Source organism: Azospira sp. (genome assembly GCF_030247495.1).
In the GTDB taxonomy this organism is placed as follows: domain Bacteria; phylum Pseudomonadota; class Gammaproteobacteria; order Burkholderiales; family Rhodocyclaceae; genus Azospira; species Azospira oryzae.
The window spans coordinates 393,487-450,363 of record NZ_JAOTRW010000003.1; the positions used below are offsets into that span (position 1 = coordinate 393,487).

General features: G+C 66.3%; 49 protein-coding genes and 3 tRNA genes (2 of these 52 cut by a window edge). 35 read left to right on the top strand and 17 right to left on the bottom strand.

Going from position 1 to position 56,877, the window contains the following annotated elements:
* The 5 genes from OEL49_RS05260 to clpB all read left to right on the top strand — a co-directional run.
* Positions 1–162: the end of a sensor histidine kinase gene (locus OEL49_RS05260; protein ID WP_287874148.1), read on the top strand. Its footprint begins 642 nt before the window's first position; only the last 162 of its 804 coding nucleotides appear in the window; the start codon falls outside the window, past its left edge; it ends in the stop codon at positions 160–162.
* On the top strand, positions 143–790 hold the full coding sequence (locus OEL49_RS05265; RefSeq protein ID WP_014237218.1) for a response regulator: 648 nt from the start codon (positions 143–145) through the stop codon (positions 788–790). Before OEL49_RS05260 ends, OEL49_RS05265 begins: the two co-directional genes overlap by 20 nt.
* A gap of 270 nt (positions 791–1,060) precedes the next feature.
* Positions 1,061–2,296, top strand: coding sequence for a methyl-accepting chemotaxis protein (locus OEL49_RS05270; protein WP_274412993.1), 1,236 nt, complete (start codon positions 1,061–1,063; stop codon positions 2,294–2,296).
* Positions 2,293–4,248, top strand: a complete 1,956-nt coding sequence (locus OEL49_RS05275) for a putative bifunctional diguanylate cyclase/phosphodiesterase (protein ID WP_287874149.1) — start codon at positions 2,293–2,295, stop codon at positions 4,246–4,248. The genes OEL49_RS05270 and OEL49_RS05275 overlap by 4 nt, the downstream gene beginning before the upstream one ends.
* Before the next feature lie 69 nt (positions 4,249–4,317).
* The gene (gene clpB / locus OEL49_RS05280; RefSeq protein ID WP_287874150.1) at positions 4,318–6,915 is read left to right on the top strand and encodes an ATP-dependent chaperone ClpB; all 2,598 of its coding nucleotides are present in this window, start codon (positions 4,318–4,320) and stop codon (positions 6,913–6,915) included.
* Positions 6,916–7,048: 133 nt separating this feature from the next.
* On the opposite strand, the gene OEL49_RS05285 is transcribed toward clpB, so the two are convergent.
* The gene (locus OEL49_RS05285; RefSeq protein ID WP_014237222.1) at positions 7,049–7,624 is read right to left on the bottom strand and encodes a hypothetical protein; all 576 of its coding nucleotides are present in this window, start codon (positions 7,622–7,624) and stop codon (positions 7,049–7,051) included.
* Between the two features lie 282 nt (positions 7,625–7,906).
* Between OEL49_RS05285 and OEL49_RS05290 the strand changes: the two genes are divergently transcribed.
* Positions 7,907–8,323, top strand: coding sequence for a YkgJ family cysteine cluster protein (locus OEL49_RS05290; protein WP_014237223.1), 417 nt, complete (start codon positions 7,907–7,909; stop codon positions 8,321–8,323).
* 146 nt (positions 8,324–8,469) lie between these two features.
* On the opposite strand, the gene OEL49_RS05295 is transcribed toward OEL49_RS05290, so the two are convergent.
* Complete coding sequence (locus tag OEL49_RS05295) at positions 8,470–10,518, bottom strand: sensor histidine kinase (protein WP_287874151.1); 2,049 nt, start codon at positions 10,516–10,518, stop codon at positions 8,470–8,472.
* 263 nt (positions 10,519–10,781) lie between these two features.
* Here OEL49_RS05295 and OEL49_RS05300 point away from each other — a divergent pair, with 263 nt between their 5' ends.
* The 9 genes from OEL49_RS05300 (at position 10,782) to OEL49_RS05340 (ending at position 19,090) form a co-directional block, all read left to right on the top strand.
* On the top strand, positions 10,782–11,297 hold the full coding sequence (locus OEL49_RS05300; protein WP_287874152.1) for a sigma-70 family RNA polymerase sigma factor: 516 nt from the start codon (positions 10,782–10,784) through the stop codon (positions 11,295–11,297).
* Entirely contained in the window at positions 11,284–12,219 is a 936-nt protein-coding gene (locus tag OEL49_RS05305) for a FecR family protein (RefSeq protein WP_287874153.1), read from the top strand. The genes OEL49_RS05300 and OEL49_RS05305 overlap by 14 nt, the downstream gene beginning before the upstream one ends.
* A gap of 101 nt (positions 12,220–12,320) precedes the next feature.
* Positions 12,321–14,741, top strand: a complete 2,421-nt coding sequence (locus OEL49_RS05310) for a TonB-dependent receptor (protein WP_287874154.1) — start codon at positions 12,321–12,323, stop codon at positions 14,739–14,741.
* 61 nt (positions 14,742–14,802) lie between these two features.
* Positions 14,803–15,768 carry an alpha/beta hydrolase gene (locus OEL49_RS05315; RefSeq protein ID WP_014237228.1) on the top strand — a complete coding sequence of 322 codons (966 nt, stop codon included), beginning with the start codon at positions 14,803–14,805 and terminating at the stop codon, positions 15,766–15,768.
* 71 nt (positions 15,769–15,839) lie between these two features.
* Entirely contained in the window at positions 15,840–16,121 is a 282-nt protein-coding gene (locus OEL49_RS05320) for an iron transporter (RefSeq protein WP_165397437.1), read from the top strand.
* Positions 16,118–17,626: a PepSY-associated TM helix domain-containing protein gene (locus tag OEL49_RS05325; protein ID WP_287874155.1), complete on the top strand. Its 1,509-nt coding sequence runs from the start codon at positions 16,118–16,120 to the stop codon at positions 17,624–17,626. Before OEL49_RS05320 ends, OEL49_RS05325 begins: the two co-directional genes overlap by 4 nt.
* Complete coding sequence (locus tag OEL49_RS05330) at positions 17,623–17,979, top strand: DUF3325 domain-containing protein (RefSeq protein ID WP_287874156.1); 357 nt, start codon at positions 17,623–17,625, stop codon at positions 17,977–17,979. Before OEL49_RS05325 ends, OEL49_RS05330 begins: the two co-directional genes overlap by 4 nt.
* 37 nt (positions 17,980–18,016) lie before the next feature.
* Positions 18,017–18,493, top strand: coding sequence for a MarR family winged helix-turn-helix transcriptional regulator (locus OEL49_RS05335; RefSeq protein WP_014237232.1), 477 nt, complete (start codon positions 18,017–18,019; stop codon positions 18,491–18,493).
* Between the two features lie 171 nt (positions 18,494–18,664).
* Complete coding sequence (locus OEL49_RS05340; RefSeq protein ID WP_205230230.1) at positions 18,665–19,090, top strand: organic hydroperoxide resistance protein; 426 nt, start codon at positions 18,665–18,667, stop codon at positions 19,088–19,090.
* A 211-nt stretch (positions 19,091–19,301) separates the two neighbouring features.
* Here the strand turns inward: OEL49_RS05340 and OEL49_RS05345 are convergent, their stop codons facing one another.
* The gene (locus tag OEL49_RS05345; RefSeq protein ID WP_287874157.1) at positions 19,302–20,156 is read right to left on the bottom strand and encodes an HDOD domain-containing protein; all 855 of its coding nucleotides are present in this window, start codon (positions 20,154–20,156) and stop codon (positions 19,302–19,304) included.
* 113 nt (positions 20,157–20,269) lie between these two features.
* Positions 20,270–21,910, bottom strand: coding sequence for a 2,3-bisphosphoglycerate-independent phosphoglycerate mutase (gene gpmI, locus OEL49_RS05350; RefSeq protein WP_287874158.1), 1,641 nt, complete (start codon positions 21,908–21,910; stop codon positions 20,270–20,272).
* A 147-nt stretch (positions 21,911–22,057) separates the two neighbouring features.
* Between gpmI and OEL49_RS05355 the strand changes: the two genes are divergently transcribed.
* From OEL49_RS05355 to OEL49_RS05370, 4 genes are all read left to right on the top strand, one after another.
* Positions 22,058–23,098 carry a patatin-like phospholipase family protein gene (locus OEL49_RS05355; protein WP_287874159.1) on the top strand — a complete coding sequence of 347 codons (1,041 nt, stop codon included), beginning with the start codon at positions 22,058–22,060 and terminating at the stop codon, positions 23,096–23,098.
* Between the two features lie 89 nt (positions 23,099–23,187).
* Entirely contained in the window at positions 23,188–23,826 is a 639-nt protein-coding gene (locus OEL49_RS05360) for a methyltransferase domain-containing protein (RefSeq protein WP_014237237.1), read from the top strand.
* Positions 23,827–23,893: 67 nt separating this feature from the next.
* Entirely contained in the window at positions 23,894–24,700 is an 807-nt protein-coding gene (locus OEL49_RS05365) for a DUF1684 domain-containing protein (protein ID WP_287874160.1), read from the top strand.
* A 34-nt stretch (positions 24,701–24,734) separates the two neighbouring features.
* Complete coding sequence (locus tag OEL49_RS05370; protein WP_287874161.1) at positions 24,735–25,292, top strand: flavin reductase family protein; 558 nt, start codon at positions 24,735–24,737, stop codon at positions 25,290–25,292.
* A gap of 78 nt (positions 25,293–25,370) precedes the next feature.
* On the opposite strand, the gene OEL49_RS05375 is transcribed toward OEL49_RS05370, so the two are convergent.
* Positions 25,371–25,619: a hypothetical protein gene (locus OEL49_RS05375; protein ID WP_014237240.1), complete on the bottom strand. Its 249-nt coding sequence runs from the start codon at positions 25,617–25,619 to the stop codon at positions 25,371–25,373.
* A gap of 125 nt (positions 25,620–25,744) precedes the next feature.
* Entirely contained in the window at positions 25,745–26,530 is a 786-nt protein-coding gene (locus OEL49_RS05380) for an AraC family transcriptional regulator (RefSeq protein ID WP_287874162.1), read from the bottom strand.
* 279 nt (positions 26,531–26,809) lie between these two features.
* On the opposite strand from OEL49_RS05380, the gene OEL49_RS05385 reads away from it, so the two are divergent.
* On the top strand, positions 26,810–28,114 hold the full coding sequence (locus OEL49_RS05385) for an MFS transporter (protein ID WP_287874163.1): 1,305 nt from the start codon (positions 26,810–26,812) through the stop codon (positions 28,112–28,114).
* A 201-nt stretch (positions 28,115–28,315) separates the two neighbouring features.
* Here the strand turns inward: OEL49_RS05385 and OEL49_RS05390 are convergent, their stop codons facing one another.
* The 3 genes from OEL49_RS05390 to OEL49_RS05400 all read right to left on the bottom strand — a co-directional run bounded on the left by OEL49_RS05390 (position 28,316) and on the right by OEL49_RS05400 (position 30,494).
* Positions 28,316–29,188 (bottom strand): D-hexose-6-phosphate mutarotase, encoded by an 873-nt coding sequence (locus tag OEL49_RS05390; RefSeq protein WP_287874164.1) that lies wholly within the window; start codon positions 29,186–29,188, stop codon positions 28,316–28,318.
* 114 nt (positions 29,189–29,302) lie between these two features.
* On the bottom strand, positions 29,303–29,851 hold the full coding sequence (locus OEL49_RS05395) for a hypothetical protein (RefSeq protein WP_287874165.1): 549 nt from the start codon (positions 29,849–29,851) through the stop codon (positions 29,303–29,305).
* Between the two features lie 70 nt (positions 29,852–29,921).
* Complete coding sequence (locus tag OEL49_RS05400) at positions 29,922–30,494, bottom strand: DNA-3-methyladenine glycosylase I (RefSeq protein WP_287874166.1); 573 nt, start codon at positions 30,492–30,494, stop codon at positions 29,922–29,924.
* A 185-nt stretch (positions 30,495–30,679) separates the two neighbouring features.
* Here OEL49_RS05400 and OEL49_RS05405 point away from each other — a divergent pair, with 185 nt between their 5' ends.
* On the top strand, positions 30,680–30,913 hold the full coding sequence (locus OEL49_RS05405; RefSeq protein ID WP_014237246.1) for a DUF3567 family protein: 234 nt from the start codon (positions 30,680–30,682) through the stop codon (positions 30,911–30,913).
* 70 nt (positions 30,914–30,983) lie between these two features.
* Here OEL49_RS05405 and OEL49_RS05410 read toward each other — a convergent pair whose 3' ends face one another.
* Positions 30,984–32,681 carry an AMP-binding protein gene (locus OEL49_RS05410; protein WP_130458317.1) on the bottom strand — a complete coding sequence of 566 codons (1,698 nt, stop codon included), beginning with the start codon at positions 32,679–32,681 and terminating at the stop codon, positions 30,984–30,986.
* Between the two features lie 326 nt (positions 32,682–33,007).
* Here OEL49_RS05410 and OEL49_RS05415 point away from each other — a divergent pair, with 326 nt between their 5' ends.
* Positions 33,008–33,199 (top strand): DUF3460 family protein, encoded by a 192-nt coding sequence (locus OEL49_RS05415; protein ID WP_014237248.1) that lies wholly within the window; start codon positions 33,008–33,010, stop codon positions 33,197–33,199.
* 145 nt (positions 33,200–33,344) lie between these two features.
* Here OEL49_RS05415 and OEL49_RS05420 read toward each other — a convergent pair whose 3' ends face one another.
* The gene (locus OEL49_RS05420; protein ID WP_287874167.1) at positions 33,345–36,035 is read right to left on the bottom strand and encodes a bifunctional acetate--CoA ligase family protein/GNAT family N-acetyltransferase; all 2,691 of its coding nucleotides are present in this window, start codon (positions 36,033–36,035) and stop codon (positions 33,345–33,347) included.
* A 316-nt stretch (positions 36,036–36,351) separates the two neighbouring features.
* Between OEL49_RS05420 and OEL49_RS05425 the strand changes: the two genes are divergently transcribed.
* Complete coding sequence (locus OEL49_RS05425) at positions 36,352–36,906, top strand: class I SAM-dependent methyltransferase (protein WP_287874168.1); 555 nt, start codon at positions 36,352–36,354, stop codon at positions 36,904–36,906.
* 10 nt (positions 36,907–36,916) lie between these two features.
* Here the strand turns inward: OEL49_RS05425 and hpnE are convergent, their stop codons facing one another.
* The 3 genes from hpnE to hpnC are packed head-to-tail and all read right to left on the bottom strand — an operon-like array spanning position 36,917 to position 39,907.
* Positions 36,917–38,254, bottom strand: coding sequence for a hydroxysqualene dehydroxylase HpnE (gene hpnE, locus OEL49_RS05430; RefSeq protein WP_287874169.1), 1,338 nt, complete (start codon positions 38,252–38,254; stop codon positions 36,917–36,919).
* Entirely contained in the window at positions 38,239–39,072 is an 834-nt protein-coding gene (gene hpnD, locus OEL49_RS05435) for a presqualene diphosphate synthase HpnD (RefSeq protein WP_287874170.1), read from the bottom strand. Before hpnD ends, hpnE begins: the two co-directional genes overlap by 16 nt.
* A 10-nt stretch (positions 39,073–39,082) precedes the next feature.
* A complete protein-coding gene (gene hpnC, locus OEL49_RS05440; RefSeq protein WP_287874171.1) occupies positions 39,083–39,907 on the bottom strand; it encodes a squalene synthase HpnC in 825 nt (274 codons plus the stop codon).
* A 131-nt stretch (positions 39,908–40,038) separates the two neighbouring features.
* Between hpnC and OEL49_RS05445 the strand changes: the two genes are divergently transcribed.
* The 9 genes from OEL49_RS05445 to OEL49_RS05485 all read left to right on the top strand — a co-directional run bounded on the left by OEL49_RS05445 (position 40,039) and on the right by OEL49_RS05485 (position 48,664).
* Positions 40,039–40,123, top strand: a tRNA-Leu gene (locus OEL49_RS05445).
* A 46-nt stretch (positions 40,124–40,169) separates the two neighbouring features.
* Positions 40,170–41,474, top strand: a complete 1,305-nt coding sequence (gene tig / locus OEL49_RS05450; RefSeq protein WP_014237254.1) for a trigger factor — start codon at positions 40,170–40,172, stop codon at positions 41,472–41,474.
* Between the two features lie 125 nt (positions 41,475–41,599).
* A complete protein-coding gene (gene clpP, locus OEL49_RS05455) occupies positions 41,600–42,241 on the top strand; it encodes an ATP-dependent Clp endopeptidase proteolytic subunit ClpP (protein WP_014237255.1) in 642 nt (213 codons plus the stop codon).
* Positions 42,242–42,256: 15 nt separating this feature from the next.
* Positions 42,257–43,531, top strand: coding sequence for an ATP-dependent Clp protease ATP-binding subunit ClpX (gene clpX, locus OEL49_RS05460; protein WP_014237256.1), 1,275 nt, complete (start codon positions 42,257–42,259; stop codon positions 43,529–43,531).
* 114 nt (positions 43,532–43,645) lie between these two features.
* Positions 43,646–46,063 carry an endopeptidase La gene (gene lon / locus OEL49_RS05465; protein WP_152089383.1) on the top strand — a complete coding sequence of 806 codons (2,418 nt, stop codon included), beginning with the start codon at positions 43,646–43,648 and terminating at the stop codon, positions 46,061–46,063.
* Between the two features lie 161 nt (positions 46,064–46,224).
* The gene (locus tag OEL49_RS05470; RefSeq protein ID WP_014237258.1) at positions 46,225–46,497 is read left to right on the top strand and encodes an HU family DNA-binding protein; all 273 of its coding nucleotides are present in this window, start codon (positions 46,225–46,227) and stop codon (positions 46,495–46,497) included.
* 28 nt (positions 46,498–46,525) lie between these two features.
* A tRNA-Val gene (locus OEL49_RS05475) sits at positions 46,526–46,601 on the top strand.
* Positions 46,602–46,626: 25 nt separating this feature from the next.
* Positions 46,627–46,703: transfer RNA gene (locus OEL49_RS05480), tRNA-Asp, on the top strand.
* Positions 46,704–46,771: 68 nt separating this feature from the next.
* The gene (locus tag OEL49_RS05485; protein WP_205230244.1) at positions 46,772–48,664 is read left to right on the top strand and encodes a SurA N-terminal domain-containing protein; all 1,893 of its coding nucleotides are present in this window, start codon (positions 46,772–46,774) and stop codon (positions 48,662–48,664) included.
* 94 nt (positions 48,665–48,758) lie between these two features.
* On the opposite strand, the gene fabI is transcribed toward OEL49_RS05485, so the two are convergent.
* The gene (gene fabI, locus OEL49_RS05490; RefSeq protein ID WP_014237260.1) at positions 48,759–49,556 is read right to left on the bottom strand and encodes an enoyl-ACP reductase FabI; all 798 of its coding nucleotides are present in this window, start codon (positions 49,554–49,556) and stop codon (positions 48,759–48,761) included.
* 132 nt (positions 49,557–49,688) lie between these two features.
* Between fabI and OEL49_RS05495 the strand changes: the two genes are divergently transcribed.
* From OEL49_RS05495 to OEL49_RS05505, 3 genes are all read left to right on the top strand, one after another.
* Complete coding sequence (locus tag OEL49_RS05495) at positions 49,689–51,860, top strand: ABC transporter substrate-binding protein (protein WP_205230245.1); 2,172 nt, start codon at positions 49,689–49,691, stop codon at positions 51,858–51,860.
* 190 nt (positions 51,861–52,050) lie between these two features.
* Positions 52,051–54,648 (top strand): bifunctional aconitate hydratase 2/2-methylisocitrate dehydratase, encoded by a 2,598-nt coding sequence (gene acnB, locus OEL49_RS05500; RefSeq protein ID WP_287874172.1) that lies wholly within the window; start codon positions 52,051–52,053, stop codon positions 54,646–54,648.
* A 239-nt stretch (positions 54,649–54,887) separates the two neighbouring features.
* The gene (locus OEL49_RS05505; RefSeq protein WP_050804298.1) at positions 54,888–55,373 is read left to right on the top strand and encodes an RNA methyltransferase; all 486 of its coding nucleotides are present in this window, start codon (positions 54,888–54,890) and stop codon (positions 55,371–55,373) included.
* A gap of 37 nt (positions 55,374–55,410) precedes the next feature.
* On the opposite strand, the gene OEL49_RS05510 is transcribed toward OEL49_RS05505, so the two are convergent.
* Together OEL49_RS05510 and OEL49_RS05515 are read right to left on the bottom strand one after the other, a co-directional pair.
* The gene (locus tag OEL49_RS05510; RefSeq protein WP_287874173.1) at positions 55,411–56,571 is read right to left on the bottom strand and encodes an NnrS family protein; all 1,161 of its coding nucleotides are present in this window, start codon (positions 56,569–56,571) and stop codon (positions 55,411–55,413) included.
* A 101-nt stretch (positions 56,572–56,672) separates the two neighbouring features.
* Positions 56,673–56,877 carry the 3' end of an HpcH/HpaI aldolase/citrate lyase family protein gene (locus OEL49_RS05515; RefSeq protein WP_014237265.1) on the bottom strand. 803 nt of this gene lie beyond the right edge of the window, so only the last 205 of its 1,008 coding nucleotides appear in the window; its start codon lies beyond the right edge, outside the window — the gene reads right to left on this strand; the stop codon is at positions 56,673–56,675.

Here is a 56,877-nt window from a genome sequence, read left to right on the forward strand (position 1 = left end):
GCCCACGGCCATTCCCTGGGCTTGCTGGGCATCAAGGAGCGGGCGGCCCAATGCGGTGGCGAGGTGCACATCGCCACCCGCCCGGAAATCGAGGGCACCCGGGTGCGGGTTCTCGTTCCACTCATAACAAGGGAGACGGATATTGGAAATATTGGTCATTGACGACCATCCCGTCGTCAGCCGGGGCATCAGCCAGATCCTCGACCAGGAACACGACATGCGAGTGGCGGCCCAGGCCGGCACCATCGACGAGGCCCTGCTGCTGCTGCGACAGCGCAGCTTCGACGTGCTGGTGCTGGATGTGAACCTGCCGGGCCGCAACGGCCTGGAGGCCCTGCCGGAAATCCACCGCATCGCGCCGGCCATGCCCATTCTCATTTTCAGCATCCACTCGGAGGAGCACCTGGCCATGCGCGCCCTGAAGAACGGTGCCAGCGGCTTTCTCAACAAGGAAAACGCACCGGAGGAACTGGTGCGGGCAGTGCGCAAGCTGGCCGCCGGCGGCACCTATGTCAGCGCCCGCCTGGCGGAGTGGCTGGCCCTGGAGGTGAGCGGCCGGCGCCAGTGCCTGCCCCACGAGAACCTCTCCGACCGGGAGTACCAGGTGATGTGCCTGCTGGCGGCGGGGCGCTCCGTCTCCCAGATCGCCGAAACCCTGCACCGCAGCCCCAATACCATCAGCACCTACCGGGCCCGCATCCTGGCCAAGATGGGCATCCGCAACAATGCCGAACTGACCCTCTACGCCATCAACAACCGCCTCATCGCCAGCCCGCCGGCCCCCTTCTAGGGCCATTCCGTACGGCTCGAGCTTTCCCCGGCAGGCTGTAGTTGCAACGACGACAGACCTCCGGCAGGAAGGTGATAGGGGAATCAGGTCCCGGGTGATACCGGGGCGAATCAAAGCGTCATAAATTCGTCCTGGTTGGAATCGGTGGCGGCCGGCAGGGCTGCCGGCCATGTCCGTGGCAGCCGCAAACCACCCCATCCCGGCGCGCAACTCCAGGAACCATCACCACGACCGTGGATGCGGGACAACAACAGCTCCCTGGAGGAATCATTGGAAGCATCACGCCTCTTCAAGCGCGGCATCCTGGCCTTTTTGTCCATCGCCGCCGCCACGGGGGCCGCCGTTTATGGCGGCCATGAAGCCTTTCACCGCTTTGCCGAAAATTCCCTGGGCCTGTCGGACCGGGTGGTGGATACCCTGGGTTCGATGTGCATCGTGGTCGTTGCCTTCTGCGTCCATTACGCCATCTCCCGCCTGTTCTACCGGGACTTCCTGCTCGGCTCCCGGGTAGCGGCCGAGCATCTGCAGCAGCGCTCCCGGGAGCGTCTGGCCTGCGCCGCCGAACTGGCCGGGCGGGTGCGGGAAGTGGGGCGGGTCGGTGAGCTGACGCGGGAGCAGCTGGGCCAGCTGGTGCAGATCACCGAAGGGGCGGCGCGGGACATCATCGTCCAGTGCGAGAACCTGGACGCCACCATGGGCGACCTCAAGCAGATGGTGTCCCAGGCCGACGAGCTGAGTGCCCGCCTGACGGAAGACACGGAGGCCCGCATGGCCCACAACCGTACCGTCATCTCCCGTCTCGAGCAGTACATCGAAGAGCGGGTCAGCGAATCGGCGGAGGACCAGCAGCGCACCAGCCGGGTCATCGGCGAAACCCGGGCCCTGGGCGGCCTGGTGGAGGTGATCCGGCACATTTCCGGCCAGACCAACCTGCTGGCCCTGAATGCCGCCATCGAGGCGGCCCGGGCCGGGGAGGCGGGGCGCGGCTTCGCCGTGGTGGCCACCGAGGTGCGCAAGCTGTCGGGCGAGGTGGACCAGGCCGCCACCCAAATCCATGCCGGCATCTCGGCCATGGCCCAGAGCATCCAGTCCCAGTTCGAGCACAAGCTGGCCGGCACCCACGTGGACGCGGAGCGTACTTCCCTGCAGGCCATCACCGCCCAGCTGGAAGGGCTGGCCGAGGGCATCCAGCAGGCCATCAGCGGCGAGGCCAATTCGGTGCGCCTCATCTGCGATGGCGCCGCCATGCTGGACCAGGCCATTCTCCAGGTGATGAGCAGCATCCAGTTTCAGGACATCACCCGGCAGCAGATCGAACGCATCCAGGAGGGCATGCTGCGCATGGAGGACTACGTCCAGTCCCTGGTGCTGCAGCTCGAATCCCTGGAGTCCCTGGAGGCCTGCCACCCCCGGGAGGAACCCCTGGACCAGCTGGTGCAGGGCCTCTATGCCAGCATCACCGGCAGCAGCAAGGCGCCGGCCGGCGGCCTGGTGGAACTCTTTTGAGCCCGGCGCCGAAATCCTCGGCGCCGGCCTGCTGCGCCAATCCCCTGCTGCGCCCCGGGCACCGCCAGGCCTGGCCCCTGGTGCTGCTCTACCTGTGCGCCGGCGGCGCCTTGCTGGCCCTGCTGCAGGGCGGGGCCGGCCTCTCCGACGGCGGTGCCGCCGTGCTGGTGCTGGGGAGCAGCGCCGCCGTGCTCTACCTGCTGCTCTACCGCAGCGGCACTCCCCGGGGGCTGGCGGCCTGCCGGGATTACGTGCATCGCCTCAATCTGGCCTCCGCCGTCTTCTCCGCCGCCCGGGAGGGCATCGTGGTGACCGACCTGGAGGGCCGGGTGGAAGCGGTGAATCCGGCCTTCTGCCAGATCACCGGCTACGGCGAGGCGGAATTGCAGGGCTTCAACCTGCGCCTGCTCAAGTCGGGCCGCCAGGACGGCGCCTTCTATCGCCAGCTGTGGCGCGACCTGCTGGAGAGTGGCCACTGGCAGGGGGAAATCTGGAACCGGCGCAAGAACGGCGAAACCTATCCCCAATGGCTGACCATCAGCACGGTGCGCGACGAGGCGCACCAGCCGGTCAGCTATGTGGGCGTGTTTCTCGACCTGTCACCGATCCGGCGCTCCGAGCAGAAGCTGCTGCACCTGGCCCACCACGATCCCCTGACCGACCTGCCCAACCGCACCCTGTTCCTGGCCCGCCTGGAGCATGCCCTCAGCCTCTCGGCCCGGGAAGGCGGCAGCGGTGCCGTGCTGTTCCTCGACCTGGACCGATTCAAGGATGTCAATGACAGCCTCGGCCATCCGACCGGGGACCGCCTGCTCTGTGCCGTGGCCGAGCGCTTGCGACCCTGCCTGCGGGAGAGCGACACCCTGGCCCGCCTGGGCGGCGACGAATTCCTGCTCCTGCTGGAAACCGCGGCCACCCCGGAACGGGCCGCCGTGGTGGCGGAAAAGCTCCTGGAGCAACTGGCGGCACCGTTCCGTCTCGACGACAGGAGCGAGGTCTACGTCGGCGCCAGCATCGGCATCTGCCTTTATCCGGCGGACGGGGACAACGCCACCACCCTGATCCAGCATGCCGATTCCGCCCTCTACCAGGCCAAGGCGGCGGGGCGCCACACCTTCCGTTTCTACAGCGAAGCCCAGACCCGGCAGGCGGATGCGCGCCTGGCCCTGGAGGCGGCCCTGCGCCGGGGCCTGGAGAAGGAGGAGTTCCTGCTGTACTACCAGCCCCAGGTGGATCTTCGCACCGCCAGCCTGGAGGGGGTGGAGGCCCTGGTGCGCTGGCGCCTTCCCGGTGGCGAACTGGTGCCGCCGGCCCGCTTCATTCCCCTGGCGGAAGAAACCGGCCTGATCCTGCCCCTGGGGGAATGGGTGCTGCGCCAGGCCTGCCGCCAGATGCAGCAGTGGGTGGCGCGGGGCCTGCCGATCCGCCGGGTGGCGGTGAATCTCTCTTCCCGCCAGTTCCGCCAGGCCGACCTACTGCAGCGCATCAACGCCATCCTGGCGGAGACGGGCCTGGCGCCCCGCTACCTGGAGCTGGAAATCACCGAAAGCCTGCTTATGGACAATTCGGCCCAGGTGGACGCCAAGCTGGAAGCCCTGGAGGCCATGGGCATCCGGCTTGCCATCGACGATTTCGGCACCGGCTATTCCTCCCTTTCCTACCTCAAGCGCTTCCCCCTGCACACCCTGAAGCTGGACCGCAGCTTCATCCGGGACATTGCCGACGACCCGGTCAGTTCCAACATCGTCGCCTCCATCATCGAGCTGGGGCAGCACCTCGATATGGACATCCTGGCCGAAGGGGTGGAGACGGACCAGCAGCGTGGCATCCTGCTGCAAAACGGCTGCCGCACCTGCCAGGGCTATCTGTTTTCCCATCCCCTGCCGGCCGAGGAACTGGAGGCCCGCTGGCTGCGGGCTGCCGCCGGCCATGAAGCACGGCCCTGCAATTAGGGCGGCCAGGTAGTTGAAATCAAAGGGAGTGCCCCCATCTTCCGGTCAATCCATCGGAAAGGAGCTCCCATGCGCTTCGACAAATTCACCACCAAGTTCCAGCAGGCCCTGGCCGACGCCCAGAGCCTGGCCATCGGCGCCGACAACCAGTTCATCGACCCGGCCCACCTGCTGCTGGCCCTGCTCAACCAGGACGACGGCGGCACTGCCTCCCTGCTGGCCCGGGCCGGCGTCAACGTGCCGCCCCTGCGCACCGCCCTGGAACAGGCCATCGCCCGCCTGCCCAAGGTGGAAGGCCACGGCGGCGACGTCACCATCGGCCGCGACCTGACCAACCTGCTCAACCTCACCGACAAGGAAGCCCAGAAGCGGGGCGACCAGTTCATCGCCTCCGAGATGTTCCTGGTGGCCCTGACCGGCGACAAGGGGGAAACCTCCCGCATCGCCAAGCAATACGGCCTGGAGAAGAAGCCCCTGGAAGCCGCCATCGACGCCGTGCGCGGCGGCCAGGGCGTGGATAGCCAGGAGGCCGAAGGCCAGCGCGAATCCCTGAAGAAATACTGTGTGGACCTCACCGAGCGGGCCGCCCAGGGCAAGCTGGACCCGGTCATCGGCCGGGACGACGAAATCCGTCGCGCCATCCAGATTCTGCAGCGCCGCACCAAGAACAACCCGGTACTGATCGGCGAGCCCGGCGTTGGCAAGACCGCCATCGTCGAGGGCCTGGCCCAGCGCATCGTCAATGACGAGGTGCCGGAAACCCTGAAGGGCAAGAAGGTGCTGGTGCTGGACATGGCCGGCCTGCTGGCCGGGGCCAAGTACCGCGGCGAGTTCGAGGAGCGCCTCAAGGCCGTGCTCAACGACATCGCCAAGGCGAATGATGAAAAACTCGGCCGCATCATTCTCTTCATCGACGAAATCCACACCATGGTCGGCGCCGGCAAGGCCGAGGGCGCCATCGACGCCGGCAACATGCTGAAGCCCGCCCTGGCCCGGGGTGAGCTGCACTGCATCGGCGCCACCACCCTGGACGAATACCGCAAGTACATCGAGAAGGATGCCGCCCTGGAGCGCCGCTTCCAGAAGGTGCTGGTGGACGAGCCTTCCGTCGAAGCCACCATCGCCATCCTGCGCGGCCTGCAGGAGAAGTACGAGCTGCACCACGGCGTGGACATCACCGACCCGGCCATCGTCGCCGCGGCAGAACTCTCCCACCGCTACATCACCGACCGCTTCCTGCCGGACAAGGCCATCGACCTCATCGACGAGGCCGCCGCCCGCATCAAGATGGAAATCGACTCCAAGCCGGAAGTGATGGACAAGCTGGACCGTCGCATCATCCAGCTGAAGATCGAGCGGGAAGCGGTGAAGAAGGAGAAGGACGAAGCCTCGAAGAAGCGCTTCGGCCTGATCGAGGACGAAATCGCCAAGCTGCAGAAGGAATATTCCGACCTGGAAGAAGTGTGGAAGGCCGAGAAGGCCCAGGTCCACGGCGCCGCCCACGTCAAGGAAGAGATCGACAAGATCAAGGCCGAGATCGCCAGGCTGCAGCGCGAAGGCAAGCTGGAAAAGGTGGCCGAGCTGCAATACGGCAAGCTGCCCCAGCTCGAAGCCCAGCTCAAGGTGGCCGAGAAGGCCAGCGAAGGCGGACAGCAGCAGAACAAGCTGCTGCGCACCCAGGTGGGCGCCGAGGAAATCGCCGAAGTGGTGAGCCGGGCCACCGGCATTCCCGTCTCCAAGATGATGCAGGGCGAGCGGGACAAGCTCCTGAAAATGGAAGACCGCCTGCACCAGCGCGTGGTGGGCCAGGACGAGGCCGTGCGCCTGGTGTCGGATGCCATCCGCCGCTCCCGCGCCGGTTTGAGCGACCCCAACCGGCCCTACGGCTCCTTCCTCTTCCTCGGTCCCACCGGCGTCGGCAAGACCGAGCTGTGCAAGGCCCTGGCCGAGTTCCTCTTCGACAGCGAAGACCACCTGATCCGCATCGACATGAGCGAGTTCATGGAGAAGCACTCCGTGGCCCGCCTCATCGGCGCGCCTCCGGGCTACGTCGGCTACGAGGAAGGCGGCACCCTGACCGAAGCGGTGCGACGCAAGCCCTATAGCGTGATCCTGCTGGACGAGGTGGAAAAGGCCCACCCGGACGTCTTCAACGTGCTCCTGCAGGTGCTGGACGACGGCCGCATGACCGACGGCCAGGGCCGCACGGTGGACTTCAAGAACACCGTGATCGTCATGACCTCCAACCTGGGCAGCCAGATGATCCAGCAGATGGCAGGCGACGATTACCAGCTGATCAAGCTGGCGGTGATGGGCGAGGTGAAGAGCTACTTCCGTCCCGAGTTCATCAACCGCATCGACGAGGCCGTGGTCTTCCACAGCTTGGACGAGAAGAACATCCGCAACATCGCCCGCATCCAGCTCGGCTATCTGGAAAAGCGGGTGGCCCAGCTGGAAATGCGCCTGGAGGTGGCCGATTCCGCCCTGGACGAACTGGCCAAGGCCGGCTTCGACCCCATCTTCGGCGCCCGCCCGCTGAAGCGGGCCATCCAGCAGCACATCGAGAACCCGCTGGCCAAGCAGATTCTCGAAGGCAACTTCGGCCCCAAGGACACCATCCTGGTCAGCTGCGACGAGGGCGGGGTGATGCGCTTTGCCAAGGGTTGAGTTGCAGAACTAACGGTGGCAATACGGCAAAACGGCGGGTCCTGAGTACATCAGGCCCGCCGTTTTTCTGTGAGGGTGTGATCCGAGCCCATCACCCGCTCGATGAGGGACGCTCCCGGTTCGCCGTATCGGATCAGTGCCGGTTGGTGACGACGAAGTAGGCGAATCCGTCCGGGGTGGCGACGCAGCCTTCGTTCTGCTCGATTTTGCTGCCGACGGCGGCAGTGATGCGTTTTTTTTCCAGGCGGCCAGTGCTGCCTTTGTCCTGCCCCAGGCCGGCGTTGAGAGCGTCGCATACTTCGGGACGAATATTGGTAAGCAGGAGCAGGTCGTCGGCTGCTGCCGACCCCAGTTCTTCGCCCTGGGGGCCGCCAATGACCACATTGAATTCGCTGCGCAGATACTGCCAGGGAGCGGGTGCGGTCTGGATGCCGGAGGGAACGGGGAGCGGGACGCCACCGCTAAAGTAAACTCCATCGACCAGGGGCTGGAGATCGGTGAGGCCGGTCTTGCCGTTGAAGACACCATCGGCCTCAGCCCGGAAGAGCGTCATGGAGAACTTGGCGACATGATCCTGGAAGGCTTTGATGGTTTTGGGACTGGCCTGGGAAGAGGCACTGCCTCCTTCGCTGTCGGCAGCTTTCTGGCATGCCGAGGTTCCCAGACAGGCGGCAATGATGATGGCAGTGGCAAGGCGTTGGTAATGCATGGCTAGTCCTTCGGCGTGAAGTTTGGCTGCGTGTGCGGTTGATCGTCAGTATTGCGGCTGGCCGCCATTGTACTGACCCGTTACCTGCTGGGCTGGGCATTGGTGATGTTCAATGGAGCGGATAGGGCGGGGGCTTATCAAGGGCGCCGAGTTTTTTTAAACTGCCCGTCCCTGGCCCTCTTGTCCGGTTGCCAACCCACGGTGGACAACGGAGGTGGTGCGGCGGGGGCCATTTCCATCCATTTTTTGCTTGTGCCGGCCCGGGCGGGCCGGGAGAACGACATGCCCCAGATCAGCATTCGCACCGAGGACGACCGGGTTTTCTACGACATGGCGGGGAACGACCATCCCTGCGTCGGCTGCGGCTGTTGCTGCAAGTTCTTTCGCGTTTCCTTCTACCACGGGGAGCTGGATACCCAGCCCGGCGGCTATGTGCCGGAAGCCCTGACGTCGTCCCTGACGCCTTTCCGCGCCTGCATGAAGGGCACGGAGTCGGGGGAGGGGCGCTGCATCGCCCTGCAGGCGGACAATCGCTGCGGTATCTACGACAACCGGCCTTCGGTGTGCCGGGAGTTTCCAGCCCTGCTGGAGGACGGCAGCCTCAATCCGGAATGCGTGCGCCTGAAGCGCCTCTTCAGCCTGCCCATTCCCGGGGAAGCGCCGGGTCCGGCCGGGGACGACACACAGCGGGCTGCCTAGCCCGCTTTTTTTTTGCGCCGGATTTTCCCCCCGGGCATGCCCGGGGAGGCAGATGGGGCGGCCATTGCGGCCGACCCATGCCGGAGATGGGCGTGCTTGCTTGATCCTGGGGCAGGGTGCCGGGGGGCAACCGGCCCGGCGGTATTTCAGTGGGCCGGGTCCCGCAGCTCGGGCACGGCGCGGCGGGCCTCCCGCAGGCAGCGCAGGGCGGTGTCGAAGTCGATGCTGTCGATGGCCTCGTCGCAGGCCCGGGCGCCGGGGCCGAGGGCGGCGTGGAGCAGGGGGGTGTAGCGCTTCCACAGGGTCTGGGCCTGGAAGTTGTCGGCGGCGAGGAGGGCTTCCAGTTCGGCCAGCACGTGGCGCACCCGCTGCCAGTCGCCGGCGCCGAGAACCCCCGGGTTCTCGTCCACCGCCCCCAGGGGCAGGGTGAACCAGAAGGTGCTGCCGTCGCCCGGGGCGGAGGTGCAGCCGATCTCGCCCAGCATCAGGGCCACCAGGCGCTTGCACAGGGCCAGGCCGAGGCCGGCGCCGCCATAGAGGCGGGTGCTGGAATTGTCGCCCTGGTTGAAGATCTGGAAGAGGTTGTCCCGCAGTTCGGGGGCGACGCCGATCCCCTGGTCGCTGACCTCGAAACGCACCCGCACGTTGCCGTCGTCGCTGGGCACCCGGTGGGCCCGCAGGATCACCGGCCCCTGTTCGGAGAACTTGATGGCGTTGTCGAGCAGGCCGTTGAGCACCTGGCGGATGCGCTCCGGGTCGCCGTGCAGGCGGGCCGGCAGGGCCGGGTCGCTCACCACCTGGACGCCGATGCCCTTGGCCGCCGCCGCTTCGGCCAGGCCCTGGCGGGCCTCCTCCAGCAGCTCGGCCAGGCCGAAGTCGCGCAGGGCCAGGGTGATCTTGCCGCTCTCGATGCTGGAGACGTCGAGGATGGAGTTGATCAGTTCCAGGAGGCGCTGGGAGGCCTGTTCCACCTTGTGCAGATGGTCCTGGCCCCGGGGGCCCTGGACTTCCCGCTGCAGGATGGTGGTGAAGCCCATGATGTGGTTGAGGGGGGTGCGCAGTTCGTGGCTCATCTTGGCCAGGAAGGTGCTCTTGGCCCGGTTCGCCGCCTCCGCCTCGTCGGCCCGCTCCGCCAGTTCCGTGGCCAGGCGGGTGCGTTCCTCCAGCAGGGTCTCCAGCTCGGTGCCGATGCGTTTGCGCACCGCCAGGTCGGCCCGCAGGCGCTCGGCGGAGCGGTACATGAGCCAGGCGGCCAGGCCGATGGCCAGCACCGCCAGGGCCGCCAGGCCGCCCAGGATCAGGCTGTGCTCCTGCCAGCCGCCCAGGTAGTCCCGGCTGGCCATGCCGACGATGACGTAGAAGGGGTAGGACTCCAGGCGGCGGTAGGCATTGTTGCGTTCGACGCCGTCCAGGCTGGTGCGGGCCAGGTACTGGCCGTCCGTCGGGTGCCGGCGCAGCATGTCCAGCAGTTCCTGGGAAACCTCCCGGCTGCCGACGGCGTTGCGGGTGCTCGGATAGCGGTGCACCAGGGCCAGGTCGGCGGTGCGGATGGAAGCCGCGCCCTGGGGACCGAGGCTGACGGAGGCGAGGATGCGCTCGAAATGCACGGTGGGGATGGCGGCATAGACCACGCCGGCGAAGGTGCCGTCCGGGGCCTCGATGCGGCGGGAGGGGGTGACCACCCATTGCTTGGCAATGCGCCCCATGAGGGGGCCGGCAATGATCAGTTCGCTGGCGCTGCCGTCCCGGGCCCGCAGGAAGTACTCCCGGTCCCCCAGGTTGACCGGGCCGCCGCCGGGAATGCCGGCACCGTAGCGCACCACGCCGTCCCGGTCGATGATGCGCAGGCTGATGATCTCGGGCACCAGGGCCTGCTGCCGTTCCAGATAGAGCTTCAGTTCCAGGGGCCGCACCTTGCCGCCGGCCAGCTGCTCCTGGTACTGGGCCACCGTCGATTGCAGCACCACGTCGATCTTGTCGAAGACGCTGCTCAGGTGCAGGTCCAGCATGTGGGAGACGTTCTGGGTCGCCACCTCGGCCCGCTCCCGATAGCGGATGCGCTCCTCCCAGATGGCCATGGCGGCCAGGGACACCACCAGGGTGGCGATGATCAGGGCCACCAGGGCATGGGGCAGCCAGCGCGGCATGTCGGCGCCCGGGGCCTCGACGGCGGAAATCTTGGCTGGAGCATTCATGGCTGGTGGGGTCCCGGTGAGTGACGCGGTGGCTGATGACGTCGGTTTATTCTGGGGCCTGGATGCCTTCCGAACAAGAGGCGGGGAGGGGCGGTGCCAGGTGGCGCCGATGCCCCAGCCCCGATGGCGGCGGGAGTCGGCCCCCGGGCGGCGCTTGCATCTTGCTATATATTTGAGAATAATTCGCATCTAGCCAGCAGTGAGTGCCTTACTCCGCGCCAGCCACGTTTTCCGTCCACCTGGCTTTCCCGCGGAGTTCCTGCATGCACGTCGCTTCTTCGACCGAGTCCCTCGACCATCTCTACCGGTCCCACCACGGCTGGCTGTTCGGCTGGCTGAGAAAGAAGACGGGCTGCCGCGACCACGCCGCCGACCTGGCCCAGGACACCTTCCTCAAGCTGCTGGCCCTGCCGGAAATGCCGGCCCTGCGGGAGCCCCGCGCCTACCTGCTGGTGACGGCCAACCGCCTGCTGATCAACCTGCACCAGCGCTCCCGGGTGGAGCGGGAAACCCTGCAGGCCCTGGTCCTGCTCCTGGAGCCGGACAGCGAACCCAGTCCCGAACACATCGTCACCATGCGCCAGCTGCTGCGCCAGGTGCTGCTCATGCTCTCCGAGGAACTGGAGGAAAAGCCGCGCCGCGCCTTCCTCCTGGCCCGGCTGGAAGGCCTTTCCTACGCCGCTATCGCCGCCGAGCTGCAGGTCTCCGAAAGCAGCGTCAAGCAGTATCTGGCCAAGGCCCTGGCCCATTGCCACGGGAGGCTCTATGGCCACCTGTGAGCGGGAGGAACTGGCCGCCATCCGGGGGGCCGCGGCTGCCTGGGTGGTACGCCTGGCCGACGAACTGGAGGAGACGGGGGAGGGTGATGCCGGCGGCGAGGCGCAGCGGGACTTCCAGGCCTGGCTGCGGGCCGACCCCCGCCACCAGGAGACCTTCCGCCAGATCCGCCTGATGTGGGACGCCCTGGAACAGCCCCGGCCCCGGGCCGCCCCGGCCCGCCGGCCGCTGCTGCTGGGGGCCGCCTCCCTGCTCGGCCTCTGTCTGCTGTTCCTTGGTCACGGCCAGCACTGGCTGGCGGACGAGCGCAGCGGCATCGGCGAGGTGCGGCAGCTGACTCTGACGGACGGCTCCCGCCTGACCCTGGACAGCGGTTCCGCCGTGGATCTGGATTTTTCCGGCACGGAGCGCCGGGTGCGCCTCCTGGCCGGTCGGGTCCTGGCCCAGGTGGCCCACGACCCGGCGGGCCGCCCCTTCCGGGTGGTGAGCGAGGAGGGCACGGCCCAGGCCCTGGGTACCCGCTATGTGGTGGATCGCAGCGGCGACGGCACCCTGGTCAGCGTCATCGAATCCTCCGTCGCCGTGCGGGCCGCCCGGGGCGGCGCCAGCGTCACCCTGGGGCCGGGCCAGGCCCTGCGCCTGGGACCGGGCGGCACGGCCGAGCCCCTGGCGGCGGCACCGGCGGCCGACAGCTGGGAGCGGCACCGCCTGATCTTCGACAACGCTCCCCTGGACGAGGTCCTGGCCCAGCTCAACCGCTATTTCCCCGGCCACCTGCACGCCAGCGGCGACGATCTGGCCCGCCTGCGCTTTACCGGCGCCCTGCCGGCGGACGATGTGGACAAGGCCCTGCGCCTGCTGGCCGAGGTGCTGCCCCTGCGGGTGGAGCGCCACTCCCGCTGGCTGATCCGGGTCCGTACCTGAAAATTTTTCAAAATATTTTGCCCGGGGACTGCCCGATTCCGTTTCTCGCCGGTCATGGAAAGTGAAAGCCACTTTTTTCGACCGTCTTTTCAGGAGTCTGCATGTCCCAACCAGCCCAGCGCCCCGGCCGCCGACAGGCCCGGCCCGCCTTCCGTCTCACCGCCCTGGCCCTCGCCCTCTGCTGTGCCGGGCCCCTGTGGGCCGATCCGGCCGCCGGCAAGGCCGGCATCCACCTGCAACAGCCGGCCCAGCCCCTGGGCCAGGCCCTGTCCCAGCTGGCGGCCAAGACCGGCCTGCTGCTGGGGGTGGATGCCAGCCTGGTGGCCGGCAAGACCGCCCCGGCCCTGGACGGCTGGTTCGCTCCCGATGCGGCCCTGGTCAAGCTCCTCGCCGGCAGCGGCCTGGAAGCCGTGCCCGGCAGCGACGGCACCTACACCCTGCGCCGCCTGCCGGCCCGCAGCGAGGCCGCCCTGCCGGAAGTGAAGGTCACCGCCAGCGGCGATTATCTCTCCCTGCCGACCCCCTACGCCGGCGGCCAGGTGGCCCGGGGCGCCCGCCTGGGCATGCTGGGCAACCGGGACGTGATGGACACGCCCTTCAACATCACCGCCTATACCGCCGACGTGGTGGAAAACCAGCAGGCCCGCACCGTGGCCGACGTGCTGGCCAACGAGCCCTCCGCCCGTTACACCGTTTCCGCCGGCCACCTCTACGAGAACTTCCGCCTGCGGGGCTTCGACGTTTTCGCCGGCGACCTGTCGGTGAACGGCCTCTTCGGCATGACGCCCCAGGGCCACGTGCCGGTGGAGTTCCTGGAGCGGGTGGAAGTGCTGAAGGGCCCCGGCGCCATGTTTACCGGCATGCCTCCCGGCGGCGGTGTCGGCGGCGTGGTGAACCTGGTGACCAAGCGGGCGGCGGACGATCCCCTGACCCGGGTGACCGTGGACTACACCTCCGATTCCCAGATCGGCACCCATCTGGACCTGGGCCGCCGCTTCGGCCCCACCAAGCAGATCGGCCTGCGGGTCAATGCAGCCCACCGGGAAGGGGACACCACCACCGACGGCCAGCAAAAGAAGCGGGACTTCCTCTCTGTTGGCGCCGATTACCGGGGCGAGGCCCTGGTGCTGTCCGGCGACTTTTACTACAGCAAGGAGGAAATGAAGGGCGGCACGCCGGCCTCCGCCTACTGGTTCGCCGATTCCCTGCCGTCCCCCCTCAGCGCTCCCGATGCCAAGCAGAACCTGTTCCCCGGCGCCTACGGCACCCTGGAGAATATGGGCCTGATGCTGCGGGCCGACTACGAGATCAACGACAAGCTTTCCGTCTACGGCTCCCTGGGCACCCAGCATTACGACTACTGGGGTTTCATCAACGGTACCCACGCCCGCAACATCCAGGCCAACGGCAATTTCACCGGGGTACTCACCGGCCAGTACGGCTTCAGCGATTCCGTCGCCTCCGAGATCGGCCTCAAGGGCCGCTTCAAGACCGGCGACGTGGGCCACGACGTGGTGGTGAGCACCTCCGGCCTGCTGCAGGAAAGCGGTTCCCTGACCAAGTCCGGCACCAGCTTCGCCTCCAACATCTACAACCCGGCGGCGGCCAACGTCGGCACCTTGCCCGGCAGCGCGCGCAAGACCGGCGAAACCACCCTGACCAGCCTGGCCATTGCCGACACCCTCTCCTTTCTCGACGAGAAGGTGCTGCTGACCCTGGGCCTGCGGGACCAGCGGGTGCGCACCCGCAACTTCAACGGCACCACCGGGGTGCAGACCTCCAGTTACGACAAGAGCGCCGTGACGCCCTCCGTCGGCCTGATGGTGAAGCCCTGGGCGGCACCGGTGTCCCTCTACGGCAACTACATCGAAGGCCTGAGCAAGGGCGACACGGTCACCGACGTCACCGCCACCAACTACGGTCATACCTTCGCCCCCTACAAGACCGAGCAGAAGGAAGTGGGGGTGAAGTGGGAAGCGGGCAAGTTTGCCAACACCGTCTCCCTCTTCGAGCTGACCAAGCCGGGCATGATGAAGGTGGGCAATGCCTACACCGACGGCCAGGAACGCCGCCACCGCGGCATCGAGTGGAACACCTTCGGCGAGGTGAGCCGCAATGTGCGCCTGCTGGGCGGAGCCACCTATACCAAGGCGGAGCTGACCCGCACCCAGAACGGCACCTATGACGGCAACACCGCCATCGGCGTACCCGAGTGGCAGGCCACCCTGGGCTCCGAATGGGATACGCCCTGGGTGAACGGCCTGACCCTGACCGGCCGCCTGACCTACAACGGCAAGTTCTACCTGAACGCAGCCAACACCCACCAGCTGCCGGCCTGGACCATCCTGGACCTGGGCGCCCGCTACACGACCCGGGTGGCCGAGCAGAAGGTGGTGTTCCGCGCCAACGTGAACAACGTCTTCGACAAGAACTACTTCTCCGGCAGCTTCTCCGACAGCTATTCCATGGCCACCATCGGCGCGCCACGCAGCGTCAGCCTGTCGGCCTCGGTGGACTTCTGAGTCCGTTCCTCCCGCCCCCGGGCCGTGGCAATGGCCGGGGGCTCTTTTTTTCGAGGCATCCATGCAATCTATGAGCTTGTTGTCCCTGCGCCTGGGCCGCGGTCTCCTCCTGGGCCTGCTGCTGGCGCCCCTGCTGCCCCTGGGCGGCAGCCCGGCCCTGGCTCGCGACGAGACCGCCTGGCGTCCGGTGGAACTGCCCCAGTCCCTGCAGCGGGACGTGACGTCCCGCCATACCGGCCGTACCTACCGGATTTTCGTCGCCAAGCCGGCCGGGGCCGCCCCTGCCGCCGGCTTCCCGGTGCTCTACGCCCTGGACGGCAATACGGCCTTTCCCACCCTGTCTGTGGTGGCCCGGCGCATGGCCGAGCGTGCCGCCGTCACCGGCGTGCCGCCCACCCTGGTGGTGGCCATCGGCTATCCGGGGTCCGCCGACGAGGCGGTGACGGCCCGGGCCGACGACTACACGCCGCCGCTGCCGCCCGGCCGGCCCAAATCCGAGCGGGGCGGCGAGCGTCAGGGTGGCGCCGACCGCTTCCTGGCCTTCATCGAGGAGGAGCTGAAGCCCCTCATCGCCGCCGAGTTCCCGGTGGATCCGGCGCGCCAGGGCCTGTTCGGCCATTCCTACGGCGGCCTGTTCGCCCTGCACGTGCTGTTCACCCGGCCCCAGGCCTTCCACACCTACGTCGCCGCCAGTCCCTCGGTCTGGTACGGCGATCGCTACCTGCGCCTGGAGCGGGAGCAACTGGCCGCCGGCGCCCGCCGCCAGGCCCAGGTGCTGATCACCGTCGGCGCCCGGGAGGACGATCCGCCCAGCGACAACCCGGATTCGCCCCGGGCCCGCCTCCTGGCCAGCCGGCCCATGGTCACCGACGCCCGGGAGATGGGCCTGTGGCTGGCCGGCGGCGCCCGCCTGGCCGGGCCGGTGCGCTACGAGGTGCTGGCTGGGGAGAACCACGGCTCGGTGATCCTGCCCTCCCTGACCCGGGCCCTGGCCTTCCTCGGCGATCCCGAGGCCATGGCGCCCTGAGGCCGCCCATTGCCGTGTTCGCCCTTTCCTTCGCCAACCGGGGCCCCTGGCCCCTTTTCGGATGCATTGCCATGCGTATCTACCAATCCTGGACCCAGGTCCTGAGCCGCGTTCTGGCGGCCGGCCTGGGGGGCTACGCGGCCGCCTGGGCCCTGGTCTTCGCCCTGGGGGTGTGGCTGCCCCTGGCCCGGGTCAGCCTGTGGTTCCTCATGGGCCAGATCCTGCCCGTCCCCCTGCTGCTGGCCCTGCTGTGGGCCTTTGCCGCCTCCAGCGCCGCCCGGGCCTGGGGCTGGCTGCTGGCCCTGGCGGCCCTGCTGGCCGGCCTCGGCTACCTGGGAAAGGTGCTGTCATGAAGGCCCCCACGTTCACCCAGTCCATGTCCTGGCTGCACACCTGGAGCGGTCTCCTCTTCGGCTGGCTGCTGGTGCCCATATTCTTCACCGGCACCCTGGCCGTGTTCGAGCCGGAGATCAGCCACTGGATGCGCCCGGAAATCCGCCATGCCCCGGCCGAGCCGGCCCGGGCCCTGGCGGTGGCCGAGGCGCGCCTGCGTCAGGTGGGGGAGGGGGCGCCCATCTGGCGCGTGCAGATGCCCTCGTCCCGCCAGCCGGCGGTGGGCATCGTCTGGGGCAACCGGGAGCAGACCCGGGAGGAAGTCCTGCATCCGGTAAGCGGCGAGGTGCTGCCGGTGCGGGCCACGGAAGGGGGCCATTTCTTCACCCACTTCCACGCCGAACTGGATGCGGGCAAGGTGGGGCGGGCCATCGTCTGCCTGGTGGGGCTGGTGATGCTGGCGGCCCTGATCAACGGCATCGTGGTGCACAAGAAAATCTTCCAGGACTTCTTCACCTTCCGCCCCCAGTCTTCGGCCCAGCGCAGCTGGCTGGACGCCCACAACGTCCTCGGCGTCCTCGGCCTGCCCTTTCTCCTGCTCATCACCTATACCGGCGTGGTGATCCTGGTGGACAGCTACCTGCCCGCCGCCACCTACCATTTCTACGACGGCAAGGCCGGCGGCCCCCGGGGCGACGTGGTGCGCAGCTTCGAGCGCCGGCCGGCCGGCGTGGCGGCGCCCCTGCCGTCCCTGGCGCCCCTGCTGCAGGAGGCGGAGACGGTCCTGGGCGCCGGCCATGTGGGCTGGATCGGCATCCGCGCCCCCGGCGACCGGGAGGCCACGGTGCAGTTCATGCGCCATCTGGACGACCGCCTCGGCGCCGTGGCCGACCACATCACCTTCGCCGCGGTGAGCGGCTGGGAACTGGGGCGGCAGACCGAGTGGAACCCGGTGGCCTACGCCTTCCGCACCCAGGTGGGGTTGCACCTGGTCCATTTCGGTGGCTATCCGGCCCAGTGGCTGTATTTCCTTTCCGGTCTGGCCGGCACCGCCATGATGGCGGTGGGGCTGGTGCTGTTCACCATCAAGCGGCGCAAGCGTCCCGGCCATGAATTCGGGGCCGCCACGGCCCGGGTCTATGGCGCCATCGAAAGCCTCAACGTGGCCACCGTGGCCGGGGTGATGCTGGCCAGCGCCGCCTTCCTCTGGGCCAACCGGCTGCTGCCGGCGGACCTGGCGGAGCGGGCGGCCTGGGAGATCGGTGCCTTCTTCGCCGTGTGGGCCCTGACCCTGGTCCATGCCGGCCTGCGTCCCCCCGGCGCGGCCTGGCGCGGGCAGCTCTACGCCGCCGGCCTGGCCTGGGCCCTGCTTCCCCTGTGCGACGTGGCCGGCGCCCCGGGGCTGCTGGATGCCATGCGCCTGGGAGTGGACCTGACCGCCCTCGTCGGCGGCCTGGCCCTGGTCTATCTGGGATGGCGGGTGAGCCGCCGTTTTGCCGCTGCAGCGGCCAAGGAGGCAGCATGAACATTTCCTGGTTGCACGCCGCCGCCAGTCTCGGCCTAGCCTATCTGGGCATGCTGGGCCTGTGCCTGGGCATGGCCCGCCACTACCGGCAGCGCTACCACCATCCCCTGACGCTGGGGCGGGGCCAGGTCCTGCGCCTGGCCGGCTGGAGCGGCTGCCTGCTGGCCCTGGCGCCCTGCCTTGCGGGCTGGGGCGGGGCCCAGGGCGTGGTGCTGTGGATCGGCCTGCTCTCCGCTGCCGCTACCGGCCTGGTGTTCCTGCTGGCCTGGCGGCCGCCCTGGTGCACCCGGGGCGGCGCCCTGGCCGTGCTGACGGTGCTGGCCTGGCTGGGGAGCCTGGCGTCCGGAGGGTAATAAAAAGTGCTTGCAATTAAATAGCGCACTATTTAATATGAGCGCCATGGATGACAAGCCCAACAACGCCACCCCGCCAAGCCCGGCCTCCCTGCTGCTGCAGAACCAGTTCTGCTTCAGCCTGTATGCCACCACCCTGGCCATGCAGAAGGTCTATCGCAAGGTGCTGGGCCCCCTGGGTCTGACCTATCCCCAGTACCTGGTGATGCTGGTGCTGTGGGAGCGGGACGGCCTCACCGTGTCCGAGATCGGCGAGCCCCTGGGCCTGGATTCGGCCACCCTGACGCCCCTCTTGAAGCGCCTGGAGACGGCGGGCCTGCTCAGCCGCAGCCGGGCCGCCAGCGACGAGCGCCAGGTGGTGGTGAGCCTGAGCCAGGCGGGGCGGGATCTGCGCCGCCAGGCCGAGGCCGTGCCTGCCGCCATGCTCTGCGCCGCCGCCTGTTCCACCGACGAGCTGGGCCGGCTCAAGGGCGAACTGGACGACCTGCGCCGGCGGCTGCAGGCCTATGGTTGAAGGTTGGCTAGGCGTAAAGCGCCGGCACAAGAGGGCCTCGCGGCCCTTTTCTTCCAGTAAATATATAGCGCACGATTAAATAGCGATATTTGATGATTTTCATGGGCGGCGATGCGCCCGGACCGTTCCGAAGTCGTCGCAGGCAGTTCCCACTTTTCTAGGAGAAAGACCATGTCGATCGAAAAAGTGCTGTACCGGGCCCAGGCCCAAGTCACCGGCGGCCGTGATGGCCGCGCTGTCGGCGCCGACGGCCATCTGGAGGTGTCCCTGAGCACGCCCAAGGAACTGGGCGGGGCCGGCGGTGCCGGCACCAATCCGGAGCAGCTTTTCGCCGCCGGCTATTCGGCCTGCTTCATGGGCGCCATGAAATTCGTCGCCGCCCGGGACAAGATCGCCTTCCCGGCCCAGGCCAGCATCGAGGGCCTGGTGGGCATCGGCGTCATCCCCGCCGGTTTTGGCATCGAGGTGGAACTGCGCATCGCCCTGCCGGGCCTGGAGCGGCAGGCGGCCGAGGAACTGGTGGCCAAGGCCCATCAGGTGTGCCCCTATTCCAACGCCACCCGGGGCAATATCGACGTCACCCTGACCCTGGTCTGAGGGTCTCGCGGGGCGGCGTTGCCGCCGCAGCAAAGCAGCCGCCGCGGCCTGGCCGTCGGCGGCTTTTTCATGAACAGTTGGGTGGGGTGGCCGGAGAGGCTCGCGGATAGGCGATCTCCGGCATGGCATGGCTGGGAAGTCCGCCGCATGCGGCTTCCAGGGGATGGGGGAATGGGGTGCCGCCGCCATGTTGCGGGCGGCTGGAAAGTCGTCAGAACTGCAGGGCGCCGGTGAGGGAGCCCACTTCTTCCGCCGCTTCGGCCAGGATGCCGCTCAGTGTTTCCTCCCCCAGCACCATGTCCAGATTGGCGCCGGCGCCCATGTCGGCACCGCCCGGGGCTGCGCCGCGGCTGTTGAAGCGGTGCAGGGGCGAGGGCACGGGGCACAGTTCCTCGGCCAGCAGCAGGGTGTCGCCGAGGGAGTGGGGCGGGATGGCGAGGAAGCCGTCCCAATAGGCTTCGATGGCTTCCAGTACCGGCGCCGGCACTTCCAGCACCTGCAGCACGGCCCGGCCCAGGATCATTTCGCCGCCTTCCATCCAGGCGTCGAAATCCCCGTCCAGCAGGCCGGGCTGGCGCTTGGCCTGGGACAGCAGGTAGAAGCCGCCGACCTCGTGCACGATGCCGGCGAACATGGCCGTTTCCCCATCCACCTTGGTCACCCGGCGGGCGATGACGTGGGCCAGGGCGGCCACATGGGCCGTGTGTTGCCACAGTTGGGCGGCCATGGCCTGCAAGGCGGGATCGCTGGGGCTGCCGGACAGCTGGCGGGTGATGAGGGCCATGGCCAGGGCGCGCACGGTGCGAAAGCCCAGGCGGGCGACGGCGGTGCGCACGTCGGTGACGGGATTGCCGGCACGGTTGTAGGTGACCGAGTTGGCCATGGCCACCACCCGGGCCGCCAGCAGGGGCTCGGCCTGCACCAGATGGGCGGCGGCTTCGATGTGGCACTCTGGATCGTCCAGGGCCTGCCGCACCTTGATGGCCACCTGGGCGCTGGTGGGAAAGGCGAGTTCGCCGTGGCCGACCCCGGCCGCCAGGGTGTTGAAGACTTCGAGCTTGTTCATGGCCCAGCATCATACCCCTGTGCCACGGGGCGTCCAGCCGCTGCGTCAAGAAGGGCCAATGCAAAACGGCGGCCCTGGGGCCGCCGTTTCCTTGTTGCGCCGATGCCGTGGGATCAGCGGATTTGCAGCAGGCTCTCGTCCCACTTGGCGTGCTTTTCGTAGCCCAGCAGGTTGGCCACGGTGGCGGCGATGCTGGAGAGACCGGCGCTTTCCGTCTGCTTCAGGGCCAGCTTGCCGCCGCTGACGTTGTCGTAAAGGATCAGCGGCACCGGGTTGAGGGTGTGGGCGGTCTTGGCCTTGAAGGAGCCGTCCGCATTGAGCTGGGGCTGCTTGGTCTTCTTGTCCAGCTCGAACATCTCGTCGGCGTTGCCGTGGTCGGCGGTGATCAGGGCCACCCCGCCCATGGCGTCGATCACCGGCAGGATGCGCTCCAGGGCCAGGTCCACCGCCTCGACGGAGAGGGTGGCGGCGCGGAAGTTGCCGGTGTGGCCCACCATGTCGCCGTTGGCGAAGTTGCAGCGCAGGGTCTTGTACTGGCCGCTCTTCAGGGCGGCGATCATTGCGTCGGCGATCTCGGCGGATTTCATCCAGGGCCGCTGCTCGAAGGGCACCACGTCGCTGGGCACTTCCTGGTAGGTCTCGCCCTCGAACTTGCCGGAGCGGTTGCCGTTCCAGAAGTAGGTGACGTGGCCGAATTTCTGGGTTTCGGAGCAGGCGAACTGGGTCACGCCGCTCTTGGCGAACCACTCGCCCATGGTGTCCTTGATGGCCGGCGGGGCCACCAGAAAGCGCTTGGGCAGCTGCAGGTCGCCGTCGTACTGCAGCATGCCGGCGTAGATGACCTTGGGCATGCGGATGCGGTCGAACTTGTCGAAATCCGCTTCCTCGAAGGCCCGGGTGATTTCGATGGCCCGGTCGCCGCGGAAGTTGTAGAAGACCACGGCGTCGCCGTCCTCGATGGTGCCGACGGGTTGGCCATTGGCGCCGATGACGAAAGGCGGCAGGTCCTGGTCGATGGTGCCGGGATGGCGCTGGCGCAGGGCCTTGACCGCTTCCGCGGTGCTGGCGAACTGCTCGCCCTGGCCCAGCACGTGGGTCTTCCAGCCGGCTTCCACCAGGGCCCAGTTGGCCTCGTAGCGGTCCATGGTGATGACCTGGCGGCCGCCGCCGGAGGCGATGCGGGCATCGAAGGATGGATCGGAAATCTCCGCCAGGAAAGCCTCGAAGGGCTCCACGTATTCCAGGGCGCTGGTCTCGGGCACGTCGCGGCCGTCCAGCAGGGCGTGGATGCGCACCGTCTTGACGCCTTCGGCCTTGGCCTGGACCACCATGGCCTTGAGGTGGTCGATGTGGCTGTGCACGTTGCCGTCGGAGAAGAGGCCGATGAAGTGCAGCACACCACGACCGGCCTTGGCCCCGGCGACGATCTCCTGCCAGGCCTGGCCCTGCCAGATGCTGCCGTCGGCGATGGCGCCCGCCACCAGGGCGGCGCCCTGGGCGTACACCTGGCCGGCGCCGATGGCGTTGTGGCCCACTTCGGAATTGCCCATGTCGTCGTCCGACGGCATGCCGACGGCGGTGCCGTGGGCCTTCAGGCGGATGTTCGGGCAAGTGGCGAAGAGCTTGTCCAGGGTCGGCTTCCTGGCGGCGGCGATGGCGCTGCCGACGTCGGTCTTGGGCAGGCCGTAGCCGTCCATGACGATGATGACCACGGGACCGGGCACGCCGGGGAAGGAGGAGAGCTTTTGCAGCATGGGGAAATCCTGGCAGAGCGATTCGGGAAAGGTCGGCAAGGCTGCGGCCCCGCCGAGGGCGCCCGTCAAAAAGCGGCAAGATGCGCCGCCGCGGCGCCGGGCGAAGTATCCTAGCCGGGAACCCATCAGTCAATCCGAGGAGCAGACATGGCAGTTCAGCAGACGGCAGCAGGCAGCACGGGTTTGGCCCTCAATCTGGCGCTCCAGGGCGGCGGCGCCCACGGCGCCTACAGTTGGGGCGTGCTCGACTGCCTGCTGGCGGACGGGCGCTACGGCTTCGACGGCATCAGCGGCACCAGCGCTGGTGCCATGAACGCCCTGGTGCTGGCCGACGGCCTGATGAAGGGCGGCCCCCAGTGGGCCCGCCTGGCCCTGGAAGAGTTCTGGCAGGCCATCGCCGACAGCGTGCCCCTGGATCTCTCCATGCCGGTGCAGGGCGGCGAGGGCCTGGCCCTGATGCCGGCCACCCGCATGATGCTCAACTGGACCCAGTACCTTTCGCCCTACCAGTTGAATCCCCTCAACTTCAATCCCCTGCGCCAGCTGCTCAAGGAGCGGGTGGATTTCGAGGGCCTGCGCCGGCACAGCCCGGTGCGCCTGTTCCTCGCCGCCACCAACGCCAACACCGGCAAGCTGCGCCTGTTCCGCAACGCCGAACTGAGCGTGGATGCAGCCCTGGCCTCGGCCTGCCTGCCCATGATCCACCACGCCGTGGAGATCGACGGCGAGCCCTACTGGGACGGCGGCTATTCTGCCAACCCGGCGGTGTTCCCCCTGTTCTACGAATGCGACAGCCCGGAAATCCTGCTGGTGCTGCTGGCGCCGCCCACCTACGGCGAGGTGCCGACCACGGTGGAGGAAATCCGCGCCCGGGCCATGGAGCTGGCCTTCAATACCAGCGTGCTGCGGGAAATGCTGCTCTTCGCCAACGTCATCGACTTCTCCGAGCGCCTGGGCCTGGAGGCGGGGGGGCTGGAAAAACGCATCCTGCAGACCCATTTCCATCTCATCGAGGCGGCCGACCTGCTGCACCAGTTCGGCTCCGAAACCAAGGTGGCGGCCGACTGGCCCTTCCTGCTAAAGCTCCACGACCTGGGCTACGCCGCCGCCGAAGACTGGCTCCGGGCCCACAGCGGCGACATCGGGGTACGCAACTCCTTCGATTTGGCCCGGCGCTTCCGCCTCTAGGCTTGCCTATGCCTATGCCGGTGCCGGGGCGGCAAGGCTAGAATAGGGGCCGTCAGCCGTTCATGTCCCCATCCTTTCCGCGAGACGCCATGTTCAAAAAAGATATCGACCTGATCCGCACCCTTCACGCACGCTACGGCCTGCAAGGCCCATTGCTGGATGCCGGGGGGCTGATCGCTCCCAGCATCGCCGACTACGATATCTCCATGGCCAAGGCCCTGGCCCTGGATCTGGACCTGGACGGCCACAAGTGGTCCATCAAGGTGCCCCACCCGGTGCAGAACGACCGCTATGTGCGGATCGAGCGTCCCTGGACCTTCATCGATCCGGCCTATGTCATCGCCAACCCGGAGTACGGGGACCCCTACATCGAGCAACTGCCGGAAAAATATGCGGACACCTTCAACACCGTGATCATGGTGTCGGTGTTCGAGCATGTGGAGAATCCCTACAAGGTTTCCGACGCCCTCTACAAGATCGTCAAGAAGGGCGGCTACCTGATCAATTCGGCGCCCTTCCTCTTTCCCTACCATCCCAGTCCGGAAGACAACTTCCGCTATTCGCCCGCCGCCCTGCGCCGCATTCATGAATCCAGTGGCTTCACCTGGGTGGAGGGGGATTTCCATATCAACCTCTCCGCCAAGGAAGGTATCGGCGATACCAATCCCCAGAACTACGGCGCTCCCCAGGGCATCATGGCCTGCTACGCGGTGTGCCGGAAGGATTGACCCACCTTGTGCCCAAGGGCCCGATGCTTGCCGGCATCGGGCCGTTTTTCTTTGAGGAGCCTGCCCCATGACAGCTGATCGCACCGATGCTTCCCCGGCGGCCCGCCACCAGCGCTGGTGCCAGCGCCGCCTGGCCGAACTGGATGCGCCGCAAGGCTGGCCCGGCCTGATCGGCCTCATCTGGCTGGAACCCGGCGACAACGCCGTGGGTGCCGGCGCCGACTGCCTGGTGCGCCTGCCCGACGGTCCGGAGCGCCTGGGCTTGTTGCGCTGGCAGGGCACCAGCATCACCTGGGAGCCCGCCGGCGGCGGGGTCCAGGCCCTGCAGACCGACGCCCAGGGGGAGCCGACGCCGGTGCGCAGCGGCGCCTACCAGTTTTTCATCATCGAGCGGGAAGGCCGTCTGGCGGTGCGCCTGCCGGATCTGGAGTGGCAGGCGAAGCGGCCCTTCGCCGGGCTGGAGTGCCTGCCCTATGCGCCGGCCTGGTCCATCGAGGCCGCCTGGGAAACCCTGGCCGAGCCCGTGACCATGGAAGTGCCGACGGTGACCGGCGAACTGAAGGCGGTGACGGTGCGGCACCGGGCGGTGTTCGACCACGCCGGGCAGACGGTGGCCCTGCTGCCCATGGAAACGGGGGAGGAGGGCGTCTTCTTCGTTTTCCGCGATGCCGGCAGCGGCCGCCTGACCTACGGCGCCGGCCGTTTCCTGCGCTGCCCGCCGCCTCAGGACGGCAAGGTGCTGCTGGACTTCAACCGGGCCTACAACCCGCCCTGCGCCTTTACCCCCTTCGCCACCTGCCCCCTGCCGCCGCCGGAGAACTGGCTGGGCTTTGCCGTCGAGGCCGGCGAACTGAAATACCGGGGCGGCCACTGAGGCTCCCGTGCCCATCCTGCTTGGAGAGAAAAAGATGCGTGTCGCCGTTCCCCTGTCCCAGGCCTACAAGCTGCTCAACCACGGCCCCGTGACCCTGGTCAGCAGCGCCCACCAGGGGTATCGCAACGTCATGGCAGCCTCCTGGGCCATGCCCCTGGATTTTTCGCCGCCCAAGGTGGCGGTGGTGATCGACAAGGGCGCCCATACCCGGGGCCTGGTGGAAGGCTCCGGTGAATTCGTGCTGGGCATTCCCGGCAAGGCTCTGGCCGGGGCGGTGGTGGCCGTGGGTTCTTGCAGCGGCCGCGACGGGGACAAGTTTGCGCGCCTGGGGCTGGCCACGGCGCCGGCGGAAAAGGTGGGGGCGCCCCTGGTGGAGGGCTGTGCCGCCTGGCTGGAATGCCAGGTACTGCCGGAAGCTCACAACCAGCAGGCCTACGACTTGTTCCTGGCCGAGGTGGTGGCGGCCTGGGCCGACGACCGGGCCTTCCGGGACGGCCGCTGGCTGTTCGCGGCGGAGGAACTGCGCACCCTGCATTACGTGGCGGGCGGGCAGTTCTTCCTCACCGGCGACAGCCTGGAGGTGCCGGCCTAAGGCCCGGCGCAGCCCCTGGGCGGCGCCGGGAGAAGGGAAGCGACGGGGCGAAGAGCCGCCGCTGGGGGCGGCTCCAGCTCAGTGCTGGTGGGGGATGCCGGCGGCTTCGAAGGCGTAGCTGCCTTCGGGCGGGGCGCAGTGGAAGCAGGGGGCGTGGGCGGTGTTGCCCAGGCCCAGGACCTGTTGGGCCAGGAGGCGGGCCACCTCGGGCTGGCCGGCGCAGGCCTCGCGGATGACGGATTCGATTTCCACCTCGGTTTGCTGCGACTGCACATGACTCAGTCGCTGCAGGAGGGAGGTCAGTTGTTGGCGTTCAATGGCGTTCATGGCTGGCTCCTCAGGCGATACGGCTTCGGGATGAGGTCGATTCTGCGCCTGTTGAATGTTGCAATGCAACAAGTTTAGGCCAGGCATTTGATCCAGGTTGATACAGTGTGTAACAGGAGCCGCAGCTACTGGCGGAAAAACTGCCGCGGCGACTGGCCGAAAGCCCGCTTGAACATGGCGGAGAAGGCGCTGGGGCTGGCGTAGCCCAGTTCCGCCGCCACCGCCCCCAGGCTGCGGCCCTGGGCCACCAGGGCGGCGGCCCGGGACAGGCGCAGCTGCTGGCGCCAGGCGCCGAAGGGCATGGCCAGCTCCTTCTGGAAGAGGCGGGCCAGGGTGCGGCTGCTGGCGCCGACCCGGGCGGCCCAGGCCTCCAGGCTGAGGTCCGCCGCGGGCTGGTCGAGCAGGGCCTGGCAGAGAGCCATCAGGCGCCGGTCCCGGGGCAGGGGCAGGCCCAGGGAGAGGGGCTTGGCCTGGCGCATCTCCTCCACCAGCAGGGCCGTCATCAGGCCGCGCCGGGGGTCGGCGGGGGCAGGGCTGGCGGCCAGGGCCTCGCTCAGGGCCCGCATGACGTCGGAGATTTCCACCACCCGGCAGGAATCCAGGGGCAAGGGGGCCGCCGCCGCATCCACGTAGAGGGTGCGCAGTTCCACCTGGCCCAGCATGACCACGGTGTGGGCCACCTGGGGCGGAATCCAGATGGCCCGCAGGGGCGGCACGATCCAGGCCATGTCGGCGGTGGCCAGGCGGATGGTGCCGGCGATGGGGTAGGCCAGCTGGGCCCAGTCGTGGCTGTGCCAGGGGATTTCCACGTCGGCCGGCGCCTTGCGCAGGTTCACCGTGACCGGCTCGGCGGCGCTGGGGGGCCGGCGGGGCCAGGGATCGTAGGGCAGGTGCGGCTGGGCGGCAGGCATGGGCGTCTTCCGGAGGGAGCGGGTTGGCGCTGGGGACCGGGCCAGCGCTGGCCCGGGGCGGTACGGTCAGCGGTACGGTCAGCGGTACGGTCAGCGGTACGGTCAGCGGTACGGTCAGCGGTACGGTCAGCGGTACGGTCAGCGGTACGGTCAGCGGTACGGTCAGCGGTACGGTACGGCTGGCAGGATTGCGACAATTATTGTCCGTCTGCCGTGTTTCTGCCATGGGCCGGGAGGGTTAGGATGCCAGTCTGTTTTCCATCATCAGGAGCCGGGCCCATGGGTACCGATAGCAATGCCGCCGTGGCATCCCCCAAACCTGTGGCGCTCGCTGCCGCCGTGACCGATACGACTGCCGCCTCTGCCGGTGCTGAAGCAGGCGAGGCCGCCGGGCTGCAGCGCCGGCGCGAATACGCCACCATCAGCGTGGTGGGTTTTGCCCACGGCGTCTCCCATTTCTTCCATCTCCTGCTGGCGCCCCTCTTTCCCTGGCTGATGCAGGAGTTCGGCCTCAGCTTCACCCAGGTGGGGGCTACCATGACCCTCTTTTTCGTCGTTTCCGGCATCGGCCAGGCCCTGGCCGGCTTCGCCGTGGACCGGCTGGGGGCGCGGCGGGTGCTGTTCTTCGGCGTCTCCTGCCTGGCGGCCGCCGGCGTGGCTTTGGCCCTGGCCCACAGCTATGCCGGCCTGTTTCTGGCTGCCGGCCTGGCGGGGCTGGGCAATGCGGTGTTCCATCCGGCGGACTTCACCCTGCTCAACCGCCATGTTTCCGCGGCCCGCCTGGGCCATGCCTTCTCCATCCACGGCCTCTCCGGCAACCTGGGCTGGGCGGCGGCGCCGACCTTCCTCACCGGCATCGCGGCCCTGGCCGGCTGGCGCGGCGCCGCCCTGGGCGCCGGCGCGGTGGCCCTGCTGGCCCTCGGCCTGCTGGTCTGCTTCCGCCATCTGCTGGCCGATCCGCCCCATGGTGCAAGCCGGCACGACGGGGCTCCCGGCTCCCCCTTCGCCTTCCTTGGCTGCGGCCCGGTGTGGCTGTGTTTTGGCTTCTTCCTGTTCACCACCACCGCCTTCGGCGCCTTCCAGAATTTCGGCTCGCCGGTGCTGCAGCAGGTTTATGGTCTTTCCGTGGGCCTGGCGGCCAGCGCCATCACCGCCTTCCTCCTGGGCGGAGCCGGCGGCATGGCCCTGGGCGGCTTTCTCGCCGGCAAGGCCATGGCCCACGACCGGCGCATCGCCCTGATCCTGTCCACGGCGGCCCTGCTGGCCCTGCTGCTGGCCAGCGGCGTCGTGCCTGGTGCCCTGGTGCCGCTGCTGATGGCCTGCATCGGCTTCTGCAACGGCCTGGCCGGCCCTTCCCGGGACCTGCTGGTGCGCCGGGCGGCGGCGGCCCGTTTCGGCCAGCAGGCTTTCGGCCGGGTCTACGGTTTCGTCTATTCGGGGCTGGATACGGGGCTGGCCCTGTCGCCCCTGCTGTTCGGGCCCATGCTCGATGCGGGCCATTTCGCCAGCGTGCTGGTGGGGGTGGCTATCCTTCAGTCCATCGCCGTGCTGACGGCCCTGGGGGTGGGGCGGCGCCAGGTTTGAAAAGGCCGAAAATCCGGGCCACAGAGAGCACAGAGACCAGCGGGAGGTGGCGGGAGGTGGCGGGAGGTGGCGGGCTGCCGGGTGACTGGCCAGGCCCGGTTCAGGGACCTGGCCGGAAAGGCAAGAGGGACGGCTATTTCGGGGTAGTGCAGGCGGAGATGAGCGTGGATATTGCCTCTCCGCCCTGCCTGTTTTTCGGGATCAGGCGTCCAGGGTCACCAGGGTCTGGCGGCCCCACCAGGAGGCGCCGGGGGCCACCACCACCGGCTTGCCCACGGCCACGGCCTCGACGCACAGCATGTGGCGGAAACCGTTGGCCGGCATGTCCTTGAGACTGGCGCAGCGGTGTTCCCAGGGGTTCCACACCACCACGTCGGGAAAGCCCTCGCTGGCGATGGCCAGGGCCTGGCGTCCGTCCTTCAGCAGCAGGGGGCGGGGCACGTCCAGATAGACCTGATCCACCTCGTCATCCACCATCAGTTCCGGGCCGGTCTCGACCTTGGTCTCCTGGCTGCCGGGAAGCTGGCGGCGGCTGCCGTGGAGGCCGGTGAGGGTGACGTTCTCCACTTCCTTGACGCGCAGATAGGTGTGCAGGCCGCCGGTGAATTCCAGGGGTTCGCTGCCCGGATTCTCCACTTCCAGTTCGATGTCCAGGCGGTCGCGGGTCAAGGCCACGGTCAGCTCGGCGCGGAAGTCGTGGGGCCACAGGGCCCGGCTGGCGTCGTCGGCCGTGAGGCTGTAGACGGCGCAGGCGAAGCCGCCTTCTTCCGCTTCCGGCTGTTCGCGCCACTCTTCCAGGGTCCAGGTGGCGGTGCGGGCGAAACCGTGCTTGGGCAGGGGGCCGCGCTCGGCGAATTGGGGAAAGATGACCGGCACGCCGCCACGGATGGGGACGCTGCCGCCGAAGTCGGCCTGGGGGCTGAGATAGAGGCGCTCGCCGCCGCCGGCGGGGACCCAGGACAGGGCCTGGGCGCCGAAGGCGCTGATGACGGCGGTGCTGCCGTCGGGCAGGGTGAGGCGGACGGCGTCGAGGCCGTGGAAGGTGGTGTTGCCGAGTTTCTGGGATGCCGACATGGGGAGCGCTGGGAGAAAGGGCGGGGCGCTATTGTAGCCGGGCGGCGGCGGCTCCGCCCGGCGGCCTGTAGCGGGACACCGGGCGCGGCTGCTGGCGGCGCCCGGTGCGGTGTTTCAGGCGCCCTTGCGGCGGGCGGCGCTGCGGGGCTTGCTGCCGTTGTCTTCGTTCGCGGCACTTTCCTCGGCCAGGCCGGCCTCGATCTGGGTGGCCGCCTGGGCGGCGGTGTGGGAGGCATTGGCGGCCAGGTGACCCAGGGTGTGGTCCAGCTGGGTGACGCTCTGCTGGAACAGGTTCACCGCCGGCAGGATTTCCGCCGGCAGGCCCTTGCCGGCCTTTTCGATGCTGTGGGCGACGAAGGCGCTGAGGCCGTGGCTGTGGCCTTCGAAGAAGCGGATGGCCTCTTCCTGCAGGGCCATCAGGGCGCCCAGGCCTTCCTGGGTCAGGGCCAGGGAGTGGCGGTGCAGGGTGTCGCCGGTCTTGCCGGCGTCCAGGCGGGGCAGGGCGCCATCGTCCGCCTGCAGGGATTCGAGCAGGTCCTGGCGGGCGGCGCTGCAGATGTCCAGGGAGCGGTGGCCGGAATCGAGCAGCAGGCCGGCGATGCTGGAAAAGGCGTTGAGGGAACCCTGGTGCAGGGCGGCGGTGGCGGGTTGCAGGTCGTACATGGCGGCTGTCTCCTGGGTGGGGGGCTTCCTTTTTTAGCACCCCCACATGACAGCGGCGTGACCGCCGGGCCTAGGTCGTGGCCGCTACTTCGGCGTGGCGGAAACAGTCGGTAGTGTGGTCGTTCACCATGCCCGTGGCCTGCATGAAGGCGTAGCAGATGGTGGAGCCGACGAACTTGAAACCGCGCTTGGCCAGGGCCTTGCTCATGGCGTCCGATTCGGCGGTGCGGGTCGGCGCCTCGGCGATGCTGGCCCAGCGGTTCTGCCGCGGCGCGCCACCGACGAACTGCCACAGGTAGGCGGCGGCATCGCCTTCTTCCTCGCACAGCTGCAGCCAGGCCCGGGCGTTCTGGATGAAGGCGGCCACCTTGAGCCGGTTGCGCACGATGCCCGGGTCCGCCAGCAGGCTGGCCACCTTGGCCTCGTCGTAGGTCGCCATGCGGTGGGGATCGAACTGGTCGAAGGCGAGGCGGTAGGTTTCCCGCTTTTTCAGGACGGTGATCCAGGAGAGACCGGCCTGGGCCCCTTCCAGCAGGAGGAATTCGAAGAGCCGGGCGGGGTCCCGCAGGGGCACGCCCCACTCGGTGTCGTGGTAATGCTGGTAGAGCGGGTCATCGCTGACCCAGGCGCAGCGGCAGGGCATGGTCGGCTCCTCGGAATGAGCCGGCAGTGTAACGCCCCGACCTGGGGAAAACACCGGGGCGGGGCACTTTTTCGCCCCGGGAAGGTTCATACTCTTGAAAACGGCGGGTGGCACTCCCATGTGGGAGATGAAGACGCGGAAAGGATGAATGGCCGCCCTTCGTTTTAACACGAGAGGACCCGATCATGGACACGTTCTACAGCAGCGACGAGTATTCGGTTCTGGCCTACCCGGCCCAGTACGGTTTCGAGTTGGTAGACAAGACCGGGAACCGCTCCCTGTTCATTCAGGGCGTGCGGGCGGAGCAGTTCCACCGGGCCATCCGGGAAGTGGTGGGCGAAGGGACGGACACGGAAACCGTGGACGACTTTCTCGCCGACTATTGCGCCGGTGCCGCCCAGCCCATCGTGTTCCAGTAGACCGGAACAGTCCTGAATGAAAAACGGCGGACCCGCGGGTCCGCCGTTTTTTTTTCCGTAGCCGGGGGGCTCAGCCCTTCAGGTCGGGGAAGTCTTCCTCGAAGAATTCCCACTCGCCCTTTTCGTTGGCATTGCGGCGCTTGGCCTCGTTGGCCCGCAGTTCGACGCGCCGGATCTTGCCGGAGATGGTCTTGGGCAGGTCGGAGAACTCCAGGCGGCGGATGCGCTTGTAGGGAGCCAGGTTGGCGCGCAGGAAGGCGAAGATGTCCTTGGCCAGTTCCTTGGACGGCTTCTCGCCGTTGCGCAGGATGACGTAGGCCTTGGGCACGGCCAGACGTACCGGATCGGGGGAGGGCACCACCGCCGCCTCGGCCACGGCCGGGTGCTCGATCAGCACGGATTCCAACTCGAAGGGGGAGATGCGGTAGTCGGAGGCCTTGAACACGTCGTCCGCCCGGCCCACGTAGGTGATGTAGCCGTCCTCGTCCTTGGTGGCCACGTCGCCGGTGTGATAGACCCCGTCGCGCATCACTTCGGCGGTCTTCTCGGCGTCGCCGGAGTAGCCCACCATCAGGCCCAGGGGGCGCGGGTTGAGCTTGAGGGAAATCTCGCCCTCGGCGGCCTCGTTGCCTTCGCTATCCACCAGCACCACCTGGTAGCCCGGCAGGGGGCGGCCCATGGAGCCGGGCTTGAGGGGCTGGCCCGGGGTGTTGCCGATCTCGGCGGTGGTTTCGGTCTGGCCGAAACCGTCGCGGATGGTGATGTTCCAGGCGTTCTGCAGCTGCTCGATGATTTCCGGGTTGAGGGGTTCGCCGGCACCGATCAGTTCGCGGATCTTCAGGCGGCCCTTATAGGCGGCCAGGTCTTCCTGGATCATCATGCGCCACACGGTGGGGGGAGCGCACATGGTGGTGACCTGGTACTTCTCCAGCACATTGAGCATGGACTTGGCGGAGAAGCGGCTGTAGTTGTAGAGGAAGATGCAGGCGCCGGCATTCCAGGGGGCGAAGAAGCAGCTCCAGGCGTGCTTGGCCCAGCCCGGCGAGGAAATGTTGAGGTGGATGTCGCCGGGCTGCAGGCCGATCCAGTACATGGTGGACAGGTGGCCCACCGGGTAGCTCTGGTGGGTGTGCAGCACCAGCTTGGGCTTGGAGGTGGTGCCGGAGGTGAAATAAAGCAGCAGGGGGTCGGAAACCTTGGTGGCGGCATCCGGGGTGTACTCGGCGGAGGTGGTGTGGCTGTCCTTGAAGGACTTCCAGCCGGCGGGTTCGCCGCCGACGCAGATGCGGGTGTAGTCGCCTGCCAGGTCGGTGAACTTGTCGGTGTGGGCCGCGCCGATGATGACGTGCTTGACCTGGCCCCGGTCCAGGCGGTCGCGCAGGTCTTCGGGGGTGAGCAGGGTGGTGGCGGGAATCAGCACGGCGCCCAGCTTGATACAGCCGAGCATGGTTTCCCACAGGGGCACTTCGTTGCCCAGCATCATCAGGATGCGGTCGCCCCGCTTGACGCCCTGGGCCTTGAGCCAGTTGGCCACCTGGTTGGAACGGGCGGACATCTGGGCGAAGGAAATCTTGTGCTCGGTGCCGTCTTCCTCGACGATCCACAGGGCGGGCTTGTCGTTGCCCTTGGCCATGACATCGAAGTGGTCCAGGGCCCAGTTGAACTCGGTCAGCTGGGGCCACTGGAAGCCGTTGTAGGCGGTGGTGTAGTCGGTGCGGTGGGCCAGCAGGAAGTCGCGGGCCTTGAGAAAGGCTTCAGTAGCAGACAACTTGTTCTCCTCTGTTTTGTCGTTCAGTGTGAAAAGGCAACGCCGGATTGCTCCGGTACAACCCGCGTCAGAACAGGGAGAACGGACCGGCCTGTGTGGTCAGGTGGTCCTGAGATCGAGAAGCGGCCGACGACGGCCCGACTCCCCCCTGCCCGGATCGCGTAACGCGTTTTATATTGTTTATTGACGTTGACGTTGACGTTAACGTAATGAAATCGCCAGTGTCAAGGCGGGGCGGGCCTACGGGGGCGGCAGCAGAATTTCCGGGGAGTTGGGCTATAATCCGGGCCTTGCGTTCAACCCTCCAATCATTGGGAGTCCCTGGCATGGCCCTGTACGAATCCGATCACACCAAATTCATGCGCGAAATGCTGGCTAAGAACCCGGAGTGGGTGGAAGACCAGCGCAAGGGCCGGGCCATCTGGTGGGACAAGGAACTGCCCCAGGAAGAGCAGGAAGGCTTCAAGGCCGCCAAGGTGGCCCAGAAGTCCTACCCCTACGATGTGAACAGCAAGTAAGCCGGTTACGGCAACCATACCAAGCAAAAGGGCCAGGCATCATGCCTGGCCCTTTTGCTTTGTTGGCGAGGGCAGGGATTTCCGGGGCCGTCCCTGGTGGCGGTCCGGCCCGGACCCCGCCCCCTTTTGAGGGGCGCCGCGCGGATCAGTCGGTGAGGGGCTTGATGACGCGCTTCACGGCCGGATCTTCGGGGTGGGGGTGGATGGTGAAGCCCAGGCTGGTCATCAGCTTGAACATCTTGGAGTTGAGGGCCAGCACATCGCCCACCACGGCCCGGTAGCCTTTGGCCCGGGCACACTCGATGATGGCGCTCATCAGCTTGCGGCCGACGCCGCGCTTCTGCCAGCCGTCGGCCACGGCCAGGGCGAATTCCACCGTCTCGCCGTCCGGGTTGGAGACGAAGCGGGAGACGCCCACCTGGACTTCCTTGCCGTCCTCCTCGGTGACGGCGACAAAGGCCATTTCCCGGTCGTAGTCGATCTGGGTGAAGCGCACCAGCATGGACTGGGTCAGCTCCCGCAGGGTGTCCATGAAACGGAAGTACTTGGATTCGTCGGACAGGTGGGCGACGAATTCTTTCTCCATTTCCGCATCTTCCGGACGGATGGGGCGGATCACCACCACCTGGCCGTCGGGCAGGACCCAGTCCTCCACCAGGTGGGCCGGGTAGGGGTGGATGGCCATGTGGGAATAGCGGTCACCGGATGAGGGGGCGAAGTCGATGACGATGCGGGCATCGGCGGCGATGGCACCGTTTTCATCGACGATCAGGGGGTTGAGGTCCAGCTCCTGCAGCCAGGGCAGTTCGCACACCATCTGGGAGATGCGCAGCAGCACGTCCTCCAGGGCTTCCATGTTGGCGGCGGGCATGTTGCGGTAGTCGCCCAGGATCTTGGCGGCCCGGGTGGAACGGATCAGGTCTTCCACCAGGTAGCTGTTCATGGGCGGCAGGGCCACGGCGGTGTCGTTGAAGACCTCGCACTCGGCACCGCCGACACCGAAGGTGATGACGGGGCCGAAGACCCGGTCCCGGATCACGCCCACCTTCAGTTCCCGGCCGTTGGGACGGGCCACGAAGGGCTCGATGGAAACGCCGTTGATGCGGGCGTTGGGAGCATTGCGGCCCACGGTGTCGAGAATGTCGTGGTAGGCATTGCGCACGGCAGCGGCGGAGATGATGTTGAGGCGCACGCCGCCCACTTCGGACTTGCGCGGCAGGTCGGGGGAATCCACCTTCATCACCACCGGGAAGCCGATCTGCTCGGCCAGCAGCAGGGCCTCGGTGGGAGTGCGGGCCACCATGGTCTGGGCCACGGGAATCTTGAAAGCCCGCAGCACGGACTTGGATTCCATTTCGGAGAGCACCTTGCGCCGTTCCGACAGCACCGCCTCGATCAGCATCTTGGCGCCTTCGGTGGCGGTCTTGGCCTGGCGGGAGATGGGTTCCGGCGTCTGCAGCAGCAGCTTCTGGTTGCGGTAGTAGGTGGACAGGTGGGAGAACAGGTCCACCGCCGTTTCCGGCATGCGGAAGGCGGGGATGCCGGCTTCGGTCAGCATCTTGCGCGCCGGGTAGGTCTGCTGTTCGCCCATCCAGCAGCCGACGATGGGCTTGGTACAGGTCTCGCTGGCGGTGATCACGGCCTTGGCCACTTCCTCGGGCTGGGTCATGGCCTGGGGCGTCAGCATCACCAGGATGCCGTCCACCTCCGGGTCCTGGGTGCCGGCCAGGATGGCGTCCCGGTAGCGTTCCGGGGTGGCATCGCCGACGATGTCGATGGGGTTGGCGTGGGACCAGGTGGGAGGAAGCACCGCATTGAGGGAGGCGATGGTGGACTGGGACAGGTCGGCCAGGGGAATGCCCAGCTCGGCGGCCCGGTCGGCGGCCATGGCGCCGGGGCCGCCGCCGTTGGTGATGATCAGCAGCTTGTTGCCGTCGGGGCGGAACTTGGAGGCCAGGCCCTTGGCGGCGTAGAACAGCTGGCCGATGTTGCGCACCCGCACCACGCCGGCCCGCTTCAGGGCGGCGTCGAACACCGCGTCGGAGCCCAGGGCCATGCCCGAGTGCACCTGGGCGGCGACGGAACCGGATTCGTAACGGCCGGCCTTGAGCAGCAGGATGGGCTTGATGCGGGCGGCCGAACGCATGGCGCTCATGAAGCGGCGGGCGTTGCGGATGCCTTCCACGTACATGAGGATGTAGTGGGTGCGGTTGTCGTAAACCAGGTAGTCGAGAATCTCGCCGAAATCGATGTCGGCGGAGCCGCCGGTGGAAATGACGGAGGAGAAGCCCACGTCATTGACCTTGGCCCAGTCGAGAATGGCGGTGCACAGGGCGCCGGACTGGGAGACCAGGGCCAGGTTGCCCGGGTTGGCGGAGATGTTGGCGAAGGTGGCGTTGAGGCCCTGCACCGGGCGGATCAGGCCGAGACAGTTGGGGCCCAGGATGCGCACGCCGTAGCTGCGGGCAATTTCCACCATCTTGCGTTCGAGGGCGGCACCGGAGTGGCCGGCCTCGGCGAAGCCGGCGGTGATGACCACCACGTTCTTGACGCCGCTGCGGCCGCATTGCTCGATGATGGCCGGCACGGTGCGGGCCTGGGTGGCGATCACGGCCAGGTCGACGCGGGCGCCGATTTCCTCGATGGACTTGTAGGCCTGCACGCCCTGCACGGTGTCGTGCTTGGGGTTGATCGGGTAGAGGCGGCCCTTGTAGCCGGCGGCCACGATGTTGCGGTAGATGATGTTGCCGACGGAGTTTTCCCGGTCCGAGGCGCCGATGACGGCGACGGACTTGGGTTCGAACAGGCTGGTAAGGTAGTGTTCTTCTTCGTGCATGACTTGTCCCCGAGCTTTGGACCAGCCCGGCTTGGCCGGTGCTGATTCGAGTTCCAGTTTGATATTGTGCGACGCAAAAATCTAGCACAAAAGTCAGAAGGTGTCTCATGGGGAAAACCGCAGCCCCCGGTTGCCGTTTGATCCAGGTCAGGAAAGTGACAATTAAACCTATAGTCTGCCTGTCGGGCCGATTTCCGGCCGCTTGCCGGGGTTGATTCGGCCGTGCCCTGTTTCACCCGTACGCCATGTTGCATTGCACCATATTTGGCCGGAGCCCTTGCTCCCGGCTTTTGCCCAGCCTTCGTCCGGAGCTCCCATGTCCGCCCCTGTTTCCGTCCTGCCGCCATCCTCCTGGATCACCCGCTTTGCCGACCTCCTGCCCGACGGCAGCAGCGTGCTGGATCTGGCCTGCGGCAGTGGCCGCCATGCCCGTTGGCTGGCGGCCCGGGGCCTGGCGGTGACGGCCGTGGATCGGGATGCTGAGGCCATTGCCCCCCTGACGGGGCTGCCGGGCATCGAAGCCCTGGCGGCGGACCTGGAAGGTGGTCCCTGGCCCCTGGCCGGACGCCGCTTTGACGGCATCGTCGTCACCAACTATCTGCACCGGCCCCTGTGGCCCCTGCTGACGGCAGCCCTGGCGCCCCGGGGGATGCTGCTCTACGAGACCTTCATGGCGGGCAACGAGCGTTTCGGCAAGCCGAGCCGACCGGATTTCCTGCTGCAGCCGGGGGAGTTGCTGGAGGTCTGCCGGCAGCAGGGGCTGCAGGTGCTTGCCTACGAGGCGGGAGAGGTGGAGGCGCCGAAAGCGGCCATGGTACAGCGCCTGTGTGCGGTGCGGGGCAACTTGCCCCGGCTTCCCGGCCGGCTCTGAGGCGGGGCGCTCAAGCCAGGTTGGCGGCGATCAGGCGGGCGGCCGTATGGCCGCTGCGCACGGCCCCTTCCAGGGTGGCCGGATAGTCGCCGGCGGTGTAGTCGCCGGCCAGCCACAGGCCGGGCAGGGGCGTGGCGTTGGCGGGGCGGTCCAGATCTGGCCGGCAGGCGAAGGTGGCCCGGGCCTCCCGGATGGTGCGCTGCCAGCGGGGTGGCGCCAGGGGGCGGCCGAGGGCGCTTTCCAGCTCCCGGTGCAGGGCCTGGGCCAGGGCCTCGGGGGCCAGCGCTTGCCAGGGACCGTGGGCGCTGAGGACACAGGCCAGCAGGCCCCGGTGGCCGTCGAGGGGGCCCCGGTCGAAGACCCATTGGCCGATGGGTCCGGCCAGGCCCAGCAGGGGGAAGGGCAGGGTTACGTCTGCGTCGTACTGCAGATACACCGTGGCGATGGGCTCGTAGGCGAAGGCGGCCAGTTGCCGGCGCAGGGCGTCCAGGGCCGGTGCCGGCGGCAGCAGGGCGGCGCCGTGCTGGGGGGCGGTGGCCAGCACCACCTGGCTGAATTCGGCACTGCCCGTCTGCCCTTCGTTTTCCCACTCCAGTCGCCAACCCGCGCCGCTGGCCGAAATGCGGCGTACCCGGCTGGAGAGGTGCACCGGCTGGCCTTTTTCAGCCAGCCAGGCTGCAGCGGGTTCAGGGACGAGGTTCCCCAGGTGGGTGGTCGGCAGGAGCATGTCCGTCGCGCCTCCCGGGCCACCCAGGCTGTCGCGCAGGACGTTGGCGAAGACCTGGGCCGAGGCGGCAGCGGCCGGGGTGTTGAGGGCGGCCAGGCACAGGGGTTCCCACAGGAAGCGGGTCAACCGGGGGCCCTGGCGGTGCCGTTGCAGCAGTTCGCTGACGCTGCAGTCGGCGGGCAGCCGGTAATCGCCGGCCTTGAGGGCTTGCATGAAGCGGGCGGCGGCGAACTTCTCGCCCAGGCCGACGCCTTTGGCCGTGAGCAGGCCCCAGGCCAGGTGCAGGGGGGCGGGCAGGCGCGGCAGGCGCAGGTTGAAGTGGGGCGGCGTCAGCAGGGCCAGGGGCGCCCGGCGCAGGTGCCCGGTGCTGCCGATCTGGCCCATCAGTTCCAGGGTGGCGCCGTAGGCGCCGATGAGCAGGTGGGGGCCGTTGTCCAGGGCCAGGCCTTCGACCTGGACCAGGCGGGCGCGACCGCCCGGCTGGCGCGCCGATTCGAAGATGCTGACGGGGATGCCCTGGCGGACCAGGGCCACGGCGCAGGCCAGGCCGGCCCAGCCGGCGCCGACAATGGCGACCCGGGCCGGTGCCCCGGTGTCGGGCGGCGTCAGCCCTTGATCCACGCCTTGAGAGCCAGCCAGGCCTTGCGTCCGGGCGGAATGGAAATGCGGTGGGTGAGGACCAGCCCGGGCTCGGCGGCGATTTCTTCCAGCAGGCTGCGGTAGATGGCCGCCATCACTAGCCCCGGCTTCTGCTGGCGGCGGTCCGCCGCCGGCAGGGCAGCGAAGGCCTGCTCGTAGAAGCCGCGGGCCCGTTCGATCTGGAACTGCATGAGGGCGGCGAAGGCTTCCGTCGGGCGGCTGTTGAGGATGTCCGCCGCCGGCACGTTGAAGCGCTGCAGTTCGTCCATGGGCAGGTAGATGCGGCCGCGGCGAGCGTCCTCGCCCACGTCGCGGATGATGTTGGTGAGCTGGAAGGCCATGCCCAGGTCGTGGGCGTACTTGCGCGTGGCCCTTTGCGTCATGCCGAAGATTTCGGCGGAGAGCAGGCCCACCACGCTGGCGACCCGGTAGCAGTAGAGCTGCAGGGATTTGAAGTCGGCGTAGCGGGCCTGGGTCAGGTCCATTTCCATGCCGTCGATGATTTCCAGCAGCAGTTCCTTGTCCAGGGGAATGGTCTTGATCACCTCGGCCAGGGCCTGGGCCACCGGGTGCTGGGGCGTGCCGTCGTAGAGCCGCTCCACCTCCTGACGCCACCAGGCCAGCTTGATCGCCGCCACCTGGGGGTCCTCGACTTCGTCCACCACGTCGTCCACCTCCCGGCAGAAGGCGTAGAGGGCGGTCATGGCCTGTTTCTTCTCCCGGGGCAGGAGGGTGAAGCTGATGGTGAAGGAGGAGCCGCTGGCGGCTGCCTTCTGCTGGCAGTAGTCGTGGGGATTCATGGGCGGGATTCTAGCGGCATCCGTGGCGGAAGAGGGCGGCACGACAGGCCAGGAGCAACCAGTCGCCGCCGCCGAGGCGGGGGCGCCGGCGGAAAACGTCGCCCCCTACCTGCCCGATTTTTTCCAGGATGCGCAGGCCCCCTTCCACCGTCAGGCGTATTTCCCAACCGAAACGGCCGGGCAGGTCCAGGGCCAGGGGGGCGCCGTCCAGCATCAGCTGGCGGGCCCGCTGCACCTGGAAATCCATGAGGGCGCACCAGGCCTCGTCGACCTGTCCGGCGGCGATGGCTTCTTCGTCGAGGCCGAAGCGCAGCAGGTCCTCCTGGGGCAGGTAGACCCGCTGCTTTTCCCAGTCCACGGCCACGTCCTGCCAGAAGTTGATCAGCTGCAGGGCGGTGCAGATGGCGTCCGAGCGGGCCAGGTTTTCCGGCGTGGCGGCTTCGAACAGGTGCAGCATGATGCGCCCCACCGGGTTGGCGGAGCGGCGGCAGTAGTCGAGCAGGGCGGGGTAATCGGCGTAGCGCTTGACCGTGACGTCCTGGGCGAAGGCCGAGAGCAGGTCGTGGAAAGGCTGCAGGGGCAGGTCGTGGGCCACCAGGATGGGGGCCAGGTCCTGGAACAGGGGCGTTTCCGGGGTGATGCCGGCCTCGATGCGCTCCAGTTCGGCGCCGTAGGCCGCCAGGGCCTGCAGGCGCTCGGCATCGCCGGCCTCGCCCTCGTCGGCGATGTCGTCAGCGCTGCGGGCGAAACGGTAGATGACTTCCACCGGGCGGCGCAGGTGCCGGGGCAGGAGGATGGAGGCAACAGGGAAATTTTCGTAGTGATCGACGGGCATGGGCATGCGGTCGTGGCGGACGCTTGCCGGGCCAGGCCGGCGTCGTCTCTGGCGGTTGCGGCCCCCGCGGATTCGCGGCGTGGGGCAAGGCTTACAGTATAGAGGCAACTCGGGTAAAATAGCTCGTTTGCGCGAGAGTGGCGGAATTGGTAGACGCACTGGATTTAGGTTCCAGCGCCGCAAGGCGTGGGGGTTCGAGTCCCTTCTCTCGCACCACGGATCGGGCGGCCTAGGCTGCCCTTGTTGTCACTAAGGAAAACGCATGCAAGAGAATTCCCAAGTCTCCAGCGCCCTGGAACGTCGCCTGGATATCGCCGTTGCCATCGCCGATCTGGATAAGGACGTGGACGAGCGTCTGAAGCGCATGGGCAAGAGCGTCAAGCTGCCCGGCTTCCGTCCCGGCAAGGTGCCGTTCAACATGGTCAAGCAGCAGTACGGTGCCCAGGCCCGCCACGAAGCCCTGGCCGACGCTGTGGACAAGGCCTTCGGCGAAGCCGTGACCGCCCAGAAGCTGCGTGTGGCCGGCTATCCCCGCATCGAGGCCAAGAAGACCGAGAGCGACACCCAGCTGGAATTCTCCGCCATTTTCGAGGTTTATCCCGAAATCACCCTGGGCGACGTTTCCACCACCGACGTGGAGCGCCTGTCCTTCGAAGTCGGCGCTGCCGAAGTGGACAAGACCCTGGACATCCTGCGCAAGCAGCGCGTCACCTTCGACAAGGCCGATCGCGCCGCCGCCAAGGGCGACCGCGTGGTCATCGATTTCCTGGGCAAGAAGGACGGCGTTGCCTTCCAGGGCGGCCAGGCCACCGATTACCCCTTCGTCCTGGGCGAAGGCATGATGCTGGCCGATTTCGAGAACAACGTGGAAGGCCTCAAGGCTGGCGAGTCCAAGACCTTCGACATGACCTTCCCGGCTGACTACTTCTCCAAGGACCTGGCCGGCCAGTCCGTGCAGTTCGAGATCACCGTCAAGGAAGTCCAGGGCGCCAAGCTGCCCGAGGTCGATGCCGAATTCGCCAAGCTGATGGGCATCGCCGACGGCGACGTGGAGAAGATGCGTGCCGAGATCCAGACCAATCTGGGTCGCGAAGTGAAGAAGCGCATCCAGGCCCAGACCAAGGATCAGGTCATGGAAGCCCTGCTCAAGGCCAACCCCATCGACGTGCCCAACGCCCTCATTGAAGGCGAAGTGGAGCGTCTGATGCAGGCCGCCAAGGCTGACATGGAAGCCCGTGGCTTCAAGGGCAAGGACCTGCCAGTCAAGCCCGAGTGGTTCGGCGAGCAGGCCAAGCGCCGCGTCACCCTGGGTCTGGTGCTGGCCGAGCTGGTGAAGGTGGAAAACCTGTACGCCAAGCCCGAGCAGATCAAGGCCATGGTGGAAGAGGCTGCCCAGTCCTACGAAAACCCGGACGAAGTGGTGAAGTGGTACTACGCCCAGCCCCAGCGTCTGGCCGAGGTCGAGGCCGTCGTGGTCGAAGATAACGTGGTAAGCTGGGTCCTGGAACGGGCCAAGGTTACCGACAAGACCGCCGACTTCGACGAACTGATGGGTCGCCGCGCCTAAGACGCGCTTCGCATCCGCAGAAGAAGTAACGTGGGGGCTGCAAGTTTTTGCGGCCCCTGCGTCATAATAAGTCACCGCAACGTCCCAAACCTTCGACTCCCCCAACCAAAAAACAGAGGATGCGCATGAAGATCGATAACGGCAGCCAGTGGGATCCCCAAGCCCTGGGGCTGGTCCCCATGGTGGTTGAGCAAAGCGGCCGCGGTGAACGGGCTTTTGACATTTATTCCCGCCTGCTCAAGGAACGCATCGTGTTCCTGGTCGGGCCGGTGAACGACGCCTCCGCCAACCTGGTGGTGGCCCAGTTGCTGTTCCTGGAAGCAGACAATCCCGACAAGGACATCTTCTTCTACATCAATTCCCCGGGTGGTTCCGTGACCGCTGGCCTGTCCATCTACGACACCATGCAGTTCATCAAGCCCGACGTCTCCACCCTGTGCATGGGCCAGGCTGCGTCCATGGGCGCTTTCCTGCTCAACGCCGGGGCCAAGGGCAAGCGTTTTGCGCTGCCCAATTCCCGTGTCATGATTCACCAGCCCATGGGCGGTTTCCAGGGCCAGGCCTCCGACATCGAAATCCACGCCAAGGAAATTCTCTCCCTGCGTGCCAAGTTGAACGAGATCATGGCCAAGCACAGCGGCCAGCCCGTGGATCGTATCGAGAAGGATACGGATCGCGACAACTTCCTTTCTGCAGCCGAAGCCATGGAATACGGCCTGATCGACAAGGTTCTGAGCAGCCGTGCCGACGCCCAGGAAGCAAAATAAGGCAGGGGACGACATATGACGGAAAAGAAAAGCGGCAGCGCCGAAAAGCTGCTTTATTGCTCCTTCTGCGGCAAGAGCCAGCATGAGGTGAAGAAGCTCATCGCCGGACCGTCCGTGTTCATTTGCGACGAGTGCATCGAGCTGTGCAACGACATCATCCGCGACGAGATCGCCGGTGACGTCGGCGGCAAGGGCGGCAAGGACGACCTGCCGACGCCGAAGGAAATCTGCAGTATCCTGGACCAGTACGTGATCGGCCAGGAAGTGGCGAAGAAAATCCTCTCCGTGGCCGTGTACAACCACTACAAGCGCCTGCGCCATCAGGGCAAGAGCGCCGATGACGTGGAACTGGCCAAGAGCAACATCCTGCTGATCGGTCCCACCGGCTCCGGCAAGACCCTGCTGGCCCAGACCCTGGCCCGCCTGCTCAACGTGCCCTTCGTCATGGCCGATGCCACCACCCTGACCGAAGCCGGCTACGTCGGCGAGGATGTGGAAAACATCATCCAGAAGCTGCTGCAGAAGTGCGACTACGAAGTCGAGAAGGCCCAGCAGGGCATCGTCTACATCGACGAAATCGACAAGATTTCCCGCAAGTCCGACAACCCCTCCATCACCCGGGACGTTTCCGGCGAGGGCGTGCAGCAGGCCCTGCTCAAGCTGATCGAAGGTACCGTGGCCAGCGTGCCGCCCCAGGGCGGGCGAAAGCATCCCAACCAGGACTTCGTCCAGGTGGATACGGCCAACATCCTCTTCATCTGCGGCGGCGCTTTCGATGGCCTGGAAAAGGTCATCCGCAACCGCTCCACCCGCGGCGGTATCGGTTTCGGCGCCGAAGTGAAGAGCAAGGAAGACAAGAAGGCCGTCGGCGAAGTGCTGCGCACCGTGGAGCCCGAGGACCTGATCAAGTTCGGCCTGATTCCCGAGTTCGTCGGCCGCCTGCCGGTGATCGCCACCCTGGACGAACTGTCCGAAGCTGCCCTGGTGGAAATCCTGATCGAGCCGAAGAACGCCCTGATCAAGCAGTACCAGAAGCTCTTCGCCATGGAAGGTGCCGAACTGGAAGTGCGTCCCGCGGCCCTCACTGCCATCGCCCGCCGCGCGCTGGAGCGCAAGACCGGCGCCCGGGGCCTGCGTTCCATCCTGGAAGGCGTGCTCCTGGAAACCATGTATGAACTTCCGGGCATGGACAATGTCTCCAAGGTGGTGATCGACGAAGGCATGATCTCCGGCGAAGCCAAGCCCATCCTCATCTACGCCGAGCAGCCCAAGGTTTCCGGCTCCAACTGATCCCGCGCATTGCCTGCAAGCCGGGGAGTCGCCAAATTTGGTGACTCCCCGGGCTTGAAGAATCCTTCCATCGCCCCTATCTTCAGGGGTGATTGCTTTTCATAAGGACTCACCATGTCCAGCATTACCCTATTACCTTCCGAGCCCGTGGATCTGCCCTTGCTGCCCCTGCGGGACGTGGTGGTCTTCCCCCACATGGTCATTCCCCTGTTCGTGGGGCGCCCGAAGTCCATCAAGGCCCTGGAAACCGCCATGGAGGCCGGCAAGAGCATCCTGCTGGTGGCCCAGAAGTCCGCTGCCAAGGATGATCCCGCTCCCGAGGATCTCTACGAGATCGGTTGCGTCGCCAACATCCTGCAGATGCTGAAGCTGCCCGACGGTACCGTGAAGGTGCTGGTGGAAGGCACCCAGCGCGCCCGCATCACTGCGGTGGACAACCAGCAGACCATGTTTTTCGCCACCGCCACGCCCATCGCCGGCGAAGACGGCCCCAACCATGAAGTGGAGGCCATGCGTCGGGCCGTGATTGCCCAGTTCGACCAGTACGTCAAACTGAACAAGAAGATTCCGCCGGAAATCCTCACCTCCATTGCCGGCATCGAAGAGGCCGGCCGACTGGCCGACACCATCGCTGCCCATCTGCCGCTCAAGCTCGAGCAGAAGCAGGAAATCCTCGAGCTGTTCGACATCAAGGGGCGCATCGAGCGTCTGCTGACCCAGCTCGAGTCCGAGATCGACATCCTGCAGGTGGAGAAGCGCATCCGCGGCCGCGTCAAGCGCCAGATGGAAAAGAGCCAGCGCGAGTACTACCTGAACGAACAGGTCAAGGCCATCCAGAAGGAACTGGGCGAAGGCGAAGAGTGGGCCGACCTGGAAGAGATGGAAAAGAAGGTCAAGGCTGCCGGCATGACCAAGGAAGCCGTCGCCAAGGCCCAGTCCGAGCTGAAGAAGCTCAAGCTGATGTCGCCCATGTCGGCCGAAGCCACCGTGGTGCGTAACTACATCGAGACCCTGGTGGGGCTGCCCTGGAAGAAGAAGACCCGGGTCTCCAAGGATCTGGCCGAAGCCCAGAAGATCCTGGACAAGGACCACTGGGGCCTGGAGAAGGTCAAGGAACGCATTCTCGAGTATCTCGCCGTGCAACAGCGGGTGGACAAGCTCAAGGCGCCGATCCTGTGCCTGGTTGGGCCTCCCGGGGTGGGCAAGACCTCCCTCGGCCAGTCCATTGCCCAGGCCACCAACCGCAAGTTCGTGCGCATGAGTCTTGGCGGCGTGCGGGACGAGGCCGAGATTCGCGGCCACCGCCGTACCTACATCGGTTCCATGCCGGGCAAGATTCTGCAGAACATGACCAAGGTGGCGGTGAAGAACCCCCTGTTCCTCCTCGACGAGGTGGACAAGATGGGCATGGACTTCCGCGGCGATCCTTCCTCCGCCCTGCTGGAGGTGCTGGACCCGGAGCAGAACTCCACCTTCGTGGATCACTATGTCGAAGTGGAATACGACCTGTCCGAGGTCATGTTCGTGGCGACGGCCAACACCCTCAACATCCCCGGCCCGCTGCTGGACCGGATGGAGCTGATCCGCCTCTCCGGCTACACGGAAGACGAGAAGGTCAGCATCGCCCTGCGTTACCTGTTGCCCAAGCAGATGAAGAACAACGGTCTGAAGAAGACCGAGATCGCCGTGGCCGAAAGCGCCCTGCGCGACATCATCCGCTACTACACCCGGGAAGCCGGCGTGCGCAGCCTGGAGCGTGAAATCTCCAAGATCTGCCGCAAGGTGGTGAAGACCCTGCTGCTGAAGAAGAGCCAGACCAAGGTGGCCGTCACGGCACGCAATCTGGACAAGTTCCTCGGCGTGCGCCGTTACACCTTCGGCATGGCGGAAAAGGAAAACCAGGTGGGTCAGGTGACCGGTCTGGCCTGGACCGAAGTGGGCGGCGAACTGCTCACCATCGAAACCGCCGCCCTGCCGGGCAAGGGCAATACCATCAAGACCGGCAAGCTCGGCGAGGTAATGCAGGAGTCCATCCAGGCGGCCGTTTCCGTGGTGCGCCAGCGGGCCCAGTCCCTCGGCATCAAGGACGACTTCTACCAGAAGACCGACATTCACATCCACCTGCCCGAAGGCGCCATTCCCAAGGACGGTCCTTCCGCCGGCATTGGCATCTGCACGGCGATGGTGTCCGTGCTGACCGGCATTCCGGTGCGTTGCGACGTGGCCATGACCGGCGAAATCACCCTGCGGGGCGAGGTGCTGGCCATCGGCGGTCTCAAGGAAAAGCTGCTGGCCGCGGTGCGCGGCGGCCTGCAGAAGGCGTTGATCCCGGAAGAGAACGTCAAGGATCTGGCCGAGATCCCGGACAGCATCAAGGGCAAGATCGAGATCGTTCCCGTGCGCTGGATCGACCAGGTGCTGCAGCACGCCCTGGAACGCATGCCCGAGCCCCTGCCGGCTGTAGATCAAGCAGCGGCGCCGGTCGCCGCCCAGGCGGATGATTCCGCCAATTCCGGCGTCATCACCCACTGATGCCATTTTTGCCATGCCGGATGCAATTCTTCCGGCATGGCAACACCCCCTCAGAATATCCCCCGAATCGGCTAGAAACCGCTTGACACAAGGTTTTCCGGCTTGTTATAAAAGTGCGTGCAGGACTTTCCTGTTAACAACCTTTATGTAAGGGGGCTTACGTGAACAAATCTGAACTGATCGATCAAATCGCCAAGTCTGCAGATATCTCCAAGGCTGCAGCCGGCCGTGCGCTTGATGCCACCATCGGTGCCGTCAAGACTTCCCTGAAGAAGGGCGGCATGGTGACCCTGGTGGGTTTTGGCACCTTCTATGTTGGCAAGCGTGCTGCCCGTTCCGGCCGCAACCCGCGCACCGGCGCCACCATCAAGATCAAGGCAGCCAAGGTGCCGAAGTTCCGCGCTGGTAAAGCGCTCAAGGATGCGGTAAACTAACGGTCTTTCGCGCTTAGCCAAACGGCACGGGTGCTTAGCTCAGTTGGTAGAGCGCTAGCCTTACAAGCTGGATGTCGGCGGTTCGATCCCGTCAGCACCCACCAGAAAAAGAGCGTACAGAGTTAGTCAGGAGTGGTAGTTCAGTCGGTTAGAATACCGGCCTGTCACGCCGGGGGTCGCGGGTTCGAGTCCCGTCCACTCCGCCAGTAAGCAAAAAGGCGAACGAAAGTTCGCCTTTTTTTATTTCAGTGAGCCAAACAACGGAAGCCTTCTTATGTTTGACGCCGTCCGCAACAACAAACGCATCGTTCAGGTATTTCTCGGATTGATCACCCTGCCGTTCGCTTTCTGGGGGGTCGAATCCTACATCCGCAATGCGGGCGACAGTCGCGATGTGGCGACTGTCGGTGGCACGCCCATCACCCTGCAGCAGTATCAGCAGGCCTGGCGCAACCAGCAGGAGCGGCTCCGGGGCGCCCTGGGACCCAACTACAATCCGGCGCTGATGGAGTCTCCCGAGGCTCGCCTGGCGGTGGTCAATTCCCTGGTGGATCAGCGGGTGCTGCTGCTGGAGGCGAACAAGCGCCGCCTCATGGCCAGCGACGACCTGCTGCGCGATGTGATCAGCAAGATTCCCGCCCTGCAGGAAGACGGCAAGTTTTCCGCCGCACGTTACGAAACCGCCCTCAAGGCCCAGGGTCTGACCCAGACGGGTTTCGAAGCCCAGTTGCGTCAGGATCTGACGCTGCAGCAGCTGGTCGGCTCCGTCAGCGATACGGGCATGGTGGCGGCGGCTGCCGCGGAAGCCATGCTGCGCATTCAGGCGGAAGAGCGGCAAGTGGCAGAGCTGCGTATCGTGCCCGAGCAGTTTGCGGCCCAGGCCAAGCCCAGTGCCGAGGCCATGCAGAAGTTCTATGAGGAAAACCGGGTCAGCTTCGAAATTCCGGAGCAGGTGCGGGCCGAGTTCGTGCAGCTGTCGGTTGATGCCTTGCTGGCCCAACTGGTTGTGACGCCGGAAGAGATCAAGTCCTGGTACGAAGGCCACAAGGACCGCTACCAGCAGTCCGAAGAGCGCCGTGCCAGCCACATCCTCATTCCCAGCGGCAGCGACGTGGCCCAGGCCAAGAGCAAGGCCGAAGCCGTGCTCAAGGAAGTGCAGCAGAATCCTGCCAAGTTCGCCGATATCGCCAAGCGCGAATCCAAGGATCCCGGTTCTGCCAGCAAGGGCGGCGATCTGGGCTTCTTCGGCAAGGGCAGCATGGTCAAGCCTTTCGAGGATGCGGTCTTCAGCCAGAAGGAAGGCGAGCTGTCCGGCCTGGTTCAATCCGATTTCGGTTTCCACATCATCAAGGTCACCGGCATCAAGGGCGGCAAGCTGAAAACCCTGGACGAGGTGAAGCCGGAGATCGAAGCGGAACTGAAGCGTCAGGCAGCCTCCCGCAAGTTTGCCGAAGCGGCTGAGGCCTTCAGCAACACGGTTTATGAACAGTCCGACAGCCTCAAGCCGGCGGCGGACCGTTTCAAGCTGCCGCTGCAGCAGACCGGTTGGTTCTCCCGTCGCGGCGGTCAGAACGCCGGAGTCCTGGGCAACGAGAAGGCGCTGGCCGCCCTCTTCGGCGAAGATGTGCTGAAGAACAAGCGCAATACCGAAGCCGTTGAAATCGCCCCCAACACCCTGGTGGCTGCCCGTATCATCGAGCACAAGCCGGCCAGCCTGAAGCCGTTCGATACGGTCAAGGGGCAGATCGAGGAGATTCTCAAGATTCAGGAAAGTAACGCCCTGGCCAAGAAGGCCGGCGAGGAGAAGCTGGCCCAGTTGAAGGCTGGCGAGGACAAGCTGGGCTGGGCCCTGGTGAAGAATGTGTCGCGCATGGAAGGCAGCCGCCAGGTGCCGCCCGCCGCCCTGCAGGCCATCTTCAAGACCGACGCCGGCAAGCTGCCTGCCTATACCGGGGTGGAGTTCCCCAACAACGGGGGCTATGTGCTGTACAAGATCATGAAGGTCAGCCAGCCCTCGTCCCTCGATGAAGGCAAGCGCAAGGTGCTGCAGAAGGAATACACCTCCCTGGTGGCCCAGGAAGATTTCGCTGCCTACCTGGCTGGCCTGCGTGCCCGCTACAAGGTCGAAGTGAACAAGGCAGCCCTGGAGGACAACAAGGATCGTTGATCCACATTATCCGAGGCACAAAAAAGCCGACCGTGAAAACGGTCGGCTTTTTTTATTGCGGCGGCTGACGGGCCGCCGGAGAAGGATTTTCTCGTCAGGCGCCCATCGGTTCGGCGTTGCCCAGGGCGGTGGTGTTGAAACCGCCGTCCACGTACAGCACTTCGCCGGTGATGCCGCTGGCCAGATCGGACAGCAGGAAAGCGGCAGCGTTACCCACTTCCTCGATGGTCACGTTGCGGCGCAGGGGGGCGTGGTGGGAGTTGTAGGAGAGCAGCTTGCCGAAGCTGCCGATGCCGGAGGCGGCCAGGGTCTTGATCGGGCCGGCAGAGATGATGTTGGCGCGCATGCCTTCGGGGCCCAGGCTGGTGGCCATGTAGCGCACGGCCGCTTCCAGGCTGGCCTTGGCCAGGCCCATCACGTTGTAGTTGGGCATGGTGCGCTCGGCACCCAGGTAGGAGAGGGCCAGCACGGAGCCGTTGGCCTTCTTCAGCATGGGGCGGGCGGCCTTGGTCAGGGCCGGGAAGCTGTAGGAGGAAATGTCATGGGCGATGCGGAAGGCATCGCGGGAAATGGCATCGAGAAAGTCGCCTTCCAGGGATTCGGACGGCGCGTAGGCAACGGAGTGGACCAGGCCGTCGAGGCTGTCCCAGTGCTTGCCCAGTTCGACGAACAGGTTGGTGATTTCCTCGTCGCTGGCGACGTCGCAGGGCAGCACCAGGGTGCTGTCGAACTCGGCGGCAAATTTGGCGACCCGCTCCTGGAAGCGTTCGTTCTGGTAGGTGAAAGCCAGCTGGGCGCCTTCACGATGGCAAGCCTTGGCGATGCCATAGGCGATGGAATGCTTGGAGAGCAGCCCGGTGATCAGGATGCGTTTTTCGGCAAGAAAGCCCATACATGCCCCTAAGTTGAAAGTCCGCGGGATTATAGCGGAAACGGGGCGCATTTTACCGCAGTGCGTCACGGGAGGTTAAGGGCCGGGGGCGCCTTAATGACGCTCGCAGGCGCTTCCGCTAAACTCCGGGCCATGCGCAAAGGCTCTCTTTCCGGGATCGTCTCCCTCGTTGTTTCCCTGCTCCCCCTGCTTCTGGCCGGATGCGGTGAAGGCCCCTGGAACGACCCCTATCCTGTGGCGGAAGCCGGTCGCAACGTGCTCTATTCGGCCTTCACCGAGCGCCCCAAACACCTGGACCCGGTCCAGTCCTACGCCGAGGACGAGAGCGTCTTTACCGGCCAGATCTACGAGCCGCCGCTCCAGTACCACTATCTGAAGCGTCCCTATACGTTGATTCCCGCCACGGCCGAGAGCGTGCCGGTGCCCCGCTATTACGATGCCGCTGGCCGTCAATTGCCGGCCACTGCCGACGAGAGCCTGATCGCCAGCAGCGTGTACGAAATCCGCATCAAACCCGGCATCCGCTACCAGCCCCATCCGGCCTTTGCCCTGAAGGCCGACGGCACCCCCGTTTATGGCGATCTCGATCCCCTCAAGCTGCAGGATGTACGGCGCCTGGCCGACTTTGCCGAGACCGGCAGCCGGGAGCTGACGGCCGACGATTACATCTACCAGATGAAGCGCCTGGCCCATCCCCGCCTCCATTCCCCCATCTTCGGCATGATGGCCGAACGCATCGAAGGCTTGGCCGCGCTGGGCAAGATCCTGCAGGCCGAAGCGGCCAAGGCGCCGGCAGGCGGCTGGCTGGACCTGGACCGCTATCCCCTCGCCGGGGTGGAGAAGGTGGATCGCTATACCTGGCGGGTTCGCCTCAAGGGCAAGTATCCCCAGTTCCTCTACTGGCTGGCCATGCCCTTCTTCGCTCCGGTGCCGAGGGAGGCGGACCGCTTTTACAGCCAGCCCGGCATGGCGGAAAAGAATCTGAGCCTGGACTGGTATCCGGTCGGCACCGGCCCCTACATGCTGACGGAGAACAATCCCAACAGCCGCATGGTGCTGGAGCGCAATCCCAATTTCCACGGGGAAACCTATCCTTGTGAAGGCGATCCGGGTGACCGGGAGAAGGGCCTGCTGGCGGATTGCGGCAAGGCGCTGCCTTTCATCGACAAGGTGGTGTTCACCCGGGAGAAGGAAAGCATTCCCTACTGGAACAAGTTCCTCCAGGGCTATTACGACGCTTCGGGGATTTCCTCCGACAGTTTCGACCAGGCGGTGCGCCTCAATGTGGGGGGCGATGTGCAGCTCACCGAGGAAATGCAGGAAAAGGGCATCCGCCTCCTCACCAGCGTCCGGGCTTCCATTTTCTACATGGGCTTCAACATGCAGGACAGCCTGGTCGGCGGCCTGGGCGATGGGGGGCGCAAGCTGCGCCAGGCCATTTCCATCGGCATCGACCAGGAAGAGTTCATTTCCATTTTCATGAATGGCCGCGGCATTCCCGCCATGAGCCCCCTGGCGCCCGGAATCTTCGGCTTCGAGGAAGGGCAGGGGGGTATCAATCCGGTGGTCTACGACTGGCGGGACGGCGCTCCCAGGCGCAAGTCCATCGAGAGCGCCCGCCGCCTCATGGCCGAGGCCGGCTGGCCCAACGGGCGCAACGCCCGCACCGGTGAACCCCTGGTGCTGAATCTGGATACCACCGGCGGCGGCATGGGCGACAAGTCGCGGCTGGACTGGCTGACCCGCCAGTTCGCCAAGCTGGATATCCAGCTGGTGGTCCGTTCCACCGACTGGAACCGTTTTCAGGAGAAGCTGCGCAAGGGCGCGGTGCAGATGTTCTATCTGGGCTGGAATGCGGACTATCCGGATCCGGAGAACTTTTTCTTCCTGCTGCACGGCAGCGAAACCCGGGTCAAGCACGGGGGGGAGAACTCCGCCAATTACATGAACCCGGAGTTCGACCGCCTCTTCGAGCGCATGAAGAACATGGAGAACGGGCCTGAGCGGCAACAGATCATCCGCCAGATGGTGCATCTGGTGCAGCAGGATGCCCCCTGGGTCTTCGGCTTCCACCCCAAGAACTACACCCTCGGCCACCGCTGGCTCTACAACCGCAAGCCCACGGATGTGGGCAACAACACCCTCAAGTACCAGCGCGTCGATGGCGTCGACCGGGCGGCCCGGCAGCGGGAATGGAACCAGCCCGTGCGCTGGCCCCTGGCCCTCCTGCTCCTGGCGCTGGCAGGCCTGCTGGTGCCGGCGGTGCGGGCCCATCGTCGCCGGGAGCAGCAGTCCGCCCGCTGATCGGCGCCCCTGTTCCTTTGTCCCGTATTGCGCTATTTTTTTGCGTTCTGGCGTCGCACAAATCCGCTGTGATGTCTGATATCATATATAAGACTTAAGGAGCTTCCGGCGGCTGTGAATGCAGTTGCGTATTTCGGGCAGCTCCCCTGTCCCCAGATCACTGAATTCCACCTGTCGAGAGGAACCAGCCGTGCTTGAAGCCTACCGCCAACACGTCGCCGAGCGTGCCGCACTCGGTATCCCCCCCCTGCCTCTGTCCGCCGCCCAGACCAAGGATCTGGTCGCCCTGCTGCAAAACCCGCCCAAGGGCGAGGAGCAGGCCCTGGTGGAGCTGATTACCTACCGTGTTCCCGCCGGTGTTGATGATGCTGCCAAGGTCAAGGCCGAGTTCCTGGCCAAGGTGGCCAAGGGCGAGCTTTCCTGTGCCCTGATTTCCCGCGCCAAGGCCACCGAGCTGCTGGGCACCATGCTGGGCGGCTACAACGTCAAGCCCATGATCGACCTGCTGGGCGACGCCGAAGTCGGCGCCGTGGCCGCCGAAGGCCTGAAGAAGACCCTGCTGGTGTTCGACTTCTTCCACGACGTGGCCGAGCTGGCCAAGGGTGGCAACGCCAACGCCAAGGCCGTGATGCAGTCCTGGGCCGATGCCGAGTGGTTCACCTCCCGTCCCGAAGTCCCCGCTTCCCAGAAGCTGACCGTGTTCAAGGTCACCGGCGAAACCAACACCGACGACCTGTCTCCCGCTCCGGATGCCTGGTCCCGTCCTGACATCCCCCTGCATGCCCTGGCCATGCTGAAGAACCCCCGTCCGGGTATCGAAGCCGACAAGGCTGGCGAGCGCGGCCCCGTCAAGCAACTGGAAGCCCTGGCCAAGAAGGGCAACCTGATCGCCTACGTGGGCGACGTGGTGGGTACCGGTTCTTCCCGCAAGTCCGCCACCAACTCCGTGCTGTGGTTCACCGGCGAAGACATCCCCTTCGTGCCGAACAAGCGCTTCGGCGGCGTCTGCCTGGGCTCCAAGATTGCTCCCATCTTCTTCAACACCATGGAAGATGCCGGCGCTCTGCCCATCGAGCTGGACGTTGGCCAGATGGACATGGGCGACGAGATCGAGCTGAAGATCGACCAGGCCACCGCCAAGGTCACCGCCCTGAAGAACGGTGCCGTCATCGCTGAAGCCCAGCTGAAGACCCCCGTGATCCTGGACGAAGTGCGCGCCGGCGGCCGCATTCCCCTGATCATCGGTCGCGGCCTGACCACCAAGGCCCGCGAAGCTCTGGGGCTGGCTCCTTCCACCCTGTTCCGCCTGCCCCAGCAGCCCAACGATCCGGGCAAGGGCTACTCCCTGGCCCAGAAGATGGTGGGCCGTGCCTGCGGTCTGCCGGAAGGCAAGGGCATCCTGCCCGGCACCTACTGCGAACCGAAGATGACCACCGTGGGTTCCCAGGACACCACCGGTCCCATGACCCGCGACGAGTTGAAGGACCTGGCTTGCCTGGGCTTCTCCGCCGACCTGGTGATGCAGTCCTTCTGTCACACCGCCGCTTATCCCAAGCTGGTGGACGTGCGCATGCACCGCGAACTGCCTTCCTTCATCAGCACCCGCGGCGGCGTTGCCCTGCGTCCTGGTGACGGCGTCATCCACTCCTGGCTGAACCGTCTGCTGCTGCCCGATACGGTGGGTACCGGTGGTGACTCCCACACCCGTTTCCCCATCGGCATCTCCTTCCCGGCCGGTTCCGGTCTGGTGGCCTTCGCTGCCGCCACCGGCGTGATGCCCCTGGACATGCCCGAATCCGTGCTGGTGCGCTTCAAGGGCAAGATGCAGCCCGGCATCACCCTGCGCGATCTGGTCAACGCCATCCCCCTGTACGCCATCAAGCAGGGCCTGCTGACCGTGGAGAAGAAGGGCAAGAAGAACGTCTTCTCCGGCCGCATCCTGGAAATCGAAGGCCTGCCCGATCTGAAGGTGGAACAAGCCTTTGAGCTCTCCGACGCCGCTGCCGAGCGTTCCGCCGCTGCTTGCGCCATCGCCCTGAACAGGGAGCCGATCGTCGAGTACCTGCGCTCCAACATCACCCTGATGAAGTGGATGATCGCCGAAGGCTACCAGGACGCCCGTACCCTGAAGCGCCGCATCAAGGCCATGGAAGAGTGGATCGCCAACGGCACCCTGCTCAAGGCCGACACCGATGCCCAGTACGCCGCCGTGATCGAGATCGATCTGGCCGACGTCAAGGAACCCATCGTCGCCTGCCCCAACGACCCGGATGACGTGAAGGTCCTCTCCGAAGTCGCCGGCGACAAGATCGACGAAGTGTTCATCGGCTCCTGCATGACCAACATCGGTCACTTCCGCGCTGCCGGCAAGGTGCTGGATGGCAAGTCCGACATCCCGACCCGCCTGTGGATTGCTCCGCCCACCAAGATGGACGCCCTGATCCTGACCGAAGAAGGTTACTACAGCGTCCTCGGCAAGGCCGGCGCCCGCATGGAAATGCCGGGCTGCTCCCTGTGCATGGGCAACCAGGCCCAGATCCGCAAGGGTTCCACCGCCATGTCCACTTCCACCCGGAACTTCCCCAACCGTCTGGGCATCGACACCCGGGTGTACCTGGGCTCCGCCGAACTGGCCGCCATGTGCTCCCTGCTGGGCAAGATCCCGACTGTGGCCGAGTACATGGAATACATCCAGGTGGTGAATGCCAAGGCTGCCGACATCTACCGCTACATGAACTTCGACCAGATCCCCGAGTTCGTGGAAGTGGCGGAAACCGTTACCGTCTGAGCGGTACGGCGCAAGACAAAACCAAAGGAAGCAACACGAGGAGATGCGGCCCCGCTTCGGCGGGGCCGTTTTTTTTTGCAGCGACGCCTTTCCTTTGGCGTGCCGGTCCCGCTGTTGGCAGCCCCGGTGGTACGGTGGCACGGCTGGCTGCTATGGAATGCCGGCCGGGATCGGTTATGCTCCGGCCCCGGGCAACTGCGCCATGGGCGGTCGCCGGCTTTGCCGTGTTAAGGGAAACAATGGAAATCATCACCAAGAAGCAGGCCATCAAAACCTGCAGCGGCTATTCCTGCATCGGTCTGTACAACCCCAAAAGCCCGGGCAACGTGGGCTCCATCATGCGGGCTGCCGGCTGCTATGGCGTCAATACGGTTTTCTACACCGGCAAGCGCTATGACACGGCAAAGGAATTCTGCACCGACACCAAGCAGGTGCACCAGCAACTGCCCCTGATCGGTGTGGACGATCTGCAGCAGGTGATCCCCCTGGGTTGTGTGCCGGTGGCCATCGAACTGGTGCCGGAGGCCAAACCCCTGACCGAGTACCGCCACCCGGAACGGGCCTTCTACATCTTCGGCCCGGAGGATGGCAGCCTGAGGAAGAACGTCACCTCCTGGTGCCAGGACATCGTCTACATCCCGACCCACGGCTGCATGAACCTGGCGGCGACGGTCAATGTGGTGCTGTACGACCGGATGCTGAAGGCCGGCGGCTACCGCGGCTAGCAGGCACCCTGGAAGGCCGTCATGGCGCCCTTCCAGGCTAATGCACCTTGCCGTCCACCCGGGGGGCGAGCAGGAAGGGGATCAGGCGCCAGCCGAGCAGGCCGAAACAGCCCAGCCAGCAGGCGGCGGCCAGATAGATCCACTGCACATAGGCTGCCGGGAAAAACTGGGGCATGACGATGCGCAGGACAAAACCCAGCAGCATCAGCCCCAGGGCCAGCTTGTCCAGGGTCTCGAAGACCACCTTGCGGCCGGTATGTCCCTTGGCGATGCGGATCAGCATGGCCGGAATCACCAGGCCCATGGCGCCGAAGGTGAATACGTGGAGCGACAGGGAACCGATCCAGGGCACCGGGCTGAAGTAATGCAGGCTCTCCAGCAGCAGTTGGGCGGTGATGGCCAGATAGCCCAGGTACATGACGCCGATGTCGATGCGGCTGAGACCCAGCAGGGGCTTCCAGAATGCCAGGCGCAGCAGGAGCAGGGCGGCCAGCAGCAGGGCCAGGACGGCGCCGGCCGGTGGCGGCAGCAGGGGTTGCAGCACCAGCAGCAGACCCAGCCCCTTGATGGCGCCATCCAGGCGCGGATGGCGGAGGATGGCGACCTGAAACACGCCTTTCATGAACTGGGTCAGGGTCCGTTCGAACATCACCAGGAAGGCCATGCGGAACAGGCCCAGGGTGATGCCGACGCCGATGGCGAAGGTCTCCGGCTGCAGCAGCAATTGCTTGGCCATGAGAAAGGCCGGCAGCACCAGCAGGAAATAGTAGTTGTCCCGGTAGCTGTCCTGGGTCCGGTAGCGGATCAGCGTATGCAGCAGCATGACGATGATGCTGCCCATGAAGAGGTTGCTGCCCAGGTGGAACAGCCAGCCGGGCCATGACCCGGCGTTGGCCATGACGACCCGTTCCAGCAGCCAGGCGGCAGCCAGGTAGGCCAGGGAAGCGCCGTGATGGCCTCGCACCGAGACCCAGTTTTTCGTGGCCGTGAGCAGGAAGCCGCCGAGGACGGCCCAGCCGAAGCCGAAGAACATTTCGTGGGCGTGCCATTGCAGCGGGGTAATGGGGGCGGCGGGCAGGGCGAGGGCGCCGGAAAAGATGGCGGCCCACAGCAGGGGCAGGCTCAGGCCGGCCAGGCAGGCGAGGGCGAAGAAGGGGCGAAAGCCCACCAGCCACAGCGGGTGTTCGGTAAATTTCACGATGGTGTGTCCGCTTGGGCCGGGCAGCGGCAATTGGCCGGCCCGACATGAAAAGGGGCTCCAGAATAGGAGCCCCGATGGTCGATGCGCTTTGATGCCTGTCAGCTTTGGCTGAAAAACCGCCGGACGGTACCGGCGGGGATGTCCATGCCCGTGGCCTGGGCCCGCTGCAGCAGTTCCCAGTAGTAGCGGTAGGAAGCCCGGTCGTGCAGTCGGCCGGCGTGCTGGATGGGGCCCCAGTCCTTGTCCTGGGCAGCTTCCAGGATTTCCGTGGCTTCCTGCACTTCGGAAAAGTCGGGGCGCATG

Coding starts and splice junctions, on each gene's coding strand:
- clpB (WP_287874150.1), top strand. CDS start 4,318: ATGCGCTTCGACAAATTCACCACCAAGTTCCAGCAGGCCCTGGCCGAC.
- OEL49_RS05285 (WP_014237222.1), bottom strand. CDS start 7,624: ATGCATTACCAACGCCTTGCCACTGCCATCATCATTGCCGCCTGTCTG.
- OEL49_RS05290 (WP_014237223.1), top strand. CDS start 7,907: ATGCCCCAGATCAGCATTCGCACCGAGGACGACCGGGTTTTCTACGAC.
- OEL49_RS05295 (WP_287874151.1), bottom strand. CDS start 10,518: ATGAATGCTCCAGCCAAGATTTCCGCCGTCGAGGCCCCGGGCGCCGAC.
- OEL49_RS05300 (WP_287874152.1), top strand. CDS start 10,782: ATGCACGTCGCTTCTTCGACCGAGTCCCTCGACCATCTCTACCGGTCC.
- OEL49_RS05305 (WP_287874153.1), top strand. CDS start 11,284: ATGGCCACCTGTGAGCGGGAGGAACTGGCCGCCATCCGGGGGGCCGCG.
- OEL49_RS05310 (WP_287874154.1), top strand. CDS start 12,321: ATGTCCCAACCAGCCCAGCGCCCCGGCCGCCGACAGGCCCGGCCCGCC.
- OEL49_RS05315 (WP_014237228.1), top strand. CDS start 14,803: ATGCAATCTATGAGCTTGTTGTCCCTGCGCCTGGGCCGCGGTCTCCTC.
- OEL49_RS05320 (WP_165397437.1), top strand. CDS start 15,840: ATGCGTATCTACCAATCCTGGACCCAGGTCCTGAGCCGCGTTCTGGCG.
- OEL49_RS05325 (WP_287874155.1), top strand. CDS start 16,118: ATGAAGGCCCCCACGTTCACCCAGTCCATGTCCTGGCTGCACACCTGG.
- OEL49_RS05330 (WP_287874156.1), top strand. CDS start 17,623: ATGAACATTTCCTGGTTGCACGCCGCCGCCAGTCTCGGCCTAGCCTAT.
- OEL49_RS05335 (WP_014237232.1), top strand. CDS start 18,017: ATGAGCGCCATGGATGACAAGCCCAACAACGCCACCCCGCCAAGCCCG.
- OEL49_RS05340 (WP_205230230.1), top strand. CDS start 18,665: ATGTCGATCGAAAAAGTGCTGTACCGGGCCCAGGCCCAAGTCACCGGC.
- OEL49_RS05345 (WP_287874157.1), bottom strand. CDS start 20,156: ATGAACAAGCTCGAAGTCTTCAACACCCTGGCGGCCGGGGTCGGCCAC.
- gpmI (WP_287874158.1), bottom strand. CDS start 21,910: ATGCTGCAAAAGCTCTCCTCCTTCCCCGGCGTGCCCGGTCCCGTGGTC.
- OEL49_RS05355 (WP_287874159.1), top strand. CDS start 22,058: ATGGCAGTTCAGCAGACGGCAGCAGGCAGCACGGGTTTGGCCCTCAAT.
- OEL49_RS05360 (WP_014237237.1), top strand. CDS start 23,188: ATGTTCAAAAAAGATATCGACCTGATCCGCACCCTTCACGCACGCTAC.
- OEL49_RS05365 (WP_287874160.1), top strand. CDS start 23,894: ATGACAGCTGATCGCACCGATGCTTCCCCGGCGGCCCGCCACCAGCGC.
- OEL49_RS05370 (WP_287874161.1), top strand. CDS start 24,735: ATGCGTGTCGCCGTTCCCCTGTCCCAGGCCTACAAGCTGCTCAACCAC.
- OEL49_RS05375 (WP_014237240.1), bottom strand. CDS start 25,619: ATGAACGCCATTGAACGCCAACAACTGACCTCCCTCCTGCAGCGACTG.
- OEL49_RS05380 (WP_287874162.1), bottom strand. CDS start 26,530: ATGCCTGCCGCCCAGCCGCACCTGCCCTACGATCCCTGGCCCCGCCGG.
- OEL49_RS05385 (WP_287874163.1), top strand. CDS start 26,810: ATGGGTACCGATAGCAATGCCGCCGTGGCATCCCCCAAACCTGTGGCG.
- OEL49_RS05390 (WP_287874164.1), bottom strand. CDS start 29,188: ATGTCGGCATCCCAGAAACTCGGCAACACCACCTTCCACGGCCTCGAC.
- OEL49_RS05395 (WP_287874165.1), bottom strand. CDS start 29,851: ATGTACGACCTGCAACCCGCCACCGCCGCCCTGCACCAGGGTTCCCTC.
- OEL49_RS05400 (WP_287874166.1), bottom strand. CDS start 30,494: ATGCCCTGCCGCTGCGCCTGGGTCAGCGATGACCCGCTCTACCAGCAT.
- OEL49_RS05405 (WP_014237246.1), top strand. CDS start 30,680: ATGGACACGTTCTACAGCAGCGACGAGTATTCGGTTCTGGCCTACCCG.
- OEL49_RS05415 (WP_014237248.1), top strand. CDS start 33,008: ATGGCCCTGTACGAATCCGATCACACCAAATTCATGCGCGAAATGCTG.
- OEL49_RS05420 (WP_287874167.1), bottom strand. CDS start 36,035: ATGCACGAAGAAGAACACTACCTTACCAGCCTGTTCGAACCCAAGTCC.
- OEL49_RS05425 (WP_287874168.1), top strand. CDS start 36,352: ATGTCCGCCCCTGTTTCCGTCCTGCCGCCATCCTCCTGGATCACCCGC.
- hpnD (WP_287874170.1), bottom strand. CDS start 39,072: ATGAATCCCCACGACTACTGCCAGCAGAAGGCAGCCGCCAGCGGCTCC.
- hpnC (WP_287874171.1), bottom strand. CDS start 39,907: ATGCCCGTCGATCACTACGAAAATTTCCCTGTTGCCTCCATCCTCCTG.
- tig (WP_014237254.1), top strand. CDS start 40,170: ATGCAAGAGAATTCCCAAGTCTCCAGCGCCCTGGAACGTCGCCTGGAT.
- clpP (WP_014237255.1), top strand. CDS start 41,600: ATGAAGATCGATAACGGCAGCCAGTGGGATCCCCAAGCCCTGGGGCTG.
- clpX (WP_014237256.1), top strand. CDS start 42,257: ATGACGGAAAAGAAAAGCGGCAGCGCCGAAAAGCTGCTTTATTGCTCC.
- lon (WP_152089383.1), top strand. CDS start 43,646: ATGTCCAGCATTACCCTATTACCTTCCGAGCCCGTGGATCTGCCCTTG.
- OEL49_RS05485 (WP_205230244.1), top strand. CDS start 46,772: ATGTTTGACGCCGTCCGCAACAACAAACGCATCGTTCAGGTATTTCTC.
- fabI (WP_014237260.1), bottom strand. CDS start 49,556: ATGGGCTTTCTTGCCGAAAAACGCATCCTGATCACCGGGCTGCTCTCC.
- OEL49_RS05495 (WP_205230245.1), top strand. CDS start 49,689: ATGCGCAAAGGCTCTCTTTCCGGGATCGTCTCCCTCGTTGTTTCCCTG.
- OEL49_RS05505 (WP_050804298.1), top strand. CDS start 54,888: ATGGAAATCATCACCAAGAAGCAGGCCATCAAAACCTGCAGCGGCTAT.